Origin of the sequence: Tateyamaria omphalii (genome assembly GCF_014651375.1) — a bacterium.
GTDB classification, from domain to species: domain Bacteria; phylum Pseudomonadota; class Alphaproteobacteria; order Rhodobacterales; family Rhodobacteraceae; genus Tateyamaria; species Tateyamaria omphalii.
The window spans coordinates 168,443-226,113 of the sequence record NZ_BMWT01000006.1 but is presented as its reverse complement, the minus strand read 5'-3'; the positions used below and the strand labels follow the sequence as shown (position 1 = coordinate 226,113).

Sequence of the window (57,671 nt, the reverse complement as noted above, 5' to 3'; positions counted from 1 at the left end):
GGCGCCCTCAAGAGTTGTGCTGAGGGTTGAAGTCAGACTAGGACGATCACCCTGAAAGAGCTACCAGTTCTGTTTTGGGGTTTCCGTACGGGCGCGTCTTCAGCAGCCTTCCGAACATGGGATACAGGGCCAAGGGTACCATGTTTTTGAACAGCCATCTTCCTTTAGGCAACTTTGTGTTGCAGATGGTGGCGTCATCGGACAACCCACCTTTGGTTGGGAACATCCTCATGAGCTGTCCAGCGTCCAGCACAGTTTCGAGCGGCAAAGCGCCAGGTCTTGGCAGACGGCTTTCAGCCTGAGCTATTGCAGACATCAGGGGCAGGCGCGTCATCCGCGCCGCGATGCCCTCCAAATCGTCATGTGTCATTTCACAAGCAGTATTTTGCGTCATACTATGTTCGCGACATTCTTCGTCTCGGTGCCGAGCGCTGTGTCGGTTGCCCAAGCACATGTGTGTGGCAATTCAGCGGCAATATGACGTGCCCGGATGAAGGTGGAGAATGCTTCAGGCACAGCCTCTGCGATGGCAGTTCCACTAAAGCGTGTGCAGCTTGAGCTTAGTTGGACGCACCGACTGGACCGGATACCAGCCAAGGCAGGCTGACTTCCAGGACCAATCTCGTCGCAAGCCCATGATGAACACTGGCCAAGGAGCGAGCGCCTGACAGACATTGTGCCCAATGTGCGTATTGCAGTTGTGCAAGGCGAGGTCGGCAACCATTCTACCCCACAGCACGCAGCCCCGCATTTCGGTATTGCTGCCGTCGACAGCAGCTTGCCGCAAGGCACCGCTGAGAATGCACAGGGCTTCGAGACCATGAAGAAGGCCAGCGGGACCGGTGGTCCGGGCGATGGCCCCTTCAAGCGCATGGGCCATCGCATCGACTCCGGTCCAAGCAGCGAGATGTGGCGGCAGGCTCACGATCAACTCGGGGTCCAGCACCGCCTGCGCAAACATCAGTTCCTCGCCCCAGAGCCCGAATTTGCACCATCGGGTGTGAAAACCACCGAGGTGCGCGTTCAAGCCGGGTTGTCTGCAATTGCCATGCCCTGGATGCGGCTCAGCATTTTTTTGCATCCTTGCGCCATCGGACTCAGCCACAGGCGTCAGTTTGAACCGCAACTCCAAAGTCACCAGTGTAGCGCAGATCTGGTCAGCGCCCAGGATCGAGGCAATGGCCTTTACGATACACTGTCACAGCTTCTCTTCCGGAACTACATTCAAAAGGGCCAGGCTCCAAGGCTCACTCGCCGCCTCGAAATGCTCGTTCGCGAGACCAAACCTCGCGTGTGAACGCGGTACGCGCCACAATAACCTCACGCATCTCCCTTTCGATCAGCGGAGGGCCCTCTGACATGAAAGGCGTTTTACGATCAAAATCATAGTAGAGTATGTGCTGAATTGCGGGACCGATCGCTGTCTTTGTAACGGGCGACAAGGTTTGAACTGCTTCAACCAAGATGTGCGCCAGATCATGGCGGATCAGCGCAGAGCAGGTGGATTGTCACGATCAATTGGTTAACAATTGAGCCGTCTGTTAGAGGGGCAAAAAGGCCCGTCAACGCGCATCAACAACTGCTGCAACCGTTCGTTTTGCAAGGCTCTTGCTGATGTAAGCGGCGAGCCCCGCCGCTGTTGCATCTGGTGAGAACACTCGGGTCGCGCCGTCCAGCAGCTGACGTGGATCATTTATATGTCCTTTTCTCGGATCAGCATACAAAGGCATTTCGCTTGGTCGTGGTGATGGTTCTGAGCCACACAGATTGCATCATGTGTCGTCTTGGTCCCCCGCAGTTACAGTTGCTGCAAGCGTAGAGTAAACCCTTACGAAACTTCACTTGTTACATTATATGACAGAACGCTTATGCCTTGGGGCAACGAGGCTTTAAGCCCATGTAAAACCGAAAACATGACCTCATGCTCAAATCCGCCTTTGGCTGTCCAAGCCAAAGGACCGTTCGGTCAATTCGATCTGGAAAGTTCACGGAGCCGGGTAAGACAACATGGAACGTGGCACTCTGTCGCTAAAGAAAAACAACGCAATCCACGTGCATTGATCCTTTTTGTAACTCAAACTAGGCAGAAGGCATTTCGTGAATGCAGATATTTCGTCTCTCAAAAATTGCGTCCAGCCGTAGGCTGACACCCAATCCCGGACATGCGCAGCAATAATGGCAGTGCCGTCCGACAAAAGTCAGAAGGAAACTCTCAATTGTCACTTAACTATGTCATGCTCGGTTCAAACGATGTCGCCAAGGCCCGCGATTTCTTTGATGCTGTCCTGCCCGCCATTGGCGGCAAACTGGTCGCAGAATTCATGCCACACGCAGTTTGCTATCAATTGCGCGGCGGCGGTCGCATTTGGGTGACCACCCCACACAATCGAGAAGCAGCAACTGTCGGGAACGGCAACATGGTGGGCCTCGCATGCGAGAGCCAAGCTGAGGTCGACGCCGCCCATCAGATCGCCTTGTCAAAAGGTGGTACAAACGAGGGGGACCCTGGTCCAAGGCCAATGTATGGCCCCGATTTCTACGGTGCTTATGTTCGTGATCTGGATGGAAACAAAATGAGTTTTGTCCACTTGGGCGAAGGCAACTGACACGTCACGCTGCTGATCGGGAGCATTGCGGAGACGCGATGGTCCCGATGATGGAAATATGCGGGTCCCAGCAGCGACGGGGAGTGTGTTTCGCCAAGGGATGTGTGACTGTCCCGTGCACTTGGCGCTTCAGGTTTCCAGCGGTGGAGAACGGAGTTAAACTGCGCTGTAAGTTAAGTTTTGGCTGAGCGATGAGAAAAATACCGAGACTGATACACACAGGACAGCCAAGCGTCGCGAGGTGCTGTCGCCTGTCAGGGGAGATTGATGAAACGTAACTCGCGCCTGTCACTTGCCCTGCATTCTCTCGGCCATATGTCTTTTGATGCAGACCGGTCGCAAACTTCAGCGGAAATCGCCGCGCATGCCGGCACCAATCCTGTGGTCGTCCGCCGGGTTCTGGGCAAACTGCGAAACGCCGGTTTACTGACGTCCGAACGTGGTCATGCAGGGGGATGGAAACTTGCGCGCCCACCACACAAGATCACATTGGCGGATGTTTACATGGCGCTTGAAGAGAGCTTGATCGCATCAAAACCCGAAGCAGACTCCGACATGTGCTCGGTCGAGCAAGCGCTCGAGACCAGAGTGTCTAAAATCATGCGCGACATTGAAACAAGCTTGATCCAGCGGCTGTCTCTTACAACAATTGCGGATGTCCGAGAGGCGGCTGAGTAACGACGCACGGGCGCCCTGCGGTTGGTCAGAGACTTCGCAGGTCAGAGGCTGCCTGTCACAAAGATCCGCAGACATCCCCGATCTCGTCAAGCTCTGAAACCGGGTCCAATACAAGTACAAGCCGGGTCTCACCACTGCCTTCGATCGGAGGGGAGCGGTGCAGCAAGCCGGATTTTGGCGTCTCTGGCCACAACGATCCACGCATGATCATCGGCGATCCTGTGCCCACTGTGAACACGCGTTTTGGTTCCGATCCATCCGTTGAAACACCATACTGCGTGCCAGTGCCACGATACGTGCAGATAAGTCGGGACGTGATGGCATCGATATGAAAACGGCGACAGGCATTTGTGCTGATCACATCTAAGCGAAACCGAAGGTATGGCGCACGCATTAAGTCGGCAAAGCGTTTGGCGAGATCGGCTATATCTGCGGTCAACCAATCGCGCTGTGCGCTGTTGCGCAGCCCCGCTTGATCACAAAGCTGTTGAACGGACGACGCCACGCCGTCAGGACGCAGGACTAGCCGGCCAGACGGCAGGTTGTCCGGATTGATCCCGTCGATCCACGTATCAAACCCTTTGGGCAATTGCCGCCGCCATATAGCGGCAGCACAACCCGGCTTGTGGATGACCGACAACTCTTCGGGCTGGTCGGCGATGCCTACCCCGATGGCGGCATCCGTGACCTTTGTTTGCTCCGTAATCACGCAGCTTCCTCCACCCGACGCCAGCCGGGGAACGGATCAGGCAGGTCAAGAGGCAGCATATTGGGGTCCGAGGCCACCTGTTCGGGCACTAGACAATCATCCAGCTTGGCCTTGAGTGCGGGCCAGTCAATGCCTGCACCAATGAACACGATCTCTTGCCGCCGATCGCCCCACGGCTCTGACCAATGCGCTGCCATGTAGGCCCGGGCGCTCTCATGATCTGGCCAACGGTCTTTCGGGACCGATGCCCACCATGTTCCAAGCGGTTTAACCGATGACAACGCGCCCGCCAGCGAAAACTCGGCGACCCAGTTGGGGCGCGTCGCCAGCCAGAAATGCCCCTTGGCCCTAATCACACCAGGCAGGTCTCCGTTCAAAGCCTCCATGATCTTTTCCGGCTCAAATGGCTGACGCGCACGATAGACAAAACTGGCGACCCCGTATTCTTCTGTCTCGGGCACGTGATCTGCGAAGCCATACAGCTCTTTGGCCCACATGGGATGTTCGTGGGCCTTTTCAAAATCGAACATGCCGGTATCCAAAATTTCATCGGCAGCCACATCGGAGTGATTGGCCTCTATGATCTTGGCGTCTGCGTTCAGGCTGCGGATGATCTTGCGCGCCGCATCGGTTTTTTGTAGCCCCGCATCTGCAACCTTGTTCAGGATAACAACGTCTGCAAATTCGATTTGTTCGACCAGCAGGTTCACCAAGGTTCTGTCGTCTTCCTCGCCCAGCGTTTCACCACGATCACTCAGGAAATCATGGCTGGAATAATCATTGAGCAGGTTCACCGCATCGACGACCGTCACCATGGTGTCGAGCCGCGAGACATCTGACAGGCTGTCGCCAAATTCGTCGCGGAAGTCGAATGTTGCCGCCACGGGGAGAGGTTCGGAAATCCCAGTGGATTCAATCAGAAGATAGTCAAAGCGCCCTTCGGCAGCGAGGCGGCGCACTTCATCCAGAAGGTCATCGCGCAGCGTGCAGCAGATGCAGCCATTGGACATCTCGACCAGCGTTTCATCCGTGCGCGACAATTCCGTGTCTGCACGTACAAGGTCGGCGTCAATGTTCACCTCGGACATGTCATTGACGATCACGGCGACGCGGCGCCCTTCCCGGTTGTTCAAGACGCGGTTAAGCAATGTCGTTTTGCCCGCGCCCAGAAAGCCGGACAGGACGGTCACGGGAAGTCGGGTATCAGTCATGCGTTTGGCTCTCCATTTGGCGTGCTTGGCTTTGAGATTGTCCCAGGCGCAACAGTTCGAGGCTGCGCTGGATTTCGGATCGGTTCAGGTTTCGCCCGATCAGGACGATACGGGTGCGGCGGTCGTCGCCCGACCAGTGGGTCAAGGGTATCGGCGGATCGAAAATGTGCTGGACGCCGTGAAAGGCGAACGGCACGTCCAATCCTTTTAGGAACAAGATGCCTTTAACACGTAGAATATCCCGCCCCTTGTGTGTGATCAGCGTGTCGAACCATTTGTCGAACACCGCTTCGTCAACGGGTTCATCCAAAACGATCGAAATCGAAGTGATCTCCGTGTCGTGCCGGCTGAATTCGCTTGTAGTGACGGGTGCTCGCCCCGCGGCTGGCATCATGCCGGACAAATTATTGAGCGGCGCCGGAGCATTCTTCTGTGGCATGGTCCAGGAAATGGCTTCCTGCTGCGTCACGTTCTTTCGCATGGCGGTCAAACCCCAGAGCTTGGCCGGTCCGAAACCAGAATTGGACGCGCGATGGATCTCGGCTGTCGGGTTCAGTGCGCGCAATCGGTCGGTCACACTCTGAACAGTCGGCTCCGGAACGAGATCCGTTTTGCTGAGGACAATCAATTCCGCAAGGGCGACCTGCGACACGGCCTCAAACTGGGCATCAAGAGTGGCAGGACCGTTGACGGCATCCACCACAGTGACAACTCCGTCCATCCGAGTGTTGGTGCCCAGAAACGGGTCCACCAAAAGTGTTTGCATGATTGGTCCCGGATCGGCGAGACCTGTTGTTTCGATAACCACGCGATCAAATGCCAATTCGCCTTTGTCGCGCCGCACCAGTAGCTTGAAAACCGTGTTGGACAGGTCCCCCCGGATCGAACAACACAGGCAACCGGATTGCATCAACATAATGTCGGCGTCATCGTCCACAGCCTCAATCAACTCGTGATCAAGACCGGCCTCACCAAACTCGTTCACAATGACAGCAACAGGTCCCGATGAGGCATCTTTGAGGATTCGGTTCAACAGGGTCGTCTTACCAGCACCAAGGAAACCCGTGAGCAGTGTCACTGGAATACGCGTATCTTCCGATTTCATCCGAGAGGTCATCGAGGCGTCAGTCACAATACCACAACTTCAGTTATGTAATAACATTACATTTCTAAGGGAAAACAAATGAGCTGTCCAGATAGGTTCGCGCCAGCGCCAAACTCAGTACGGCAATAAGTGTTCCGCAGCCTATGTGCACATACGCCGAGAACTGCTGCATCATCTGGCTGTTCAACGGCAGAGCTGTCAACCGCCGCACCCCAATCCCGGCAGATGCAACAAGCAGATTGAATGACGCGGTACCCAACCCCATCGTGAGAACGGCAAGACAACCGACAGCAAAGATATCCAAGCGCAATGCAATCACCAAAAGAAACAAGGCCCCAGTACATGGCCGCATGGCAATGCTCAGAACAATCGCGGCCGCGTCTCTAAAGGAGGTGAGGTTTTGGACCTGAGCCATGGTTGGGCCGTGCGAGTGGCCACAGCCACAGGCATCATCAAGCAACCGATTACGTTCCGATCGCACATCATTCCATGATCGCAGCCCCCTCACGTTCAACAGCACGCCGATCCCGGCAATCGCAAGCGCACTTGCCGGTGCCAACCAGGTTTCCGTCCACCCGACGATATCCCTGGTTGCCCAGCCCAGCACGAATGCCGCGGCAAGAACCAATGCAATCGCAGCAGCGGATTGTGACAAGCTGGACGCCAGTGTCAGTACCACCATACGCCGCATCGTCACGCCACTGGCCAACGCTGCGCCCCCCAGAAGGACTTTGCCATGCCCCGGGCCAAGCGCGTGCACAAATCCATACACGGCGGTGGCGGAGCAAAGCGAAAAAACTGCGAGACAATCGCCATCACGGATCGCCCGCAATGCGCTGACCATCGCGTTTTGGAACACTCTCTGCTCCTGCGCCGCCCACACCGAAAGCCTAGACCAAGGCACAAGTGAATAGACTATCGCGGCTGACAGAATGAGAACAACGAACAGACCAAACGTCATCCTGCTTCGACGGGACTGTTCGGCCTGTTGCGCATTGTGAACGGCCGCCGCCTGAGCAGCGACCGAAGGACCTGAGCCCTGACTTAGAGGCATTCCGCCAACGTGTTTGCCATGTTTCGGATCAGCTGCGGATAGAGTTTTGGCCCTATTTCCAGTTCAGCGCCAAGTGGGTCGATAACGCTTGTGTTTGCTTCGGTTCCTTCCAGAACTGTCGCGACAAGGCCTGGGTTGAACTGTGGTTCAGCCAGAACACAGTCAACAGCCTCGTCGCGTATCCGGCCTTGTATTTCGGCAATCCGCGCGGGGCTTGGGTCAGATGCATCAGCGATGGAAATTGCACCCGACGCAGGAAAATCGAAGTCATTTTCGAAATATTGATACGCATCGTGGAAAACCACAAAGCTGCCTCCGCGCACCGGATCCAGGGTTGCATTGACGTCTGCGGACAGGGCTGCCAGCTCTTCGCGGGCCGCTGCCGCATTCGCAAAATAAGCACCAGCGTTGTCGGGGTCAGCCGATGACAACTGCGCGGCGATCACGTTCAGCCATACGCTTGCGTTCTGAAGGGAAAGCCAAGCATGGGGATCATGGTCGCCATGATCATGGCCTTCGTGACCGGCATGATCGTCGTGGTTATCATGATCACCGTGTTCGGCATGATCTTCTTCGCCATGATCATTATGCGCATGTTCGTCATGATTGTGATCATGGTCATGGTCATGGTCGTGGCCTTCTGCCTTGACCTCTTCGTGTCCGTGACCATCGTGATCGTGGTCATCGTGCCCGTGATCATCCTTCTCAGCATGGTCTTCATGATCGTGGCCTTCGTGATCATCATGGTTTTCGTGATCATGCTCGTCGGCCTCGGCATCGTCGTGACCATGCTCTTCATGAGCATCGTGGTCATCATGGTCGTCGTCATCACCATGGTCATGGGCCTCAAAAAGTGCCCCTTCCCGGAAGTCGAGCAATGTGACGCCATCTGCTTCAAGCAGCTCCGTGACCGCCGCGCCTTCGGCCAGCGTTTCAATAGCGTCTTCAAGTTGCGGGGTCAGGTCATGCCCTATCCAAAACACGACATCAGCCTCTTGCAGTGCCCTGGCAGATGACGGCCGCATGCTGAACCCGTGGGGTGAATCCCCTGACGGAATGACCAGTTCTGGTGTTCCGACACCTTTCATCACACGTGCCACAAGCGAGTGAACCGGCGCAATGTCCGCCGCAACGTTCGGCACATCCGCCATTGCGGTGCCACCCAAAAGTGCGGCAAAGACAGAGAGAGAAAGAAGCTTCCTAGACATTCCAACGACCTTGTGATTTTATAACGTTACATCTGCCATACATGATCACCAATTCCATGACAAGCAACCACCCATCCGAGCCTGCCGACAAAGGATCCCCTTTGGGGTTTCAGAGCCACGATCACGATCGGTGTGTAGCCAGCGCCTTGGCAGCGGCAGAAGCGCGCTGTGCTGATGTCGGGCTCAGGTTCACACCCGTGCGCAGGAAGGTCTTGGAATTGCTGCTCCAAGAACATCGTGCTTTGGGGGCTTATGCGCTTCTTGACCTTTTGAAAGACGCGGGTTTCGGGTCGCAACCCCCTGTCGCCTATCGTGCGCTGGATTTTCTCACGGAAAACGGTTTCGTACACAAGATCGAGAGATTGAACGCGTTTGTCGCCTGCAGTCATCCCGGCGAAAGCCATTCTCCCGCCTTCATGATTTGCCGACTGTGCGATTCCGTGGCCGAGGCGCAGTCGGCCCCGGCCAAGGGTGTTTTGGGCGATGCGGCAAAAGCCGCCGGATTTCAGATCGAAAAGACAGTCGTCGAAGCCGAAGGCGTCTGCCCAACCTGTATCGACAAGACAGACGCATGACCTTGATTACCGTCACGAACCTGTGCGTCGCATATGGCGCGAACACGGTGTTGCGCGATGTCGATCTGACACTGTCGTCAGGTGAGATTGTGACTATTGTCGGCCCAAACGGGTCGGGGAAGACCAGCCTACTGCGCGCCATCATTGGCGCCACAAAACCCGCTGCCGGGCAGGTTCAGTTATCACCTCGGTTAAAAATCGGCTACGTGCCGCAAAAGCTGCACATTGACCAGACCCTGCCGATAACGGTGGCACGCTTTTTGCGCCTCACCGAACGGGTTCCATTGAGCAAATGCAATGAAGCGCTGAATGCGGCTGGCGTGCCCGATTTGCTGGACCGCCAGATGACGCAACTTTCCGGCGGCCAGTTCCAGCGTGTGCTGCTTGCCCGGGCATTGATCAACACACCAGATGTTCTACTGCTTGATGAGGCGACACAGGGGCTGGACCAACCTGGATCAGCGTCGTTTTATCGTCAAATCGAGATGGTTCGTGAACAAACCGGGTGCGCGATTCTCATGATCAGCCATGATTTGCACGTGGTGATGAGCGCATCGGACCGGGTGGTTTGCCTGAACGGTCATGTCTGTTGTCAGGGCTCCCCGGCGGTCGTCGCGTCAGCACCCGAGTATCGTGCTCTGTTTGGTGCCGGAACCGGAGGCGCCTTGGCCCTGTACCGGCATGATCACGATCATCATCACGGACCCAGCCAAAAGGCCGCTGAATAATGCTTGACGATTTCATGACACGCGCAACGCTTGCGGGAATTGGCGTTGCATGCGCGGCTGCACCGTTGGGGTGTTTCGTCGTCTGGCGCCGCATGGCCTATTTCGGCGATGCCACAGCACACGCTGCCATCTTGGGCGTTGCTCTGTCACTTGCGCTTGAACTATCAATTTTCTCGGGCGCGCTCATTGTTGCTCTCATCATGGCGATGACCGTGACCAGCCTTGCTGGGCGCGGGTACGCGATGGATACGCTTCTAGGTGTTATGGCGCACTCCGCCTTGGCGTTCGGGCTTGTGGCAGTATCGTTCCTGTCCGGCATCCGCATTGATCTGATGGCCTATTTGTTCGGAGACATTCTGGCTGTATCGCGTACAGACCTGCTTGTCATTTGGGGTGGTGCTGCGTTGGTGGTTGCCCTGATTGTGTGGCGCTGGTCGGCACTGCTGGCATCAACTTTGAACGAGGATCTTGCCTACGCCAGCGGCATTGATCCCAAGCGCGAGCAGTTGATCCTGACCATGAGCTTGGCCATTACCGTGGCCGTCGCGATCAAGGTTGTGGGTGTCCTGCTGATTGCTGCGCTTCTCATTATTCCGGCCGCGGCTGCCCGTGTGACGGCGCGGACACCGGAAGCGATGGCTGTCACGGCTGCTGCGATTGGAACACTCTCTGCCATCGCAGGGCTTCGGGGTGCATATGTCTTTGACACACCCGCGGGACCATCTATCGTTTGCGTTGCGGCAATACTATTTGCCGTCCTGAATTTGAAAGGATGGCGTGGAAAAGGCACGGCCTGACCCTCTGATTGGGCCGAGTCTTGGGTGCATTCGTTGCTCTGTCTCCAGGCCCCAACACAGCCTTTCAGCCCGTTTGTCCGCACCGTATGGGGCAAAGGATTAAACCCAGGCCGCATTCTGTCATGCACCCTTTCTCACACGGAATCAGATCACATGGCACATTCCGTCAAAGTAGACGGCGCGCGGGGAGCAGACCGGCTGATCAACTGTCCCGTTCCAATATCCACTCAACCTCGGGCGCTGGAACGAAGCGCCACTTGCGCATAGGGCCGGCCATCACGTTTAGATAGTACATCTCGAAACCGTAGGGTGCACCGCATGGGTGATGGCCGCGTGGGACCAGAACAACATCACCATCCGAAACCGCCATGGTTTCATCAAGTTGGCCGTCATCCGTATACACCCTCTGAACGCCGAAGCCGTTGGCTGGGTTCAGGCGGTGGTAATAGGTTTCTTCAAGATAGGTGATGCGCGGGAAGTCGTCTTCGTCGTGGCGGTGGCTTGGGAAACTCGACCAGTGGCCTGCAGGTGTGAAAACCTCGGTGACCAACAGGCTGTCCGCGTAGTCCTCGGCTTCCATGGCGATGTTATTGATGTACCGCGTGTTGGTGCCTTTGCCACGTTCGGTCAGAGTGATCCCATCAGGTCCAATACGGCGGGGTGTGTGTCCACCCTGTCCAGGTGCCGAGCAAACAGCCAGGACACACTCTGTTTCGGCGACAGCGCTCCACGCGCTCCCGTTCGGCAAATATAGGCAATGCGGCGGTGTCCGTTCAAAGACATTCATTCGGTCACCCAACACGCCCCAATCCTGACCACCACCGGTGATCGCGGCCTTACCCTCGACCATGACCAGGATCACCTCGGTTTCGCCTGTGGCCTCCGATGCCTTGTCACCGGCCTTGAGGTGGTAGAGCGAGAAACCCACATAGCGCCAGCCAGCGCTTTCCGGCGTGATTTGGTGGACCTTGCCACGCGCGCCAAACGGTTTTCTGAGAAGATCTGCCATGAAACCTGTCTTTCTAGCGGCGGGCCTGAGAGCCCGTAGAGTTCAATTACGTCGTCAAAGCCGAGCTTCGATCATTCGAAGGGCCGTGCTCATGCCCGATCATGTTCCGCTCCGATCACTGTTCAGCCGTTGTACTCCATGGATTTGAATATGTCAGCGACGGCGGGGAAGTCGATGTGCCCCTCCTAAACCGACTGATGATACGGATGCGTACGTGCAGCACCCAAACGCACTGACATCAGGTCCTAACCTGTCTCATCCGTGGGCTGGAAAGATGCCGATCAGACCAGGATGCGGATCGCCCGCTATTGCACCCATAGGGCTTTTGGCGTCTAGGCCTGTGCACACGCGCCGCGCCTCGGATGTTCCCCCGCTCTCCGGCGACCAGTAGCGCCGGCTTTTGTGGCCGACTGTCTGTGGCCGAGTACTAAACCAAAGGGGACCAGTCGACTGAATCACTGTGGCCGGTTTCCCTTGGGTTTGGCGTGGCCCGGCGCGACACGCACCGGGCCAATTTGTTCACGATGCGCCGATGTTGATTTTCTGAACACCCGGCGGTGCGTTTTCCGGCCTGTCGATCTGGAGTTTGAGGACACCATTGGCAAACTCCGCCTTTACTGCACCCTCCTCCGGGACAAAGCCCAATGGGATATGACGACGAAAGCGTCCGTAGCTGCGTTCGACAAGGTGGTAATCCTTGTGCTTTTCCTCACGGTCAGCGCCTTTTTGTCCCTTTATGACCAATGTGTCTCCGTGCACCGACACATCGAGGTCGGCTTCGTCGACGCCGGGGACATCTGCGCTGATTTCAAGGCCAGTGTCGGTTTCGGCCACATCGACGGCAAGCATCAAAGGGCTTCCGTCCTCTGTGGGTTGCGGCACCGCCGTACCCCGCAGGTGATCCAGCATTTGCGCCATTTCCTTTTGAAAGGACTGGAAAAAGGGCGGGTACATCCCATGGCCCCGACCGGGCAAGTTCGGATTTGACATCTTGTGCATCCTTTCGAGCTAACTGGGTTCTGGACGATCAGCGTGTAACAAATTCGGCCCGCTGCCGATTGATGATTGTCAATTTCAATCTTGCATCTCGCGCTAGGCAGAGGCCGCAACAACGGAGTGGGTGAGATGCGGAACAGATGTGCGGCGATCCTGAGCATGCTGGCTGTTTTTGCGGCAGCGCCTGCGGTTTCGGAGATCGAGATTTCCGAGCACGGCGGTGATACTTTCATCTCGGGCGAAACGATCACCCAAACGGTCGAGACAAGCGGCGACGTATTTGTTGCGGGACGTTCTGCCACAGTGCTGGGGCAAGCTTCGGGTGACTTTCACGCTGCGGGCTTTGACGTCGTGATTGATGTCAACATCGATGAAGACGTGTACGCCGCGGGCGCATACGTGACGATGAAGGGTACAGCGGGCGAGGATTTGACCTCTGCCGGGTTTACCGTCCGGACCGAGGCGTCCTCTCGCGTCAATGGCAATGCCCGGCTGGCCGCGGCCACGATCATCGTGGACGGCCCCATTGATGGCGCTCTGTCGGCAACCGGCCGGGATGTGTTGCTGAACGCGGCCATTGCAGGTGATGTGCGCATCGCGGCCCGCACGTTGCGGTTCGGGCCAGAAGCAATCATTTCGGGGCAGCTGACCTATTCCACCGATACGCGCACAGATGTACCGGAGCGCGTGGCACCAGCAGCCCGCGTCACCTTCACTCCGCTGCAACGCGGACGTCTTTGGAATGTCAGGGAGGCAGTGGGCGACATGCCGAGCTTCCCAACCTTCGCGTCAGCATTTTTCGGATTTGTTGTCAGCTTGCTCTTCTTTGTTGTCTTGGGGGCAATCGCACTCGGCTTTGCCCCGAAAAAGGTATCATGTCTGCGCAAGACCATCGGGGCATCACCTGGCCGGACTCTGCTTCAGGGTGTGGCCGGGTTGGCTATTCTAGTTGGCGCCATCCCTGTTGTCGCGATGACCATCGTGGGCATCCCATTTATTCCCATCGCGCTGCTTGGTCTGATCGCCGTGTGGACCCTGGCATATGCCCTCGGGGCCTATGCAGTCGCAATGCGTGTCTGGATCGGCTTCGGCGGGGACGCGGACCCACCAATCTCAACGCGGTTGCTTGTGCTGACCATGGCCATCGTTGTGGTCGCACTGCTCAACTTTGTTCCCTTCGTGGGCTGGGTCGCCAACTACACTCTCGTGCTGCTTGGGGTTGGTGCCATGACACATGCTGCCTTCCTCGCGCTGATCCCCGATATCGACCCCGCATTGGATGTCGATATGCGGCCCGTCGCCAGTGACGACAAATAGTCCAGAAAGGAGACTTCCCATGTCCAGTCAAGGCCTTGAAGCAATTGATCAAACCGTTCACCTGACCCATGAGTGGATCAACGAGCTGTCCGAACGGGTCGGCTATTCCTCGAAACGCAGCACATTGCGATTGCTGCGCGCCGTGCTGCACATCCTGCGAGACAGGCTGCCGCAGGACGAGATGGCATAGTTTTCGGCGCAGCTTCCCATGCTGGTACGGGGGATAATGTTTGAGGGTTGGCAACCCAAACTGACCCCACAAACCGGGCTGGAGTTCGAAACCCGCATCGCCGACGCTATGCAAGAGACAGCCGAGTTTCGGGGACCCGACGACGGGCGATACGTTTTTGACCTGTTGAACGAGCGGATCAGCCGCGGCGAGGTCGAAGATATGCGCGCATGCCTTCCAAAAGAGATACGCGCATATTGGGCTGAACCCTAAGCGGGTTTAGTCGTCACCCAAGGCAAGCTGCTGGAGTCTGGCGGATTCCATGACGATGATGGTCTGTGCCCCATTCAACGCTATGACCCCTTCGTTGCGCAGAGCTGAGAATGCACGGCTGACCGTTTCAGTGGTCAGGCCCAGGAAATCGGCGATGTCACTGCGCGGCATCGGCAGACTGATCCTTCGATGACTGCCCATCTTTTCCCCATAACGCTGCGTTATCACAGCAAGAAAGGACGCAACACGCTCGGACGCGGATTTGCGCCCCAGCATCATGACGTGATCCTGCATCTCGCTGATCTCTTTCAGCGCTGCCTTCAATAGTGCCACGTGCAGTTCGGGATCGCCGTCACCGTGATCCAATGCAGTGCGCCGGAACACATTCAGGGTCGTATCAACCAGCGCTTCACAATCTGTGTGATGGCACCCGTCAGCCGGAAAGCCGATGATATCGCCGGGATACCCGAAGGCGATGACTTGCCGTCGCCCGTCCTCGAGCATGCGCGTCAGGCGCACGACGCCAGTTTTGACCTGATAGATGCGTTCGACTTCGTCACCTTCGTGAAACAGATGCCTGCCTTGCTTGAGCAGCGTTGCCGGTCGCATCCGGTTTGCTGCATCATGGGTCAACGGGCCCGGATCAGGGCGGGTTTCCGCTGACAAGGTAATGTACATTGGTGGTCCCCCATTGTTCGGCTGGGACCGTATTGAAGGTGCCGTGTAGTGCGGATTACATTCAAACTAGGCAGTTTTGTATCAAATTGTATCTGCCTTTCGGTTGATGTGCAGGCGCCCCGAGCAACACCGGCGCCCTCGCGTCATATATCTGGAGTGTCACGTGGTGCAAAAACCAACCGTTCTGGTTGTCGAAGATGATCCGAAAGTGCGCGCCTTGCTACGCAATGTGCTTGAGGACGACGGCTTTACCGTGCTCCAAGCCGACAATGCAGCTGACACGCTTGACTGCGTGGCCTCGCAAGAACCGAGCGTTGTCACGCTGGATATCAATCTGGGAGCGGAAAGCGGTTTTGACCTGGCTCGGGGCATTCGCAAGATGTCGACGGTTCCTATCGTTATGGTCACAGGCAAAAATGACGTTATTGACCGAGTGGTAGGGCTCGAGATCGGTGCAGATGATTACATCGTCAAACCGTTCCACGTACGCGAGGTCACCGCTCGTATTCGCGCCGTTCTGCGCCGTCATCAATATGCCAGCGATGACGCCCAGCAAGTCATCGAACAAAGTGCCAACGGTCCAAAATCTGCAACCTATAGGTTTGATGGAATCACGGCTGTGCCAGACAGGATGCAGATGATCGACCGGACCGGGTTGGATTGCGCACTGACCAGCGGCGACTTTAACCTCCTTCGTGTATTCCTGGAACGACCCAAACGCGTGCTGTCACGCGATCAGCTCATGGATCTTACGGGCGGCATCGAATGGACACCGCTTGACCGGACTATCGATAACCAGGTGGCACGTTTGCGTAAAAAGATTGAACGCAACCCATCCGCGCCGAAAATCATCAAAACCGTCCGTGGAATCGGGTATACGCTTGCCTGTGATGTTGAGTGTTCGGAAACCAATGATGCCCCTCACAAAAGCGCGTGAAGCCGTGCGGCCAGGTCGGTTAATCGGTACGGCTTGTGCAAAATCAGGTCATCCTCCGTGGCGCCCATCCGGTTGCTGACCACATCACTGGCATAGCCCGAAGTCAGCAGGATTCGAATATCCGGAAACTCTTGGCGTATCTTGGCAGCCAGATCATATCCATTGAGTTTGCCGGGCATGACAAGATCGGAAAACACCAGATCGACGTGGACACCTGACGACAGCAGAGCATAGGCCACATCGCCATTTTCGGCCTCTTCAGTTCGATATCCCAGGTCACGAACGCGCTCGATAGAGAGCCTACGGACGTTCGGATTGTCTTCGACCACCAATACGACCTGCCCTGCCCCGCGTGGCAGGTCGCCCTCCCGTGTGCGGTACACGACGTCTTTGTTTGCCTGATCATCCCAGTCATCCCGAAGCGCCGGGAAGTATAGTCCAAAACTCGTGCCGTGACCTTCTTCACTGTACAGCGTGATATGCCCGCCGGACTGCTTCACAAATCCGTAGACCATGGCCAGCCCCAGGCCCGTACCGCCCTTGTCAGATTTGGTTGTAAAGAAAGGCTCGAACGCGCGTCGCTGCGCGTCAAGCGACATTCCCTCGCCGTTATCGCTCACGAACAGACGGACGTAGTCGCCGGGCGGCATATCCGTCTCCTGTGCCATGTACTTGTCATCAATACGGATGTCAGCGACAGAAATAAGGAACTCGCCGCCACGTGGCATCGCATCCCTTGCATTCAGCGCGAGGTTGATGAGCGCAGACTGAAGCTGCACCGGATCAATCATCACGGAGCTCACGGTGTCCGCAAACTCGGTGCGGATGGAGTAGGTGTCGCCGATCGTACGACGCAGGATCGCAAGCGCATTGCCGCATTGTTCGCGTAGATCGACCCTGACCGGTTTCAGATCCCCCTTGCGAGCAAAAACCAGCAACCGCGCGGTCAAGTCGGCCCCTAGCTCAGCCGACGCCAGCGCATCATCAATCAACCCCGCCTGTCTCTCATCGACCCCACGCATTTGCATTAGTTCGAGGTTACCAATGATCACGGTCAGCAAATTGTTGAAGTCATGTGCGATCCCACCGGTCAACTGACCCACTGCATCCAGCCTTTGGGTCCGTGCCAACGCCTCTTGAGCTGCGCGGCGCTGGGTCAAGTCATGCAGGATGCCAATGAATATGTGCGCCCCCTCAACTTCAGCTTTGCCCACCGACAAGTGCAAAGGGAAAATTGTTCCATCCCGGCGCTGCCCTTCAACGTCACGGCCGATGCCAATGATCCGCACCTGCCCCGTGGCCATATGATGGTTCATGAACCCATCATGCAGGGCAGCAACGGCGTCAGGCATAAGGACATTTACACTTTGGCCGATCAACGCCCCTTCGTCATAACCAAAAAGCTGGTCTGCTGCGGTGTTCGCGCGTTGGATAATGCCCTGACCATCGGCCATGACGATGGCGTCGGCTGCTGCCTCCATCAGGGACTTCAGAAGGGCGGTATCGTGGGGTTCGGGCACTGGACGGTTCAGCTTTGTGATATGCGGTTAGATCAAGTTGACCAAACGGTTGTGACAAGGGTCAAGGTCAGAGATGTTCAACTTCGGGCATTGCCCACATCGGGTGCCACCTTGCCCAAGCTGGCAAGCAAGCCAAGATGCCTTGTCAGGTCAGATAATGAAATGACACCACGCAAAGAACGCCCTTCGACGACTATGAACTTGCGTTGGCCGGTCTTTGCGATGCGTTCGAACAGATCAAACACAAGCAGATCGGACGCCACGCAGCAATCAGGGTCCAGGTCGACGAAGACGTCTCCAACCGTTGTATTCGACCAGTTTTCTCGATCAATGCCGATCAGAACCCGTGTATCCATATGACCCAGTAGCGCCCCTTCTTCGACAACAGGGACAAAGCTGATACGATTTGGCAACATCACTTGATTTACCAGTGCCGAAAGGGACGTGTCCGCGTTCGTGGTAATCACGTTGCGTGTCATCAACGCGCCGACGGGGTGGTCACCCAGATGGAACTTGATCTGCTGCGCTTCAACCGCGCTGCGAGCAGCGGCCACCACAAACAGCCCGATCAGGATTTGCCAGAACCCTGCAACCATTGCGCCTTGGAACAGTCCCAACACGCCCAGACCGACCAAGGCGTACCCCAAAAACGTGCCTGAGCGAGCCGCAGTCCGGGTCGCTGCCAGCATATCGCCGCTCCGATGCCAGAGCCATGCACGCAGGATTCGCCCCCCATCCAGCGGGAAGGCGGGCAGCAGGTTAAAAACGGCCAGAACCAGATTGATCAACGCCAGGTAATCCAGAACCACAACGACTGGTCCAATTCCCATCAACACCGCACTAGTTCCAGCACACATCCAGAATGCCAGTGCCAGCGTAAGGCTCATTGCGGGCCCCGCAGCCGCGATCCAGAACTCGTGCATCGCTTTCTCAGGTTCCTGCGTCAACTCGGCGACTCCGCCAAACAGAAACAGGGTAATGTGCCGCGTTTGCACGCCGAAGTGACGAGCCGTCACAGCGTGCGCAAGCTCGTGGCCGACCAACGACGCAAAGAACAGCAGCATGGCCAGAACCGCCATCGCGAAGTAACTCCACTGCGATAGTCCAGGTAGCGCGGTCGGAAAAGTATGTTGGCACAGGCTCCAGGTGATCAAAGCAGCGATCAGTGCCCAGCTTGGGTCAATGCGAATATCAATTCCAAACACGGTGGCGATGGTGCGGGTATTGGAAAACATGAGGACCGTCCTCCTCTTTTGCCCCAAGGCTAAAGGCCGTGATGCACACATCCTTGATTTGGCTCAAATGAACGTCGCTTTGTGCAGGCTTGAGAAATGTCAGAACATCCGGCGCCAGCGCGGCTAAATGAAAAACAAAACGATGCGGGGGAAATGCAAATGATCGATAAACTGGCCCATCTCGTGGGACGTCGACTAGAGCAGCACGGCTGCGTTCTCAGCGATTGGACGGCTTGCGAGCAGAAGATGCGCATGGATGAAGGTACGGATGTCACAATCCTCTTGGCGGGCTTGATACGCATGGCATGGCAATCAGGTTTCGTCGCGCATATCCGCGCCCCGGCGGTGATCCTGAGCACCGACATCACAAGGGTAGAAAGCGTCGTGGTACGAGACATAAGGCTGCTGAATGTCGACCTTGATAAGTGTTGCTCAATGATGCGCCAAAGTCCTGAATTTCGGGACCTTTTCCGCGTCGCATGCAGTAGCCGCATTAAAACGTTGAGGGCAATGCAGCATCCGATAACCATGCAGGCAGTTCACTGATCACCAAGAAGGAGAACCAATATGACAACGAATTTAGGACCCGCGGATCGCGTGCTCCGCGCATTGGTAGGCTTATTGCTGTTTATGGCACCACTGGCGAACATGCCTTCGATATGGGCCAGCAGCGCGGCGGCCTATGCCGCGATGGGTGTTGGACTGGTTTTGATTGCGACCTCGTTCTTTCGCTTTTGCCCCGTATACCGGGTGTTCGGCATTTCAACCTGCAAATCCTGATGCCGGGTTCTGCACAGTACAAAGCACTTGTCCAAGCATGTCTGACCGAACTTGGCGTGAGGCTGCTGGAGATCACAAACGAACTTGATTACCCAGAATTCAAAGACCTTGGGGAACAAGCGATGGACTTGGAGAATGACGAGGTCCTCGAAGGTCTCGGCTTGGCAGCGCAAAAGGAAATGGTGCTCCTACAGGCCGCACTGACGTGTATTGAAGATGGAGCTTATTGCGCCTGCCAAGCATGCGGCGGCCCAACTTCCGACGCGCGCTTGCAAGCCGTTCCCCACACTGTCCTCTGCCGGAACTGTGTACAATCAACCGCCCGCACCTGATGTTGGATCAGCGCTGAATGCTTTCTAGATAGGCGGCGAGGGCAATCAGATCAGAAGGGATCGGCGTGGACAAACCGCCATCCTCGACCTGAACCGCTGGGCCTAAATCTTCATTGCCAAATTCGGGCATGGCCGACTCCGGGTGCGTGCGCCGATTGAAGCCGTCGACAACACTCATAACAAAGGTGCGGGGATAGACGCCCCGGTTCTGGGCGCTAAGCGTCGTCAAATCTGGCGGTGGTGCGCCCAACCCAATAGAGGCGACCCCGGCCCCCGTTGCGTCATTGCCGTGGCAAACTGCGCATTTCTGAAAATAAAGTCTCTCGCCACGTTCAACGCTGATGTCCGGTTCGCGCGCCTCCGGTGCACATGCCCCGAGCCAAGCTGCGGCCGAAAGGATTGCCAGGTGATTGAATTGAAGTGTCATTACATGCTCGCCCTGTTGTTGTGACCCTAACCATAGCGCGCTCGGATTCTGATAACTTTGACCAAAATCAACGACTGCGGACGGCGAATAGCCGGACGGGCGGTGGCGGCGCACTGTTTACAACACAAAGGCTTGAAACACAGAGTGGCTTGTGAAAGAGGCCCCGAGCAACTGGCTCAAGGGATTTGATCCGGTTCGGGGACATCCATCTAGTCAGTTACTTGATGGCACAGGCAGACGGAAAACGAGGGTCACAACGGCGATGCGCTCTGGTGAATCCGCCTGTTTTATGCCGCCCGAACAACAAGAAAGATAGGATGTGTTGAAAAAGGAGACATGTGCTTGTTTCCTGCCGGTGGGCTCCGCACGCTAAATCTCCAACACGATCCTGCCTTCAATCTGCCCCGCCTTCATCCGCTCAAAAATGGTGTTGATGTTCTCAAGCTTGTCCCATGCGAAATGCGTCTGAATCAGCCCCTCCGCCGCAAGGCTCAGCGATTCAGCAAGGTCCAGTCGCGTGCCAACGATGGAGCCGCGAATGGTCAACCGCTTCAATACAACCTCGAAAATTGGGAGTGGGAATGTGCCGGGCGGCAGACCCACAAGGCTCATAGTGCCATGGCGCCGCAACATACCCGTCGCCTGTGCAAAAGCTTGCGTGTTGACGGCGGTCACAAGCGCGCCATGCACGCCGCCCAAATGGTCGATCACCTCCTTGACCGGATCGGTCGTGGTCACGTTAATCGTCTCGTCTGCGCCCAGAGACTTGGCAAGCGCGAGCTTGTCATCCGCCACATCCACCGCGACAACATGCATGCCCATCGCTTTGGCATATTGCACCGCCATGTGTCCAAGACCACCGATCCCGCTTATCAACACCCATTGGCCTGGGCGAACCTCAGTTTCTTTCAATCCTTTATAGACCGTGACGCCTGCACAAAGCACGGGCGAAGCCGGGCCAAATTCGAGGCCATCTGGCAACGCGCCCACGTAGTCAGCATCGGCGCGCACATACTCGGCATAAACGCCATCGACTGAACAACCAGTGTTTTGCTGGCTCTCGCACAGTGTCTCCCATCCGCCAAAGCAATGCTCGCACCGACCACAGGCAGTGTGCAGCCACGGCACACCGACACGGTCACCTTCCTTCAGGTGCGTCACATCCTTGCCAATGGCCGCGACCTCCCCCACGCCCTCATGCCCGGGGATAAAAGGAGCCGTCGGCTTAACCGGCCAATCCCCCATCGCCGCATGCAGATCGGTGTGACAAACTCCTGATGCTCTCACCCGGACCAGAACGTCACGTGGGCCGATCTTCGGGACAGGCACTTCACGGATATCAAGCGGTTCACCAAGCTTGGTCACAACCGCGGCTTTCATGGTTTTCGGCAACGTGTCGATCATCCTTTGGCTCCTTCGGGCGACTGCGGACCGTTGCTGCCACAAGAGACGTGAGTGTCGATTGATTTTGCTCAATCCGCTCTGCGTTTGACGGCGCTACGCCAGATGAGAAAGGAACCGCAACAATGTCTGCAACCAAACCTCCGGCCATCTACTGCTATTCCAAGTCCGGAACGACACGCCATGTTGCAAAGGCGCTGGCACAGAGTACGGGCGCAGAGGTGGTGCCGATCGACGCCACCAGATACAACTTTCCGCTGCTTTGGATGTTTCGCGCAATCTGGGATGTTGGTCGGGCCAATGTCCTACCGCTCGACTTCGGGTCTGGAATACTTGCCAAAAGGCCTTGGATTGTCGTTGCCGCACCGATCTGGGCCGATCAGCTTGCACCACCCGGGCGTACGGTTTTGCGGGAATTGGCCGCCTCCGACATTCCGGTGGGCGTGCTGACCACATCCGGGCGCGCATCGGAACAGCCTAAGTGCTTCAGCACCTGCGAAGCGGTGCTTGGCCGCGCCTTGGCGGCACAGCTAAATGTCCAGAGCAGGACGGTCGATACGCCGGACATGACATGCAAGCTCGCACAATTCGCGGAAGGTTTGGGACAACGCCACGTATCTGCGGTATCCGATGTCGTTGGATAGTCTGTGCGATGCCAAGTCACGCACAAATTAGAATGGTCACAAGGAAGATCGACGCGCCACCGGGCTGGTTAAAGTGCCGGTTCTGATCTCCGCACTCTTTCAATGTCCATCTGCATCCTCGGACTCGTACTATTCGGTTTTAAAACGAAGGTCATCTTTGGATAGCCCGTTCAAATGCAATGAGCTACACGCAACGGTGTCGGACAGACGAAAGCATGGCTTCAGGCGGCTATGAACGCATCCGTCTCTTGTGGCACGATCCGGCTTGCCTCCAAACAACGCGCAGCGTGTAGGATGGACCGTGCGATTTTATTGGACGAACGGCGCACTTTTCGAACACAAGGCGCAACACGAGTGTAGTTGTTTGTCACCCTTCATGTAGGGACCACACAGGAATGAATGCCGCCACCGAAACCGCCGCCGATGTTCTGAACAAAGCGCGTGCTGCCTTGGCAGAGGGCGAAACGGACGTGGCGGCAGCGTGGTTGGACAAGGCCAAGACATCGGGCGGCGACAAACACTGGCCTATGTTGGCCTTGGTTGAGGCCGAAATCCTCTATCGCCAGGGTGCGGCAGAGGCTGCAGAAATCCAGCTTGAAACCTTGCTGGACAAGACACCCGACTTCTTCTGGGCCGCGTTTCATCTGGCAAATTGGGCATGGCGGCGAGGAGATTTGCCTCTGGCCGCAGCCCGCCTTGCCACGGCGCGCGCTATCGATCCGGTTGGCAAGCACCGGGCCCTGTGGCTTTTGCGTGCGGATTTGAAACGTGATCTTGATCAACCAGAAGCGGAGGCAAGTATCCTGCACCAAATGGCCCGGGCCTTTCCTGCCGACCCAGTGCCCTTGCATCGCCTGGCCATGCGCTCCCAAAGCGCGGGGGACGTGGAAACGGCGATCAGGTATCTTGAAACAGCGTCAGCACTTGCGCCAGACAAGCGCGAATTCGTCCTTCAGCGCGCGCGCTTGTTGCTTACGCATGACCGTTTGGAAGAGGCAGATGCGCTTTATCGCCAACTCGGTCATGATTTCGGGGACGATCCGGAAAGCCTGGCCGCTCGGGTTCGCATACGGCGTCGCCTCAAGGACACGCCCGCCGAAGCCGAGCTTCTGCTCGCTGGCCTCAAAGCCTTCCCGGACGCGCACCTGTTGTGGGCGCATGTCTTTGCCAACTTCGTGGCGGACGCGCCGCTGGATGTACCAGATCAGGCGATGTCACTGCTGAAGTCGAATTCAAATGTGCCCGATTTGGAGATTCTTGACCTTGCCCTACTGGTTGCCACCGACCGCTACGACGCGGCTTATGCGCAATGGCGCCGCGACGACCGATCACCGGCAAAAAGTCCTTGGTATGCCCATTTGCGGGCCCAAACCCTTCTGGGCAGTGGTCGGTATCGGATCGCGTTGCGGTATTTGCGATTTTGCCTGCGGCGCTGGCGGGACAACACGATGCTTTTGCGGACATTCGTCAGCTGGGGATTGAAACTTGGGGAAGACAAGGACGTCCTCGCCACACTCAAATCGCTTGAGCAGCATCACACCCGCTCGACTGTGCTTGCAATGCAACTGATGGTCGCCGGGTTCTCGAATGATCTGAAAGCTGCCATCTCGGCCTATCGGAGCTTGCGCGCACTGGACAAGATCGAAGCACCGGACCGCGTGCTAATGTGCAAGCTGATCGCAACCCGCGCCAATTATGACGACATAGAGCGCATTTTCGAGGACATCGGCAACCCGTTACAAGAAATGGGAAAACTGGCCCACAGGGCAGGTGTACCGGGCCTCTTGATACTGGAATACGATGTTCTCCGGCGCGACGCTCCGGGGCGTGCTCTCATCCACGAAACAGGCGGCGCCGGCCCGTTGAACCCAAGCTCAACCCTTGATGCGATACGGCTCATCGATCAGTGGGCATCCAACGATGAGACTTCCGCGCAGGGCGACAGCGTGCCGAAGACAATTTTCCAGTACTGGAACGATGCGGCGCCGCCATTCGGGATTCAAAAGATGATAGACAGCTGGGCCGCTGCCCCGGGGTTTGAGCATCACCTGTTCGACCGTCGCGCAGCGATAAATTACTTATCTCAAGCTTTCGAGCCGCAATGGGTAAGAGCGTTTCGCTTAGCCAAGAACCCCTCTGAAGAATCTGATTTCATCCGGCTTTGCTTGCTGGCGAACAAGGGGGGCATTTACGCGGATGCAGATGACAGACTCTATGGTGATCTTGTAAGGGCCATCTCGCCCGGTCATGGGTTGATTGTCTATCGCGAGACGATGGGAGCTACCATTGGAAACAACTTCATCGCTGCACCAGCCAACCATCCGATCATAGTTGAGACAGCCCGACTGGCCTGTGCAGCGCTTCTGGAACGTTCTGCCGAACTCAGTTGGTCCAAGACCGGGCCCGGCCTTCTGACAAGGGTAATCGGTCAGCATCTGGCCTCTGCAACCTGCGATGGCGATGCGCCTGCGATTACGCTTATTCAGCGGGGCCAAATAGAACGCTCCATCGCGATGCACAATCGACTGAAATATAAGTCTTCCAGCGCTCACTGGTCACGAATGAACAATCGCGAAACGGTGCGTTCTCCTCTGTGGGAGGGCGTCATGGATACACTGAACCAATTGCAAACAAAGCCGAGCTGACGGCAGTCACCAGGGCGAAAGCAACGGAAAACAACAATTCGATGCGACCAACGCCGATACAAACAGCGCAATCGGATTGAGATTATGCTCGGCAGGCTGAAGGATGGGCGGCGTGTTGCAGGGCGATACGATACATGCGCGACGGTCTTACTGTCAGCCATTGCGCTCACGGTAGCAGTCATCTGTCGGCTATGAGCCCGGATCCCAGGCAATTTATGTATTCAACAACAGTGCTGTCCTCGTACATCGCATGCGAACTCCCCGTTCGCGAAACCCCGGAGGCAGGTCACCAAAGCAACGGTCCCGGCTGGACGTATTATGAAAGTTCTCACACATCATCAGAACATAGTGCCGTGTCGTCTACCAAGTGATCAATGAGTGCCCGCACTCTTGTTGTGAGGCGCCGGTTCTGCGGGAAAAGCGCCGCGACAACATATGGCGAGACGCGGTACTCGCCAAACAACTCTACCAAATCCCCGGACTTCAAAGCATCCGAAACCGTATAGGCCGGGCATCGCGCAACTGCGACACCCGCTGCGGCCAGACGTGCCGATCCCGCGGGCGCGTTCATCCGAAATCGCCCACTTACCGGTACTGCTTCTTCCTGGCCGTCGATGTTGAACCTCCACACTGTCGGCTGTGTCATATTGCCGTCGAGAATACATTCATGGGCGGCAAGAGCCTGCGGATGGCACGGTGTTCCCGTCCGTTCCAAATAGGCAGGTGACGCGCATACGACCAAGGGCATGCGGCCAAGCTGCCGCACTTTGAGCGAGCTGTCTCGCATCGGGCCAATCCTGATGGCGAGATCGAAACCTTCCTCCACAATCGACACCCTGCGGTCACTGAACTGCAGATCGAGTTCCACATTGGGGTGTTTTGCGCCAAACCGTGCCAGCGATGGCGTGAGCCGCAAGGCGCCAAAACCTGTGGGCGCCGAGATGTGGATCGTGCCGCGCAGCGATGTTTGTTCGTTTCTGACTCTTTCTTCGAGCTCATCAAAGCCGTCGAGAAGCGGTTCGCACAATGCCAGATAAGTTGCCCCCGCGTCTGTCAGTGACACGCTACGCGTGGTCCTGTTGAGAAGTTGCACACCGAGCGCACTTTCCAAATCAGCTACATATTTGCTGACCAAACGCGCAGATCGCCCCATGCGATGCGCTGCTACAGTGAATGAAGCGTTCTTTGCAACGAGCGCAAAGGCCCGCATACGGTCTATTTTGTCCATGCCATTGCGCCCTTTCAGGGCCTAAACTTACCCAAGGAATGGTGATTATCCTTCAATCACGTAACAGCTATGTCTCGTTCAGCAACAGAAACATGACTGGAGACATCAATGCCAAACGCCGTCCACATTCACCATTTCGCAAAATCAGGTCACGCCCACCGTGCATTGGTATTCGCGAAACTTGCAGGGATCGCACACGAGGCCGTCCCCGTTGATCTGGTTGGTGGCGCGCATAAGTCGCCCGAGTTTTTGGCAATGAACCCCAACGGCCAAGTCCCGGTTCTTGAGGATGGCGAAGTGGTTGTGTCGGATTCGAATGCAATTCTCGTCTACCTTGCCCGGACATATGCGCCCGACTGGATACCAAGCGACGCCGTTGGTGAGGCCAATGTGCAGCGCTGGCTAACGCTTGCTGCAGGCGAAGTCGCCTTTGGGTCTTGTGCCGCACGGTTGATCACGCTCTTTGACGCACCACTGGACCCAGATTTCGCCGCCGCGACAGCAGCGAAGGCGATGCAAAAGCTAGAGCATGGACTGAACGGGCGCGACTGGCTGGTCGGTGATCGCCCAACGATCGCTGATGTCGCGAACTATTCCTACACTGCCCATGCGCCAGAAGGAAATGTCTCGCTTGAGCCTTACCCGAATGTCCGTGCCTGGCTTGCCCGTTTTGAGGCCCTGCCCGGATTTGAAGCCATGCCAGCGACTGCTGTTGGTCTTGTTGCTGAGTGAGAAGATATTGAAATGATTGCAGAAGCCCCACGTCACCCGCTGCCGCCCTTCACGACCCAAACAGCCATTGAAAAGGTTCGCCTTGCAGAAGACGGCTGGAACAGTCGCAACCCGGCCAAAGTTGCCCTTGCCTACACACCCGACAGCAAGTGGCGCAATCGGGCCGAGTTCCCACAAGGTCGAGCCCAGATTGAAGAATTCCTGACCCGAAAATGGGCGAAGGAGTTGAATTACCGTTTGATCAAGGAGTTGTGGGCCCATGACGGCAATCGCATCGCGGTCCGCTACGCCTACGAATATCACGACGACAGCGGCAACTGGTTTCGCGCCTACGGCAATGAGAACTGGGAGTTCGATGAGAATGGCTACATGGCACTGCGCTTTGCCAGCATCAACGAACACCCGATTGAAGAGGCAGACCGGAGGTTCCGCTGGCCGCTGGGGCGTCGTCCAGACGGTCACCCGGGGCTGAGCGATCTGGGTCTTTAGGTCACAACAATCGGCGGCATCCGAAGGCTCTTGAATACTGAGAGGCAAGACCGGGTGAAAGGATCAGATAATGGTACAGACACATGGATCGCACAAAGGTGAATTGTTGCTGCAAGCGCGCCGCAACACACCTAAAGAGCTGACTGATGCCATCCCGTATTACATCGACAGCAACATGCCGCAGCAGCATGCTGATTTCTTTTCTGGCTTGTCCTATCTACCGCTGGCGACGCTCGACCATCGTGGTCGCCCGTGGGTCAGTCTCTTGGTCACAACGTCGGACGACGACCCGTCTATCGGCATCAAAATCTCTGGACATAACACAACAGATGTTGTTGCCGAGACCAACCCACATGACCCGTTTGCCCATGTTTTGCAGCAAGCGCCTTCCGATGAACACCGACTTTTTGCCGGTGTAGGCGTCGATTTCAGCAACCGTCGGCGGAACAAAATCGCTGGGTCTATTCGTGCCGCGTCCGTGGAAGATACCGGGAAGGTCAGGCTTCAGTTGCTGTCCGACCAGCACCTTGGGAACTGCCCCAAATACATCACCGAACGCACATTGGCGCATACGAGGCGCACAGCCGAGATGCTTTATGACAGCTTTGAGATCTGCGCTTCAGCCTTGCCTGCGGGCGCCAAAGCCGTGATTGATCGTGCAAGCACAGTCTTTCTGGCGACGAAGCACATCACCGATGACACCACCACGGGCATCCAGACAGACATGGGTGTTAATCACCGTGGCGGTGCTCCCGGCTTTACCCGCATGTATGAAGACAACGATGGCGACCGTGTCACAACGTATCTGGTTTTACCCGACCATTCCGGCAATCGCTTTTATCAGTCTCTGGGCAATATCGAGACAGACCCGCAGGTCGGACTTGTATTCCCGGATTTCACAACGGGTCGTGTGCTGTATGTGACGGGCGACGCTGAAAACCTGCTTGATCAGGATGCCGAAGCGTTGATGCCGCGCGCGAGCTTGCTGACGCGCATCAAGGTGACAGGTGCAGTCTTCGTCAAAGGCGGTCTCAATCTCAAACTGACATCACAAGAGCGGTTCTCCCCCTATAATCCGCCCATAAAGTACTTGCGGCGAGAACTGGAACAAATGGGCCACGCCACAGTCGCCCAAAGCAATGATGACGCAATCACAGCCAAGCTCGTTTCAACGCGAGCTCTTTCCGACAGCATCAAAACATTCAACTTCGAACTGTCGAAGCCGATTAATGCGCCTTTGCCTGGTGGGTTTGGTGTCTTCGACTTCTCAGATGTATTGGATGTCGGGTACAACCATATGAACGAAGCAAACCCTCAATTGATCAACGAGGATTATGTGCGGACTTGGACGCTTTCGAGCGCGCCGAGCTATGATGCAAAGACCAATTCGTTCCACGCGATCAATCGGGTTAGTGTCACTGTGAAACGCAAACCGGGCGGCTTGATATCCAATGTTCTACACAATAACATCGCCGATCTGACCACTCAAAAACCTCCCGTTGAATTCAAAGGCACCGGCACAGGCTTCACCTGCTTTTCACCAAGCGCCGCGGGTCTTCCGCCAAATATCCCATCAAAGATGCTCTGGATTGCAGGCGGCGTCGGCATTACCCCATTCATGGCGATGTGGGACGGGATTGTTCAGGTCGCAAATGCACATCCGGAACAAATATCAACGAAAATAGTGCTCTTGTTCTCCGGTCGTGGAGATGACATCAACGTGTTGAAGCATTTTGCGTCGCAGAGCGGCTCTGTTCCTGCCAACGTAAAGCTGCGGATAGTCGCTCTGCAAAGTACTGGCGGTAATCGGTCAAATGCAAATTTCGCACGCGATGGTTTGCGGCATGTTTTTTCTCATGAACTGCTGCGGCTAGAAGAACGGCGCATCCAAATCTCTGATTTGCCATCGGCCATGGACCTGAAAAAATGTGAGGTGTTTATGTGCGGACCCGATGCTTTGATGGCTTGGTGCGAAAAGACGCTCACCGAACTGAACGTCGAAGGTGCTAGACGTCATCGCGAGTCCTTTATTTTCTGAGTGGATGGATCAGGGCTTCTTGCACCGGTGTCAGTGGCCGTTTCAGAGCGGCGAAATGATCTGTGCTCCAAGACTTCTCAAACTGACGTTGTGCCGAGCAATTGATCACAGGCTGCCTCAAGAGGAAGAAAAAAACAGCCCCGCCGGGGGTCGGACCGGTGTCTGTGACGCGCTGCGCCACAGACGACAATGGCACCTGAAGCACTGTCGCCGCGGTCTTCATACGCTTCGGATCGAGCGTCCAAACGTCATTCACAGTCTCGCACGCCACCACAAAACGCACCTCGCCTGCGCGCGCTACCGTCAGCATCAGAAATCGCAACGCCAAGGCCGATGACAAGTCCTGCTCGACAACCAGCAATAAAACTTGGGGCTCTTGGTAGGGGATAGCCAAGGCCCCGCCTGCCCGTCATTCTTGTGCTGGGCCTGACGCCCCGCAAAGTATTGCTTAATCGCATCTGCCACGGTCAGTCGCTGCGCGCGAGGCCTCGCCGCTTGCCGCGCTTGGATTGGATCGACATCGTCGCGAAGCCACCGACGCGCATTTGGCACCCGCTCCCGCGCTTCAACCAGCAGGACATTCCGCTAACGCCCAGTCTCGTTTGGTGTCTCTTTCCTGCGATGGTCAGGCGCCCCTTAAACGTCTCAACCTCTTTGCGGGTCAAACCCTGGCCGTCAACGTGTTTGCCTGAGCTAAGGTTCTTGATCTTGAGTTGGTTTAGCGCGTTCAAAAAATGCAGTGGCGCACCTTTTGGAAGCCACCTCCAGCTCACTCAATGGGCCAGCGCAATTTCTGGAAAAACACTGCGTAGGCCATCGTGACCGATTGGTTCAACTGAGCAACGCAGCGAGAAAAAGCGTCAGGTTTGCACCATCACTGCCGTCGGGATCGGCAACATCTGCTGTCTGCAGAATTACAGTTGCATCACTTGGCCCTTCCCAATTCGGCTCTAACAGCCCCAAGCCGCCCTGCTCCACAAGATCACGGACAAGCGAGAAGGATGCGGCTGGACGCTGAAGGCGGATGAATTCGGAAGTTGGTAAGCCCATCGCATCGCGTTGAGCGATACCCATACGGGCTGCCATGGACATCACCCTCTGCGTCCGCACCTTCGCGCTGTAGCCTTGGGCAATGCTCTGATCGACCGAGGCGACAGCAGCACTGCCATCAAAGCTGATCCCGCGGCGCCTAAGATGCGTTGCACCAGTCAGAGAATACACGTCATCTACCACGACAGCGGTGCCTGGCACACGCGCCGCACGTCCAGGAAACGCATTGGGATGAAACGCCGCCACACGGCCCGGTGCGACACCCGTCAAAGCCTGAAGCGCCTCTGTCCTCAACTGGATTGCAGCGCGAACATAGGGCGCCGCCTCGAAGTCCGTTTCACGCGGCGTACAGACGACCACCTTCAACCGCGGCTGCACAGAGAGCCGATCGGCCAGAATCTGTATCAGGTCAACGGAAACGGCATCCGCGTCGCCACCGGCATGAACTGTCCGCGCCAACCCTGCGGTTTCGATGTAAACCAGTTCTTCCGCCTGATGGAATGCGCGCGCCAGCGACCAGAGCGCATCACGTGCTCCGTGAACCGAAAGCTCGTATTCGCGGCGAAGCTCGTTCAGTAGGCGGTTTCCATTTGTGACATTCAACGTGGGTGCGGGCAGACTCAATGCACTGGCGATGTCGTTGATGACCGTTTGCAAATCAATTGGAGTGTCTGAATCCAAAGGGTTTCCGGGGGGCAGCAGCGACAGCTCAGGCGTTTCAGCGACTGCTGCAATCGACTGGAGCAACACCCCGGAAGACGTAGCGGCGGCGGGCGGGTCACCTGCCCGTTCCGGCAGATCCATGTTGTCACCGCCTGACATCGCGAGCCAGCCGGGCGCCTGTGCCGGCGGTGGGCCACCCGGCAACGGGATAAATGGTTGCACCCGGCGTACTGCGTGACGGGCCAGATCATAGGCCAACGCCCCTTCCACCCGGACACCAGAAGATTGAGTGTCCGGACCCGCAGGATTTCCCGGGTTGCCCTGTCCATGGCTCGCTGAAAGCGCATCGCGCGACCAAGACGTCCCGCTAAGTACACCGCTCCAATCCAGCCCTTCACTGATCGCGGCAGACCCAATTCCACTCACCACGACAGTTTCGAGCCGCCCCATGGTCGGCAAGCGCGGCCCGCTGCGTGGGACGGTTTCAGAGGCCAACGCACGCGCCGCGTCAACGGGCGTGCCGACAGCACCGTCATCGGGTCCATCATCGGTGCCGAACAGCGGCACCGGTGCAATCGACTTGACCGTGTCCGGTACGGCAGCCATGCGATCCGGCGCCGGGACAAAAACATCAGGGGGGTCGGTAGCAGGCCCCGCGGCGATTGGCAGAGTGCGCGCCGCGAACAGTCTACGGTTCTGGTTTCGTGGTGTCACAACCATGTCAAAGACCAGTGTCCCGGGATCCGGTTTAGGGTCTCCAGGCTCCAATCCCAGCGGGTTGTGCACCAGGATCTGTGTCGGCTGCCCTGTGACTGCTATCGCAGCCCCGCCATCACCGCGCTTGAATGACGGTGTCTCTCCAATCGCTGGGATCGAGATGAAACGCTGATTGTAAATCCGCACCGAGCTGCCGTCGGGAACAACATCGGCCGCAAGCACGACCACCACGTTTTCGCCGGCCGTCCATGTCGCGGTCGCCCCCGCAAGAGGTGCGGGGTTTGCGCCGAACACGCCTGCACCGGCAGCAGCTGGAAATGCAGGCCAATGCGCGGGCGCACCCGGCGCAGGCGGAACGGGAACACCATCGTTAATCTGTGGCGCCGCTGCGAAGACAAGCGGGTTGCCCGCGGCTCCGTCCATCCGCGTCAACACCGCGTTGGACAATGCCATCAAATCCGGACCATCTGCTGCATAGTCTATGACAACCTCGGTCCGCACCTGAGGTTTCAGGTCATCAGGCATGTCGCCATCTTCGGCAGGCACTCCGGCAACAGCGCTGGTTGTGCGGTTTCCACGCAGATGCCAATCGAGGTCAACGGCATACGCGCGCAGAAACTGACGAGACAAGGTAACCCCACCGGGAAGACCCGGCTGCTCAAGCGGCCCCGCCGCCATCGTGCCACCTGTAGCCCACCCCAACCGAATACGATTGGCGGCGTTGTCACCCGTTGCCGCAACCACCTCTCCAGCGGTCAGTGTCACCAAGCCGGATCCATCCAGATTACCGGTCGCGTTGTCCGAACCATCCTGCTTCTCAACGCCGACGCCCGCCAAGGGAGTGACGAAGGGATTGCCGTGAAGATCAACGACTTGCGCGACAATGCCAGATGCAAGCCCGGCAATGGTCCCAACACCACCTGCCCCGCCGGTTCCGCCCCCATCTGAAGAGTCGAGCGCAGGGAAGGCCGTAATCAGGTCGTCGAACAGTGCGGCGACCGCTACCGGATCAATGATCAACCCCCGATGATCGTGAAAACTCATCGGCTCGGATCGGCCAAGGCTTTCGCCGGGCTCATACGTCTGCGGTGACCGATCTGGAGCAGGTACGGCACCCGTGAAAACCAGTGTCTCCGGCACGGGACGGTGGTGCGGGGCAGGAGCAACCGCGTAGCGCGCCATCAAGCTGGACAATCGCGTAACTGCCTGAGGATGGAGCCTGAATGCCGCGACCGGTCCAGCGATACCTGCACCGCTCACATCACGAAACTCATGCCCCTGATCGAGATATTCCAAAGTGCCTCGGAAAGGTGCAAGTGCGTTGCCAGACGGCGTCAAACGCAGCGTGGCGGCATCAAACGTCGGGTCTGCAGCACCCCACACATTCGATAGATGCGGCATTGTCAGCCCAAGCGCATCCAATCCATTGTCCTGCAGCGCTTGTGCTGCAGCTTGCGGGGTCAGAGTAAAGACGTTCAGCTGTGTCATGGCGGTCAATCCCGGTCAGAGCTTGAGACCCGTCGCCCATCCGGCGTGATGATCTCAAACGTGATGCTACGGATGTCCGTGCGAGCGAACACTGTGATCCCGGTGCGTGCTCCGATCTTTTGGCGGTTCGCGATATACATTGGGTCCTGCGCACCAGCGCCGGGTCGGGTCCGTGCTAATGGCACTTCGGCAATGGGCGCTTCGTAGACCAGATTCCGTCCCTCGGTCTTGAACTGGGACGCGGGGCGGTTTGTACCAAGATCGAGGATTGGGCCCGGACGCGGCTCGAACCTACGCGGGAGGCGGAAGCCAGGATTTGGGTCTGGCGTGTCATCAGGCAGCCCGCCAAAGCGGCCGAACCCACCTGGCAATTCACGCAGATCACGGAAACGGTCTGACCCAAGTACGCCACCCCGTCCGGATGTGGGCCGGATGACTATCCGCACGAGATACTCCAATGGTCCACTTACCGGCGCGTCTGTGGTGACCGAAAAAACCGTACCCCGACCCGATATGCTGAAACTGTCCACTTCGCTAAGATCGGGCAGTGGAATGATTGAACCTTCGCCAAAGCTGACCGCGCGTTCTGTCACCCGCCCCAAGGGGTCCGTCATTCGCAGCATTATACTGCCCGCCGGCATGGTGCCGGGCCGCCGTATAAACAACCGGTAGTTTCGATCCAGCCCATCGGGTGCACGCCACAGGGCGGTCTGCGTCATCTCAGGCACTTCGGGGATCAGTTCAAGCGGCGTTGGTCCGGGCTGTTTTTGGCCCGGGTTCAGTGGGTCTTCGCCCGCGTCAGGGCCGATCGTGTAATAATGGAGCTGTGACGCACCGTCCAATCGCACCTCGGCCGACAGCGTATGCGGACCGAGGCCCGTAGGCGTGATCGGCGCATCGGATGCCATCGAAACAAGTATGTCGCCGAGGTTTCCTCCGCCGGGCCAAGTCAGCACGGGCGGCGTCAGTTGCGGCGGATCATTCGGCGGTATGACAACTGGAACTGCAGGGGATGGGCGCCCCCGCCCCTTGCGCACACCGCGCTGCGCGTCATCCAGCCCCCATGCAATTGCGCGATACCATTGGGGTTTCCATGACCCCCCCGGCGCATCCTCACCCGTGATGTCGGTAATCCACGTTTCGGTCCCGTTTGTGTCTGTCCCGACCATCCAGTCAACTGTGCTGCCTGTCAGGGACACCAAGGACGGCCCCATACTGTCGATCTGGCGGGCGGCATCGGCGACCCGTGTACGATAAAGATCAATTCGACCGGGACGTGCACCAGAACTTGCGCGTGTTTCGACCCGAATGCGCGCCGCGAAGCCGCTGGGCGTTTCTATCCGTTGCGCTTCGATTGTCGGAGGAGCGGGTGTCGCGATACGCGGCGCGACAAATGGGATCATGGCCTCGTCCGCATCAGGGCCACTGGGCCAAGGTCCTTCCACACCGCCAGCGCTGACCGGGATTACCACAAACAGGTGGATGGCCTGCGATCCACGAGGCAAGGCCACATCAAGACTGGTTCCGGTTAGAAACGTCTTGTTCGCACGATTGAAATCCCGACGGTCAGGAGAGGCAGCAAACGCATTTTTGAGCGTCGTGAGGCGGCTGCTCAGGGTTACGCCCGGCAATGCTTCGGGAATGCTGCGGCTGGCCAGCATCCGGGTTTCTGTGCTTTGATACAGAATGTAGCCGTCGGCACCCGGAACAGATTGCCATTCCACGATCGCGTGACATTCGCCCTTGGCATCTGGAAGGCTAGCCAAGCGGACTACGTCAATAACCTGCGTGGGCCTTGAACGCGGATCGGATGCATATGTCAGCTTGCTGCGTGGCCCAAAGCTACCCACACGGCCCGGGGCCAACGCCTCGCGCAGCCGTGCCCGCATCGCCAGCCCGACATGCGGCGTGCCATTGTAGTCCAGAGAAAAGCCCGGGATGGTTACGCGATATCTGCGCGCATGGCCCTGGCTGGCAAACCCTGGTGTCGCAACCTCTGCGTCCCCCTGTGCATCCAGGCTGATGACGTTGGCCGTACCATCGAGGCCTGGAACACTTGGATCGTTGAGCGACGGAACATCACCCGCGAAGTCGATGAATACGTTCTGTGCGGCACCACCGATACTTTTTTGCAATCCACCCGGCAAACCGGCCGGCGGTTCCTCATGGCGGGTTGCGGCAGGAAACAGGCGCCCGGCAAAGTCGATACGGGCAACGGAACGCACCCGCCAATCGACAACGAATTCAACGACAAGGTCCGCCGGACAGACAGTGCCGCTGCCTGTATCAATGGGCCTCAATTCCGCCGAGATGATGTTGACCGTGTCGGGTTCGGGTTGCGTTGTTGAAAACGGCAGCGTGGACCAGGGGCTCCAGATTCCGAACAGGTTCTGGTTGGCCAGACCGTATTGCGCGCTGACTGAACCCGGTGTGTTCGGTATCACATAGCCAGTGTCGGATGCGGATTGCCTTGGGTATTCAGGATCTTGGCGGTTTTCATTGTTGCCTATGGGCATGAGCCCCTTGCCCGATGGGCGCGGTTCCATCAGCGGAGTGGCAGGACCTGCGACGCCTCCTTCTGCGCGCCCGAACGCAAAGCTCGACACGGCATTGAAGTTGTCGAGAGGCAGCCGTTCCCAGCTGGCACGGCTGGTCGCGGTCCAGTCCTCGTCAGGTGCCGCTGGTCTTTGGTGGGCGAGGAAATGCAGGCGCAGATCGGTGGGGGGAAGGGGACGTTCCACGCGCCTTGGGCGTGGAATGATTGTTGCTAATTCCAAGGGTTCACTGTCGCCGTCCAGCCCACGATTCCAAAGGCCGGTGACCATGAAGTCATAGTCCGCCATGTCAGATGAACCGAGCAAACTTATGGCGCCCAGATTGATGGGATCCAGATCAACATACGGGTACCCCGTACCGAACCCCATCAGAACAGATTGCATGGGGTCGGTTGCCACGGCCATCTGCATCAGTTTGACAGATGAAATTCGCGCCTCGCCATCATCGGCAGGCATCGTGTCTCCATTGGCGTTTTGCGGTGGGCTGATGACATGATGGTCCAACACCTCTGCCTGTTGGTTCGGCCGTGCTTGCATGGCCTTGTGCAACATATCCAGCAGTGTCTTGTTGGCGTCATCAATCATGCCATCTGGGTCAGGCAACTCCCATGTCGGTGCCATTTCACCGGTGGGAAAATCGGGGTACCATCCGAAGGGGTTGATACCCCTTGTGAAACGCTGTTTCGCGGCCTCCTGTGCTGGCACTTCGGCTCCGACAAGACCTTGTTCCTTGCCGTGTTCCTGGCCATCAAGATCGCTGAACTCGCCCTGATCGACAGGCAGGCCAACCGTTTCAACCAGTTCCCAACCTTCAATCTTTTCAGCTTGCGAAAGCGCTTCACCAACCGCCGAAACCTCCTGACCGTCCGCTCCGCCAACCAGAACCGCCGTAATAAACGGCGCATAAAACCGGAACGTACGTTGACCGTTGGCCGGAATGTTCAAGGTCTCGAACCCCAGCATATTTTCGAAGCCAACACCATTCGCCAACGGCACGATTGTCACGCCCAGCGCGGGGCCTGTGCTTTTGACATGCACGGTCATCGACATGACCGGCTCCGTGAATTGATGCACAACGCCCAGGGGCGGCAGCGCAATCCTGCTTGTCAGCACCGGTTCCGGGTCTTGCAACAAGGGGAAAGCCACACGCCGCCAGACTTTAAATGGCTCGGACGGCAACCCGACACCGGGGTTGACCTGCCAGCGCAAAAAAACCGACAGCACCCGGTTGCCAAAGTCTTTTAGATCAAGACCTTGTGGAGCACCGCGTGTGGGCCGGAGCGTTTCATGCGTGGCAAACGAATTGGCAAATGGCCCCGAAGTACTGCTGACCACTCCATTCTCGTCCGCGAAGGGTCGCAGCAGGGAATCTGCGGTGATCATCGCACCCTGGCCGCGGAACAAATAGGGGCTGAATGTGCGGTTCATCGGTCCCTCCTAGTCCTCTTCCCACGGCGCGCGCGTCAGATCTGTCGCGACGATCTCGATCTCGACATCACCTGCAAACCCTTCGTCGAGATACGGCTCTTCAAACGCCTTGCGCACCATGTTTAGCCGCAGGCTCTGGCCCCGTGCCCCGGGCTTGAGCGTGATCAGCGCGCGCTGGGTGCCAGGCGAGAACAGGATCTTGTCCACGACGTCATCCGAAGCGCTGCTTTCCGCGATGGACAACCAGGGCGTCTGCTCAAGCTTCCAACGGGTTGTTGCGATGCCATCCGGATCTTCTTCTGTCACTTCCTGTGGCAACGGACGGGTGCGATGCATCGGCTCGCTTGCATCCAGTATGATTGCGGCTGGTTGCGGATCAGCCGCAGGGTTCGCCTGCTCCCAGAAGACAATGACGCGGGCCGCACCCGGCACATCCATCGGTTCAAGCCCAGCGCCGATCAGCTCTTCGTCGAGTTCCGGCCCCATGGTCGTGAGCAGCGTTTGCCCGGATACGATGCTTTCTACCGTGCGACCCGCAAAGCGTGGATTGTTGCCAATCGCCTGTAGTGCACCCGTCTCCACAAATCTGTGCTCGGTCAAAGTGGCCTGCACATCGCGGGCAAAGTCTTCGACCAGACCAAATTGCCCTGTCGAGAAATTCAACCGGTACACCCGGTCTCCAACCGTGCCTGCGTCGGCGCCGATATCCACGGATTCGATGTCCATTACGTAGTCGGTATAAGGATCAAGCGGAATCGGCAGTTTGATCATGGAATGGCGCACCCGCTCACCATCGACATCAATGCACGGGCCTGTTTCATTGACGACATCCTGCAGTACGGCCTCGAATGGAGACAGGACATGGCCACGCACATTTTCAAGGGTTCCCGCATTGATCGGGACCGGATGCGGCAACCCGGGTTCATCCACTTGCTTGAACGAAGCCGCCTTCAGTCGGACCCGCAGTTCCTTGCCATAGGCGGCGAACAGTTGATCGACGGCATTGGTGGCAAACACCACCCGGGGTGAATCCAAGCCGAACACATGTGCCTCAGCCTCAGCAGGCAATGTGCACAGGATCCATGGATCAAGCCGTTTCGGCGCTTCGGCGTCTGTGCGGAACCAGAACTCGGCAGTTTGCTCAGCCGCATCACTTTCCGCGCCTTCGTCATCACGGACGCGCACATCACTGCGGCACGTCACACGGTAGATGGAGTCAGGGAACAAGAGGGCGACGTCAGCACTTTGCGGCCCAAGGAACTCTTGTATTGCGCTGCGATCTTTCTGGATTTCCGTGGTGTCATATTCCTCGCGTTCGGCTTCGCTTAGGCGGGTCAACTCAATCGCACCGACATAGAATGGGCGACCTTGCTGTTCAAACCGATGAGCTTGCTTCTCGTCCAGGTACAAAACGCCGATGCGGAAGCGCGCGGTACCTTCTGGTGGTTCAAGCTTGACGCAAACGGGTTGTCGCGGAGACAGGCGGGACTGGCCATACAGAACGGTGTGATAGATATCCTCGAACCACGGACCGTTCACATCCACCCAGCGTGGCGGAACGCTTGTAACGGCCAGAAGGTCGGACACACGCACCGGGCGCACGTCGATGACATTCTCATCTTCATCAAGGAAATGGATCATCAGGCCACGACCGGTGCCCTGATCGTCGTTCAGAAGCCCACGGTTGACCCACATCAGCACGTGACCTTCGAGAATGGCGCCACTGTCTACCTCGATTACGTCTGAAAGCGGTCCATGCTTCAGTCCCAATTCCGACAACTGGTCAGCGACCTCATCTGCGCGGCTGGGATCACCAAAGATCACCGGTTCACCGATGTCCCAAAGCGGCGACGCCAAAACACGACCGGGGCATTGCGGCTCGTCGACCTGCGGACCGCCCGGCACGTGTGTGGCGGGGGCTGCAGGTCCGTTCGCGGCACTCAGCAAGGTGCTTCTGTTGATCGTCAACCCTTGGGCGATGCGACGTGCGGCTTCGCTGAGGTCAAGTCGTTCCGATGTCAGATTGTCCACGGTGGCAGAAGAGCCAAACGAGCCAACGACAGCCCGATCAACCAACCCGCGTTCGGCCAACCTGCGGGTCCGCCCGGTCAGCGTTGCAGTCGCTGCAGTGGCCTCAACCGTCGCGGTCAGCCCGCTATTCAGCGTTCCGGCACCCAGCGACAAGTTCGGGTTTATACGGCCTGTCGGAACACCAATGCTCACATCCAATTCTGCCGGAGCCAACGCATCGGACAAATCACGCAACCGGCCAGTGTCGATACTCAAATCCAACGGACGCCCGGTGATATCACGACCAACAACCTCACGCGTTGGTGGTACGTCGTCTTGGAACTCTGGTGCGCAATCCACAAGCCCGCCTTCAACAATCGCGGGTACGATGCCGCGCAATTGGTCAAGGCCCAAGTCGCCAGAGCGCCAGGTTTCATGCACATGCAGGGCCTTGTCTGCCTCGGCAGATCGCGTTGTGTCTTCAGGGTCAGGCCAGGCAATGCCATCGAGGTCCCAACCGCTGGGTGATGGACCCAGCCGTTCGTCAGCAAATGTCCATAGCACCGGAGCAGCTGGTGCAGCCGGGTTGCAAATCCGTCCCCAACGCTCGTGAATGGTCTCTTCGAGTATTTCCGAACGTTCCAAAGCCTTGGGTGCTGGGTTCGGTGTCCAGTTGAGCAGCGACAGATGCGTTGTCAGGTTCTCGCCATCCGGCGGTTCAAGTGTCCACCATGTTGATGGTGTGTTTCCTGGCATCACGGCATCAGACGATCCGACACGCTCAAGCGTCACGTCTGTCATCGTGTAGCGATAGGCAAAGTCCCCTCGCCCGATGAAACCACCCGCTGGAGCGCCGGTGCTGCCACCGGGTGCGTCACCAAGCGGCATGATCCCACCATCCAGTGCTGGCATGGCAAGGCTCAGCACGGGGATTGCGTCGATTGGAACAACGGGCATCTCATTGTCAGCGGGTTGACTGGTGCCGCGTGGCATATCACCGATCTTGCTGTCGATACCGCGATCCACGCCGGTCCCCTCGGCCAGCGCGGGTGTGCGGCTGACCAATACAGCACCCGCAAACAGGTCAGGCGGGGGTGGAAGGATCTTGGAGTCCTCGCCGATATGGAAGTCCACGCAGCCCTTGATCGAGAAGAAGAACAGGTCAAGCTCGCCGCACACCTCGCCATCAATCCGGCTGACCTGTGTACCATCAGCGCGTTCGCCCACCTGTGCCGACAAAGCAGCCGATGCGGACAAGCTGATGATGAACAGTTTCAGCTCACCGCGTAGATACAGAAGGCCCCCAACATAGAACGGCTGGAAGCCGATGATGGCATTGAAGCCGGCGGTCACCTTCAAATAAAGGTTGATCGACGTGTTGCCCCAGATGATTGACACTTCGAGGCCGGCAGCGATGCCAAAGCCATTAACCTGACTAAGCGCGGGCAGGTTGTTACCGGGAGGCTGGTAGCTGGGAATGCCATGGCCGGAGAACATGACATATCCGGCCCCATCAAACGCTCCGAGGATGGAAGCACGAATGGGCCCCGGCAGTGGATTGCCCTGCAGATCGTTACCCTCGAAGCTGCCCAGATAGATGTGCCAGAACTTGCCGTCTTTGAGGTTGAAGAACGCCTCGATCGGAATCTTGATTTCGACCAGCGGATCGATCGTGAAGTCGATGGAAATCCCGATCGTCAGTGTGCCGCGGCCAAAGTCGAGATCGATGACACACAGGAAGGTGCCTTCGGCATTCTTGTCCTTGAGTGCGGGCAGGACGGCCAACAGGTTTGCCTTGACCACCAAAAGAACACGCGGGCCGGGCAGTTCCAGCAGAAACATGCCCTTGACGTTGAAAATGATTGGGCTGCCCATCGTGCCCAGCGTGATGCCGACGCCGAAGGCCCAGCTATCGACATTTGTTTTCCACGCCTGCAGGTTTGTCGGGTCGCCATTGGCCCGGTTCTTGAGCCACTCGAGCGCCGGTGTGAGCGACGTAATCCCGTCCTCATCCCGCGCGTAGTGCATGGCAAACAGGCCAACAAACCCATAAATGCCGAAACCGGACTGCGCGAGCGGAATGGCAACGGGCAATTCGACTTCCAGCGCCACCGCAACGCCAGTGGCTGGACCACCCGAAGCCTCCGGGATTTGCGCAATCGCGATCTGTGCGGCAATGCGCATCTTGACCGGGATCAGGCGTACGTCGATCCCGCCCTTGATCTCCGTTCCTCCCGCGCCGTCGTTGAACTCCATGTAGCCGGAGCCTTCCAGAACGCCCGGCACCTTGAGGCCCGCCCCGAATGCCGTCAGTTCCGGGGCACCCAGCGGATCAACCGGCAACCGCACGCGGGCACGGTCAACCGAAACAACCCCAAGGTCGATGGCGAAACCAAGATCAATCTCGAAGCTTAGCGGGTTGGTTCGTGCGATGCGCGCGCCCAAGACTTGCAGGATTTGCCCCAACGGATCGGCAACCCGGATCGCTCCAGGACCGGACACGTCAATCGAGTAGCCCTTTGAGCTGTCAAACACAGGGCGAAATTCGAACTTCCCTCCGCCACCGGGCGGTTCGCCAAAGCTAAGCCCGATGGCCTTGTAACGGACCGCCAAGGGCGTATCGCGCGGGATTTCCAGCAGGGGGTCGCCGCCACCAAAGGCAATATTGACCGAAACAGCCGTTTCCACATCAAACAGGAAACTCATCTGCCAACGGTCGCCCTGACGCCGGAATGCCCCTTCCCCACCAAAAAGAATGACTCGTTCGATGTTGAAAAAACCGGCCGTGGCCAGACCTGTGGCAACTCCGATGACGGCTGCTGAGGCAACAATTGGGGCCACCCCGCCGTCAGCGGGATTGGCAGGTGCAATCTCGGACAGCAGGGGAGTGAAAATGGTGGTCATACCCAACAGGTCACGCCCGAAGTTCTTGGGCTCCAGCGCCTGTCCGGGCAGCTGCCCAGTCATCACCAACCCGTCTTTGTCGGCCGGATCTGCGCCGATATATAGTTTGACCTCGTCCGTCTGGCTGGCCGGATCTGTTTGATAAAGGAATAGGAAGTCCGTGATGCCGTCAGCCGGGTTATTGCCAACGCCGCGGATATCATCAGGCGTTTCGCCTGCACCGCCACGCTGAAGAGCGCCCTCGACCCCGGTTTGGAAATCGATCTGACCAGAAAGTTCCAACGCCACGAACTGGTTTCGAATGATCCGCACCTTCAGGCGGGCCGAACGAAACCAGTCCGGCGTTGCCGGTTCACTGGGCGGGGTGTCAATGACTTCTGGCGGAGGAGGTGGCTCCGGCACATCAGGTCGGCGCACATCGCCGGTAATCACTTCGCCAGGGAAATTGACAAGGAACCCGGTAATGTCCGCTTTCCACCATTGAGCGCGGTTGGGCTCGCCCTGCATCTTCCAGACATTTTCTCGCCAGCTGATTGGGAAGCTGGCACCGCTGGGCTCATCCGCGCCGGTAAAATCCGGATTGAACCGATCATTCAGCAGCGCGCGGAGACCTTCGGCGCGACGCTGGCTCAGGAGCCAATTGTACTGAGCCTTACCGTCATCCCCGTCATAGCTGGCAGTGCCAGTGATCGTGACATCGCGCGGATTGATACGCGACAGGATTTCAGAATAGGCCGTATCGAATGGGTCAGCCGTTGTGCGCCAATTGGAATTCTCGTCGGCAATCAGCGCTTGATCGTCCCTGATGTTGCCCGAAACCCTAGAATAGCTGAGCGGGTTTTCCTTTGGTGGCGTGTCGTACCGGAAATACGCCGTCAAAGACGAGACGTTGTCATCTGGGGTACGCGCCTCAATCGTGCGGCTTTGCCCGCCGGACACATCCACATCAACAGACGTCCCAACACTGGGTGGCCCGCCATCGATGATCCATTCGGTGTTCGGCGGCACCGACGCGCCAGCAAGGCTGACGCGTACCGTTCCGGCCTGACGGTTGTCGTTCAGCAGAACCAGCGGAGGGGCCGCCAACGACTGCGCCTCGCGGGTGATTGACGTCGTGGTCAGGATGGCAGCCAGCGGTTCGCCGGGAGGCGGCGCCACAGCCGGCGGCGCACGCCGTGCTGCGGTGATCGTGAGTGTGGCCTGCTTCGGAGGTGCGCTTGCATCCGTCGCAGTGATAGCAATGGTCCGCGTGCCCGTGGCTGGTGTTGTCACGTCATGCACGACGCCCGCTTGCGCACCGCTGCCCTGATCAACGGTCACATTGTAGGGTGCACGGCCACCGCGTACATCCACAGCAAGCCGCGTACTCTCCGGCAACGCGGCGGTTGCAGCACCGGGACTTGTCCGTGTGATACCGATACCCTGCCGGTCACTGGTAAAGAAGTTGGCACCTATGACAAGATCACCGCTGCCCTGGTTGATGACAGCAACGTCGAAGTCGCCCGTAACACCGTTCGAACCACCGAGCCCAATCAGGAGGTTTTCAACACCGGCATTGACGGCAAAATCTTCCGCTCCGTTGGGGGCAAAGAAGATGCGGATTTCCGGCAGGTACAGCCCTGTCCAAGCCTCATCAAACCCGAACTGAGACAGGATTTCCGGCGGCGTATACCCGTCCGAAAGATCAAGGTAAGCCGAACGGAACCCAAACCCGACAACGCGGCCGGGTCCGATAAAGGCGTGACTTGGTTCCATCGTGACAAGCTCAGCGGCCGCCAATGCACCGGGATCGTCCAAACCAGTTGCGCCGAGTGACACCAAACACACTTGCACCTGCGCGTTCGCATCCGATCCCTGCGTGACCCGCAGTTTTATCTTGGGCAAGTGGAACACAACATCATTGCGTTTAGTGTGCGGGATCAACAAACCGTCTGACCGCATTTCTGCAGGCTGCAGGAAGGGTGGCCGAAGTTCGATCCCGGCCAGGATCAAATCCAGCGTGAAACCGGTGTTCGGATAGTCGGACGGCGGTGGATCAATGGGCGGCGTATCCAGAGCATCGAGCACATCCTGCAACGGCTGAAAGTCGGCATCGCCGCCAGGAACCGTTGCAACACCATTCGCGATGATCGTGCCCGCGACACGTGGCACCGTCATAGAGAATTCAACGCGCGTGTCTGTGATGTCGAGCCACGGCTCTGACCGATCGGGTTGATTTCGAGGATGTCCTTCAGAGTTGGCCGCACCCGCGGTCAATGTGCCTGTTGACGGGTCAAAGCTGGGAAGATCAACATCGCCGGAAAACCGCGCAACACCGCGAATGACCGTGCCACCCGGTCCTGTCGCCGTTTCATAGCTTTCAACGTAGATGACAGATAGAACAGCGTGCCATGCTGTCGCCTCGCCCCGAAGGATGTAGGGCCGGAACAAATCCACCAATGCGAGATCGAAAGGCATCAGCCAAAGACCTTTAAAAAATATCTGTGCGAAAAAGCGGCAACAAAGGAAATAAAACTGCGAAAATTCAACCACTGATGGGTTTTTCTGTCAAACGGGGTGAGCGTAGTTTCGCCGACAGTGAAGAGCCGCCTCTTACGGGTCAAAAGTGGTCGCGGTTGAAACCAGCGTGCTGGTCAGCCTACCACATCATTTCAGCGACTTGGTGAAATCAACGGAAACGCCGCAACCGAAAACTTCAGCATTCCATGGGCTTAGTCTCCCAATTTGCATCGCGACCTCGCAGAAAAAAGCGGCCCAACACTCAATTGGGAAACAGGGAGACAAAGGCAGTTTTCTTCGGATCAATCGGCCCTGCTTTAGCTTATGAAAAATGCCTTTGGATGATCTCGGCAGAACAGGAGCCGATGCATTCACGCGAGTCGTTGTTGTCGAAACCAAACTCCGAATTGTGTGAATTCGAAAGGAGCAAACCACTCCTTCTGACGTAACAGACTCGCATCAAAGCTATGCGTCGAGTGTTGAAATCGCGGTCCGGACCGCGTCTGCCAAGGTAGGTTTGACTCTGTCGTAGCGCGAGCTTGGAACAGGAACAGACACGGCAAAAATATCGCCCATCTGATCAACCACTGCAAAACCCATCGCACAAATTCCATCCGTGTGTTCGTTCTCATCACAGGCCAATGCGCCGTCACGGATTGCGTCAATTCCTGCAATAATGTCTGACAACGGTGGGGCATACGGCCCACGTGATCTATGCTCTGCACGGATGAGGGTCAGCGCGCGTTCGCGATGCATACAAGCCAAAGCGGCACGCCCATTTGCTGTCGTGGTCAGGGGAAAGTACTCTCCAATCCGCGACACGGTCCGCAGGCGGTGACTGCCTTCGATCTGGTCGACAAACAGCATTTGCGCGCCTTCAAGAACGGCGAGGTCAACAGTCTCGCCCGTTTCGTCCGACAGTTGTTCCATCAAGGGCCGCAAACGGGATCGCATGTCCGATGAAACGGCCAGTGCCAGGCTTTGAATTTCCCGCCCTAACCTGATTCCTCCGTCCCCACGTTCAGTCGATACAAACCCCTCCGATCCAAGTGCCGCGACGATGCGCTGTACCGTAGAGCGGGGCAGTTGCACCTCTTTTGCAATCTGCCCGAGGCTCAGACCGCCAGTCTCTCGCCCCAACAAACGAAGAATGTCAGCTGCACGCGAAATAACCTGAATCCCCTGATTTTTCGACACTTTTTATCCTATTCCAAAAGCTGCTTCAAACCACAGCGCCAGCCTGAAACGGCAATGCATCCGTCTTCTTCCCACCGATCAAATCAAAGATTGACCGCAATACGATACATACGCACCATAATACGAGACAGCAACACGAAGCTTTGGGAGGAGCCGATGGTCGTCAATATTCGCGGGATCGATTTCCAGGAAAACGACAATAATGACATGGGCCTTGAGTTCGTGAACCTGAGCCACAGGTACGGCTTTCAGTGCCCAAACTGGCCTTACTTCAAGGATGTCCAGATTGATCGAAAACACTACATGGCGAAGTCGGGCGTACTGAGCCAAACGATCACAACCACCATGCACGTCACCACTCACATTGATGCACCTGCACACGTGGTCCAGGGAACCCCATTCATCGATGAGGTGCCCCTGCCCCATTTCTTCGGCTCTGGCCTCGTCGTCAGCATCCCGAAGAAGAAGTGGGAGCAGATCACCGGTGATGACCTTGAAAAGGCTTGCGGCCATGCGATCCGCAAGAATGACGTACTGATCATCAATACCGGCTGGCACAAGCAATACGAAGACGGTGATTACTTTGCATACTGCCCTGGTCTTGTGCCATCTGCCGCCGATTGGATGGTAGAGAAGGGTGTCAAAGTCGTGGGCCACGACACGCAAGCCAATGATCATCCGTTGGCTACAGCGATCGGACCTCAGCGCAACGGCCCGATACTGCCACATCTTGAGAAAGAGTACCTCGAATGGTCGGGCGGCACGCCATGGGAGGTCGATTTCCCCGAATGGGAACCCGTGCACCAGAAGCTCTTTACCAACGGTATTCTCGGTATCGAGAACGTGGGCGGCGACCTTGACCGCGTTACGGGCAAGCGGGTTACCTTCGCCTTCTTCCCCTGGAACTGGGACCGGGGTGATGGTTGCATCATCCGACTAGTTGCCATGATAGATAAATCCCAAGACTACCGCATCGAGGCAGGCGAGGATTTCTGATGCTGATCAAGCGCTTCGCCGATGCTCAACCCTATGACGCCCCAAACCACTGGGGTGTGACGGGCCTGCGCCTTCAGGGGTTCGAGGACGGCGGACCGGAAAACCAATGGGTTGGCTATTCGCAGTTTCTGCCCGGCGGCGGTGCCGGACCCGATGCGACGCCGTTTGAAAAGGTCTATGTCGTGCTCGACGGTGAAATGACTGTCACCGTTGACGATACCGACACAGTGCTTGGTCCCATGGACAGTTGCACGATCCCACCAGGTGAAGTGCGCAAAATCGAAAACCGCAGCAATCACGTTTGCAAAATGCTGGTTGTGATCCCCTGCCCCGCTGGAGGTCGACCATGAGCCTCGACGACCCACTGTCCTTCTTTGATGTCTCGGGCAAGGTGGCCTTGATCACCGGTGCCTCCGGTGCGTTTGGCGCCGTGGCGGCCCGTTGTTTGTCTGGTGCCGGTGCCAAAGTTGTTCTTGCCGCAGGAAATGCCGGCGCGATGGCAGACGTCGCAAACACGTGCACCGGTGACACCCATCAGATCAACGCGCGCCCCGATACTGAAATCGCCTGCAATGCTCTGGTGTCAGAAACGGTCAAGACGTTCGGACGGTTGGACATCCTTGTTGTTGCCTCGGGCATGAACAAGGTGGCCAAGATTGCGGACATGGCCCCTGATACGTTCGAAGGTGTCATGGACGCCAACGTCACTCAAAGCTGGCTGATGGCCCGAGCTGCAAGTGCGCAGATGCAGGCGCAGGGCGACGGCGGCAAGATCGTCCTTATGTCTTCTGCCCGTGGCCTTTTGGGACACCCGGCAGGGTACACCGCCTACTGCGCGTCAAAGGCCGCAGTCGATGGGATTACCAAGGCATTGGGATGCGAACTCGGTCCCACCGGAATTACCGTAAATGCCATCGCACCCACTGTGTTCCGTTCTCCCCTTACCGCATGGATGTTCGAAGACACGAACGAGGCCAAGATGGTGCGCGACGGGTTCCTGACACGGGTGCCCAAGGGTCGTCTCGGTGAGCCTGAGGATTTGGCAGGACCGCTCCTGTTCCTGTCCTCCCGCGCCTCGGACTTCTACACCGGTCACATACTTTATGCCGACGGCGGCTATACGGCGGGGTGAGGCATGAAAAAGAACCAGAAAATCGCGGTGATCGGTGGCGGATTGATGGGGCACGGCATTGCGCTGACCTTTGCGCGCGCGGGCCACTACGTGGCCGTGCACGATCCGGTGCCAGAGACGCTACAAAGTCTTCCCCAACGCGTATCCGACAGCTTGCGGCTGCTAAACACATCCGACACTGACATCGCCAAGGCCCTTAGTAGGATTGAGCTGTGCGATGGGATCAAGGCAACCGTGATCGATGCGGATGCAGTATTCGAAGCCGCGCCCGAAAAACTTGAACTGAAACAAGCGATCTTTGCCGAGGTTGAGGCACACGCGTCCGGCGACGCCATTCTTGCCTCTAACACGTCGGTTATTCAGATCACGAAGATCATGGAGCACCTGACGCTTCGCCAACGCGCTCTCGGCACCCATTGGTGGAACCCGCCTCACATGATCCCGCTGGTCGAAGTGGTCAAAACCGAATGGACCGATCCCGCAGTTGCAGACAAGATGATTGACCTGCTGGCGGACGCAGGCAAAACGCCGGCACTGGTCGAAAAGGATGTGCCCGGCTTCATCGGCAATCGGCTGCAACACGCGCTTTGGCGCGAAGCGATCAGCCTGGTTGAAAATGGAATCTGCTCTGCCAAGGCTGTTGATGACGTGGTGAAAGCCAGTTTTGGCCGCCGACTCGCAGTTCTTGGACCGCTCGAAAACGCCGATCTCGTCGGGTTGGAGCTCACCCAGGATATACACCGACAGGTTCTGTTCGACCTCGACGCACGACCTGAACCGTCTCCCGTTCTGCAATCACTGTTGGATAAGGGTCGTACCGGCATGGTCGCTGGACATGGGTTTCGTAAATGGACCGATGAAGACTTTGAACGAACCAAGTCACGCATCGCACAACACCTGTGTGCCCTCGAAAGGATACTTCAAGAGAACCTAAAACATAACACAGGGTTATAAACAGGCATTCAAATCGGATCAGGATCATCTTTTGCATGTGATAGATCTGAAAAGCGAGACAGCGCCAAGCCATGTCAAAAATGGTCCGCGCAACCGGATCGGCGAACACCCGAACCGCATCTTTGGGAGGAAAACATGAGAACTGATATCACACGCCGCCGTATGTTGGCTGGGCTGGGCGCGAGCGTCGCGGCCCCCGCAATCCTGCGTGCCACGCGGGCATATGCTTCCAACCCCACCATAAAGGTGGGCTTCGTGACCCCATCCACCGGCCCGCTCGCCGGCTTCGCGGAAGCCGATGATTACATTCTCGAAGGCTTGCGCGCCCATTTCGCAGGCGGCGTGACCAACAACGGCAAGTCTTACAATATCGAGATCATCAAGAAAGACAGTCAGTCCAACCCCAACCGGGCAGCTGAAGTGGCGGCGGAGCTGATCCTATCGGACGAAGTGGACATCATCACCGCTGCAGCAACACCTGACACCACAAACCCGGTGGCAGACCAGGCCGAGATCAATGAGGTGCCCTGCATCACCACCGATGCCCCATGGCAGCCCTACTTCTTCGGCCGTGGCGGCAACCCTGCCGAAGCCTTCCAATACACATACCATTTCTTCTGGGGACTTGAGGACGTCATCGCCAATTTCACCAGCCTCTGGGACGGCAGCGGTGTCGCCAAGAAAGTGGGCGGTCTGTTCCCGAACGATGCAGACGGCAATGCATGGGGTGACGCAGAACTGGGCCTGCCCAAACCCCTTGCAGCACAAGGGTTCGAATTAGTTGATCCTGGTCGCTTCCAACCTCTGACCGACGATTTTTCGAACTACATTTCAGCTTTCAAAGACGCAGGCTGCGAAATCATCACCGGGGTGATGATCCCGCCAGATTTTGGCACCTTCTGGGCACAAGCTGCGCAACAGGGTTTCAATCCCAAGGTCGCGACCATCGGCAAGGCGCTGCTCTTCCCTTCAGCCATTGAGGCTCTGGGAGATCGTGGCATTGGTCTGACGACCGAAATCTGGTGGTCCCCAAACCATCCATTCAACTCGTCTCTGACCGGCATCTCGGCAGGTGATCTGGCAAACGGGTTCACCGCTGCGACGGGCCGCCCCTGGACCCAGCCCATCGGGTTCAAACACGCGCTCTTTGAAGTGGTGGCGGACGTCATCTCCCGGTCCGAGGACCTCGACGATTTCGAGGCTAACGCCGCCGCAATCGCGGGCACCAACATCTCGACCATCGTGGGCGACGTAAATTGGTCAAACGGCCCTGTGCCCAACGTATCAAAAACACCGCTTGTTTCGGGGCAATGGCAGAAGGCAGGCAATGGAGTTGAACTCGTCATCACCAACAACAGCCACGCGCCCCAGATCCCTGTGGGCGGCGAACTGCAACTGCTGGGTTAAGGCGCTGCGATGTCTGCCCTTTTGTCCGTGAGCGGGCTCAAAAAGTCGTTTGGCGCAGTCAAGGTCGCCGACGACTCCAGTTTCGAGATCGCACGAGGCGACGCCGTGGGTATCCTCGGTCCCAACGGCGCGGGCAAGACATCGCTCTTCAACCTCATCACCGGCGCACTCAAACCTGACGCGGGCCAGATCACCTTTGACGGGGCCGACATCACATCCACACCTGCGGCAAAGCGTTGCAAAATGGGTATCGCCCGATCTTTTCAGGTGCCGCAGCCCTTTGGCGGAATGACCGTTTACGAAAATGCCCTTGTGGGCGCGATGCAGGGTGCAGGACTGTCAGGTCACGCTGCTGAAAACCACGCGCTGCAAGTGCTGACTGATACCGGCCTTTTGGCCAAGGCCAATCAGCGCGCGGGTTCTCTTACCTTGCTCGATCGCAAACGGCTCGAAATGGCCCGCGCCCTGTCAGCACAACCCAAACTCCTGCTCCTGGATGAAATCGCTGGCGGGTTGACTGAAGCGGAATGCACATCGTTGATCGACACGATCAGGGCGGTACACGCCACAGGCACTACGATCATCTGGATCGAACACGTGGTCCATGCCCTGCTCGCCATCGTAGATCGCCTGATCGTCATCGATTTCGGCAAGAAGATCGCTGAAGGCTCACCCAAAACGATCATGGACAGCCCCGAGGTCAAGGAAATCTATCTGGGAGTAGACCCTGATGTCTGACCCAATCCTGTCATTATCGAAACTTAACGCCTATTACGGCGACTTTCAGGCATTGTATGGCGTCGACATGGATATCCATGCGGGTGAGGTTGTTGCCATCATTGGTGCCAACGGCGCAGGGAAAAGCACATTGATGCGTTCTATCTCGGGCCTCATGTCCAACGCATCGGATCAAGTGCGCTTCAAGGGCGAAGCCATCGGTTCTCTCCGTGCGGACGAAGTCGCTTATCGCGGTCTCGCGCTTGTGCCCGAAGGACGACAACTTTTCCCGTCACTTTCCGTCGAGGAGAACCTGATGCTGGGCGGCAAGGTTGGTCGCGCCGGCCCTTGGTCACTCGACACTGTCTTTGAGCTTTTCCCCGTACTTCAGGAACGCCGGAAGCAAGCGTCCACGTCTCTGTCAGGAGGGCAGCAACAGATGGTCGCCATTGGTCGGGCCCTGATGGCAAATCCCGAGGTAATCTTGTTTGATGAGATCAGCCTCGGCCTTGCCCCCGTGATCATCAAGACAATCTACGATGCCCTGCCCGGCATCATCGGCGGCGGCATGACGGCGCTGGTTGTCGAACAAGACATTAGCAAAGCGCTCGAAGTCTCGTCCCGCGTCTTCTGCCTACAGGAGGGTCGCGTCTCTCTGGCAGGTGCAACCCACGACGTCACCCGCGACCAAATTACCGCCGCCTATTTCGGAGTTGTCGCATGATCGAATGGATCAACGTACTCGTGCAGGGCGTCCTGCTGGGCGGGCTCTATGCCCTGTTTGCGGCCGGGCTGTCACTTATCTTTGGCGTAATGCGTTTGGTGAACATCGCTCATGGTGACCTAATTATCCTAGCCGCCTATCTCGGCCTCAGTACTACAATCATGTTTGGCGTCCATCCGTTTGCCGCCGCCTTGCTGGTCCTCCCCGTCATGGCGATCATCGGATATGTCCTGCAACGCGGCATTCTGAACCAAACACTTGGTCCAGATATCCTACCACCTCTGCTCGTCACTTTTGGTCTGTCGGTCATCATCCAAAATGCCTTGCTTGAAGGCTACTCTGCCGACCCGCAAAAACTCTCTGCCGGGGCAATCGAAACAGCCAGCGTGAATGTAGGAAGCCTGACGATCGGAATACTGCCACTGCTGACCTTCGCCATCGCGGTTGCAGTGATCGCGGGTCTGCAATGGATGTTCTATTCCACGGCCCTTGGCCGCGGCTTCCGGGCCGTGTCGGACAATCAAGACATTGCGCAACTCATGGGCCTGAACAAAGCACATGTCTTCGGCCTTGCCATGGCACTCGCCCTCGCTGTCACCGGGATCGCGGGCATCTTACTGGGCATCCGCACCAGCTTTGACCCCTCCATTGGTGGAGGCCGCCTCATCTTCGGATTCGAGGCCGTAATTATCGGCGGACTCGGCAACATCTGGGGCACATTGGCCGGGGGTGTCATCCTGGGCGTTGCGCAAACGATTGGAGCCAAGATCGATCCGGGCTGGCAAGTGCTCGCTGGCCACATCGCCTTTCTCGTTGTTCTCGCCATACGACCCAATGGCCTCTTTCCAAGGGTGCAGCACTGATGCGTTCACCAGCCGTATACCGCGCCACCCGCGCTTCACGCATAGCCATGGTCGTCGCAGCGCTTGGGCTGATCGTTCTGGCTGCTGCCCCGTGGTGGGCGGGCCGCGCCGATCTGAGGCTGATGGGGGAGGTTTTCCTCTACCTCTCTCTTGCTTGCCTGTGGAACCTCATGGCTGGCTACGCAGGTCTCGTGTCGGTCGGCCAACAGGCTTTTGTCGGCTTCGGTGGCTACATGCTTTTTGCTCTCACCATCTTTGGTGGACTCCCCCCAATTGCCGCGATCCTTATTGGCGGACTACTGGCCGCCCTCCTCTCGATCCCCATCGCATCGCTGATATTTCGGCTAAAAGGTGCGTATTTCGCCATTGGCACTTGGGTTGTAGCAGAAGTTTTCCGCCTTACCTTTGCGCAAATCGCCTCTCTGGGCGGCGGCTCGGGCACATCGCTGCCAGTTGGAATCGTACGTTCCCTGGCGGACGGTCGATCCGCCCGCGAAGCCCTGAGCTATTGGCTTGCTCTCGGTGCTGCCATCGTTGTGGTAAGTGCCGTTTACCTCTTTCTCCGTTCCCGCCGCGGCCTCGCGCTCACCGCGATCCGCGACAGTGAAGTGGCCGCCAGCGGTCTCGGCATCGACATCTGGCGAACCAAGTTGGAAGTCTACGTCGTTACGTCCGCTTTCACTGCGATCATAGGTGGTCTGATCTTCCTGCAAAAGCTACGCATCTCGCCGGATGCCGCATTCTCGGTCAACGACTGGACTGCCTTTGTCATCTTCATCGTTGTGATCGGCGGCATTGGAACGCTCGAAGGGCCGATCATCGGCACGCTTCTGTTCTTCCTGTTACGCGAAACACTCGCTGACTTTGGTACCATTTACTTGATGGTGCTTGGCGTTGTCGCCATCGTGGTCATGTTGAAAGCACCCAAAGGTGTCTGGGGACTGATCCGAGATCGTTACGACCTTGAGCTGTTTCCACTCAGCTACCGCATCAAACTGAACGACCCAAAGGACCCCTGACCATGGCCAAGCAAAAAACCATTATCACCTGTGCGGTGACCGGGGCCATCCACACACCTACGATGTCGGAACATCTGCCGATCACACACAATGACATTGCCGAACAGGCTATTGCCGCCGCAGAGGCGGGAGCATCAATCCTGCACTTACACACGCGCGATCCAGAGGATGGCCGCCCCTCGGTCGAGCCAGAACACTACGCAGGCATCCTCAGCCGCGTGAAGCAATCGACAGACGCCGTATTGAACATCACCACGGGTGGCGCGCCAACCATGCTGATCAGGGATCGGATCAAGGCAGCCGTTCATTTCAGCCCCGAAATGTGTTCGCTCAACATGGGGTCCATGAACTTTGCCTTTCACCCGCTGGCCGACCGCTACGACACTTGGAAACACGACTGGGAAAAGGAATACATCGCCGGATCAGAGGCGAATATCTTCCGCAACACCTTTGCCGACATCAAGCAGGCCGCAACCGAGCTGGCACCGCACGACATCAAGTTCGAACACGAATGCTACGACGTCGGCCACCTGTACAATCTGAAGTTCTGTATGGATATCGGCCTCTTCAAAGCGCCGGTTTTCCTACAATTTGTGTTCGGTGTTCTGGGCGGCATCGGGGCCGAGGTGGACAACCTGATCTTTATGAAACGCACCGCCGACAGGCTCTTTGGTGACGACTACCGGTGGTCCGTCCTCGGGGCCGGAGCGGCACAGATGCCACTTGCCACAACAGCCAGTCAAATGGGCGGAAATGTTCGGGTCGGGTTGGAGGACAGCCTCTTCATCACACGCGGGCAGCTGGCACAATCGAATGCCGAACAAGTCACCAAAATCCGCCGCATCGTCGAAGACTTAGGGTGCGAAGTTGCCAGCCCGGATGAAGCCCGGGATATTCTGGACCTCAAGGGCGGCGATCGCGTCGCGTTCTAAGTCGGCTCATCATCGTCCAACAGGATGCGCTGGGCATCGCCCTCAGGATCAGAATATTGATCGCTCTTCATCGTCCAGACGAAGGCCAACAGTGCGCCAAGCCCAAGGATGAGCGAACACGGAACCAGGATAACAAGAACATTCATGGCTTTGCCTTTGTTCTCAGGGCGTTCACTGTGACAGTGATGGAACTGGTAGACATTGCAAGTGCTGCCATCAGCGGTGATGCAAAACCGGCAAGGGACAATGGGATCGCCACGGCGTTGTAACAAGCCGCAAGCGCAAAATTCTCAAGAATGCGCCGTCTTGCGCTGCGCGCGATGCCAATGGCCGCCGGGATACCGGACAGATGCTGACCCAAAAGAACAACATCCGCCGCATTCTGGCTGGCTTCCAATGCAGTACCTGGCGCAATGGATGCCCAAGCCCGCGTCAGAGCGAGCGTGTCGTTCAGGCCATCGCCGACCATGACCACCTTGCGACCGTCTGCCTGCAACCGTTCGATCAAATCTTGCTTGGCTTCAGGATCCACCTCGGCATGCACGTGATCAACACCCAACTCCGACGCCACGCGTGCTGCATTCGCCGCGCTGTCTCCGGTTAGCATATGCACATCAAAGCCCATCTCACGCAGGCGCGCGACAGTATCCATGGCATCAGCGAAAATCTGTTCGCGCCGTTCGAGAGGATGAATCGTATCGCGGATTTGCAGCACCGTACCTTCACCTGCGCCGATCCATGTGGCATTGCCGAAGCGCACGGGTTCACCATTCCAAAGGGCGGAAACACCGTTGCCTCGATGCTCGGATATGTCCTCAAGAACGGCTGGACTGACATCTTTCAGCAGAGGCAGAACAGAACGGCTCAGCGGGTGTGCTGACGCTTGCGCTAACGCTTTCAGAATCTGACGTGCCTCGCGGGGCATTTCTGGAGATGGAACAAGTGCTGCTGCTGACAATGTGCCGGTCTTGTCAAAGACAACTGTGTCGACTTCGGCCAAACGTTCAAGCGCGGTTTCGGATTTCACCAACAATCCCATGCGGAACAATCGCCCAGTGGCGACGGTTGCCACTGCTGGAACGGCCAGCCCCAATGCGCAAGGGCATGTTATTATTAACGTTGCAATGGCGATTTTGAGCGCATTGTACATATCACCCGTAGCCACCGACCACCCAATAAAAGCAGCAAAGGAAAGACCATGTACCAGCGGCGCGTAGACACCCGCAGCGCGATCCGCGAGGCTGGTATAGCGGCTCTTGGAGCCCTCAGCATGCGCTGCGATTTGGATCAATCGGCGCAGTGTTGACCCCTTGGCGGCGACAGTAGTGCACATCGTAACCGGCCCCGTCAGTACGATTTCCCCTGCCGTCAACACAGCTCCGCGGGCAACTGCAATCTCGTCACTTTCCCCAGTCAGTGCGCTGCGATCCACCTGTGCAGCATTGCTGTTCAAGACGCCATCCACGGGAACCCGCGCCCCCGCAGCGAGCCAGAGCGTGTCTCCTTCGGCCACATCATCGACGGGGACGCTTACGCGGGTCTCCCCCTCAATGCGCGTCACGCGCAAAGGTTCAAGTGCCGCAAGGTCCGCCGCCGCAGAACGCGCAGCTTGCCGCATGCGTCTTTCCAGCACGCGGCCACTAAGCAAGAAGAACGTAAGAGATAGCGCCGCGTCGAAATAGGCGTGCTCTCCCCCCTGAGACGTCTCATAGAGAGACAGACCGCAGGCCAGAACAATAGCCAGTGAAATCGGCACATCCATGTTCAGCCGCATGCCGCGCAAGGCCGACATTGCCGAACGGAAGAAGGGTTGTGCACAATAAATTGCGGCTGGCAGCGAGATCGCCGCCGATATCCAGTGAAAGAAATCACGCGTTGCATCGGTCGCGCCAGACCACACGGCGACCGATAGCAGCATGACATTCATCATTGCGAAACCGGCGATGCCAAGGCGTAAGGTCAAGCCATCGTCTTGGCCACGATTTCCAGCATCGCGGGCTTCGTGGGCCTCGAACCCGATGTCCGTCAGGGCCGCGATCCACGGCGCGGGGTCAATCCCCGGCTCCGCTGTGATTGCCACCCGCTTACGGCTGAGGTTGACACGTGCTGCAGCAATATCGGGGCGGGCATTCAGCAATCCTTCGACTGATCTGATGCACGCGATGCAGTGGACCCCGGGCAAGATCAACTCGTGCGTTGGAAGGCCAACGTCCCGCCCGACCGCCTCGGCGACGTCACCAGCGGCGATGCAACCCGGACAGGATGCGACGCTCATTGCTGCACCCGAAGAACAATACGCTGCCGAAAGTCCGTTCCATCCGGCGCAACCGCCGTCAGACGTAAGTTCCAGTTTCCAGGCGCAAGCTTAGGAATATCCGCGACGAACCGAGCACCGTCATGGTGGAAAGTCGGTGTCAGATCCTCGCCAACATGCGTCGCACGCCCCAGTGTTGCCGACGTGATCGCAGGAACAACTGGACCTATCGCGTCATCGATATTCAATGCCAACGTCCCGTCTTCCGCCTCAGCCGAAACTGCCCAACCCAAAGCTTCCTGTGCAGCCCGATCCTCTTCAAAGGCTTGGCTGACGACATATGAGTTTTTGGTTTCGAGCCCGGGAAAGGTGTTCACAGCCTGAAACGCCAGAGTCAGGTTTACACTGATGATGATGGCAAACGCTGACCCAAAGATGGCCAGTACATGCCAGCCGGTAAGTTCCTTAATCTGCATCCTTAGCCCTTTCCGTTGAAAATAGTGGCGACGCCTGCCCGGTCGTCGGTTTCGACATCTTCGACCCACAAACGCAAATCAGTGGTTTCGGCATCAGCGGCTGCATCCTGCGGGCGCGCAATGACGTAGACACGCGCTTGCAGTGTTTCGTTGGCGGGAACGGTG

Annotated in this window: 49 protein-coding genes and 2 pseudogenes (1 of these 51 cut by a window edge); 27 read left to right on the top strand and 24 right to left on the bottom strand. The window is 57.5% G+C overall.

Annotated features, from left to right (window positions below):
- Positions 1 to 46: 46 nt before the first annotated feature.
- Positions 47 to 394 carry a hypothetical protein gene (locus IE087_RS19515; RefSeq protein WP_189371056.1) on the bottom strand — a complete coding sequence of 116 codons (348 nt, stop codon included), beginning with the start codon at positions 392 to 394 and terminating at the stop codon, positions 47 to 49.
- 144 nt (positions 395 to 538) lie between these two features.
- Positions 539 to 1,027 carry a dehydroquinate synthase/iron-containing alcohol dehydrogenase family protein gene (locus IE087_RS19510; RefSeq protein WP_189371055.1) on the bottom strand — a complete coding sequence of 163 codons (489 nt, stop codon included), beginning with the start codon at positions 1,025 to 1,027 and terminating at the stop codon, positions 539 to 541.
- 1,189 nt (positions 1,028 to 2,216) lie between these two features.
- On the opposite strand from IE087_RS19510, the gene IE087_RS19505 reads away from it, so the two are divergent.
- Together IE087_RS19505 and IE087_RS19500 are read left to right on the top strand one after the other, a co-directional pair.
- Complete coding sequence (locus IE087_RS19505; protein ID WP_229801475.1) at positions 2,217 to 2,606, top strand: VOC family protein; 390 nt, start codon at positions 2,217 to 2,219, stop codon at positions 2,604 to 2,606.
- 267 nt (positions 2,607 to 2,873) lie between these two features.
- Positions 2,874 to 3,284, top strand: coding sequence for an RrF2 family transcriptional regulator (locus tag IE087_RS19500; protein WP_189371053.1), 411 nt, complete (start codon positions 2,874 to 2,876; stop codon positions 3,282 to 3,284).
- A gap of 55 nt (positions 3,285 to 3,339) precedes the next feature.
- On the opposite strand, the gene IE087_RS19495 is transcribed toward IE087_RS19500, so the two are convergent.
- The 5 genes from IE087_RS19495 to IE087_RS19475 form a co-directional block, all read right to left on the bottom strand.
- Positions 3,340 to 3,993 (bottom strand): DUF1826 domain-containing protein, encoded by a 654-nt coding sequence (locus IE087_RS19495; protein ID WP_229801474.1) that lies wholly within the window; start codon positions 3,991 to 3,993, stop codon positions 3,340 to 3,342.
- Positions 3,990 to 5,204, bottom strand: coding sequence for a GTP-binding protein (locus IE087_RS19490; RefSeq protein WP_189371052.1), 1,215 nt, complete (start codon positions 5,202 to 5,204; stop codon positions 3,990 to 3,992). Before IE087_RS19490 ends, IE087_RS19495 begins: the two co-directional genes overlap by 4 nt.
- Positions 5,197 to 6,309: a CobW family GTP-binding protein gene (locus tag IE087_RS19485; RefSeq protein WP_229801473.1), complete on the bottom strand. Its 1,113-nt coding sequence runs from the start codon at positions 6,307 to 6,309 to the stop codon at positions 5,197 to 5,199. The genes IE087_RS19490 and IE087_RS19485 overlap by 8 nt, the downstream gene beginning before the upstream one ends.
- Positions 6,310 to 6,373: 64 nt before the next feature.
- Positions 6,374 to 7,168, bottom strand: coding sequence for a nickel/cobalt transporter (locus IE087_RS19480; RefSeq protein ID WP_189371051.1), 795 nt, complete (start codon positions 7,166 to 7,168; stop codon positions 6,374 to 6,376).
- A gap of 185 nt (positions 7,169 to 7,353) precedes the next feature.
- The gene (locus IE087_RS19475) at positions 7,354 to 8,571 is read right to left on the bottom strand and encodes a zinc ABC transporter substrate-binding protein (protein WP_189371050.1); all 1,218 of its coding nucleotides are present in this window, start codon (positions 8,569 to 8,571) and stop codon (positions 7,354 to 7,356) included.
- A gap of 56 nt (positions 8,572 to 8,627) precedes the next feature.
- Between IE087_RS19475 and IE087_RS19470 the strand changes: the two genes are divergently transcribed.
- From IE087_RS19470 to IE087_RS19460, 3 genes are read left to right on the top strand one after another with little or no spacing between them, the layout of a single operon-like run.
- The gene (locus IE087_RS19470; RefSeq protein WP_189371107.1) at positions 8,628 to 9,146 is read left to right on the top strand and encodes a transcriptional repressor; all 519 of its coding nucleotides are present in this window, start codon (positions 8,628 to 8,630) and stop codon (positions 9,144 to 9,146) included.
- A complete protein-coding gene (locus IE087_RS19465; RefSeq protein WP_189371049.1) occupies positions 9,143 to 9,874 on the top strand; it encodes an ATP-binding cassette domain-containing protein in 732 nt (243 codons plus the stop codon). Before IE087_RS19470 ends, IE087_RS19465 begins: the two co-directional genes overlap by 4 nt.
- Entirely contained in the window at positions 9,874 to 10,671 is a 798-nt protein-coding gene (locus IE087_RS19460; RefSeq protein ID WP_189371048.1) for an iron chelate uptake ABC transporter family permease subunit, read from the top strand. Before IE087_RS19465 ends, IE087_RS19460 begins: the two co-directional genes overlap by 1 nt.
- Before the next feature lie 202 nt (positions 10,672 to 10,873).
- Here IE087_RS19460 and iolB read toward each other — a convergent pair whose 3' ends face one another.
- The gene (gene iolB / locus IE087_RS19455; protein WP_189371047.1) at positions 10,874 to 11,680 is read right to left on the bottom strand and encodes a 5-deoxy-glucuronate isomerase; all 807 of its coding nucleotides are present in this window, start codon (positions 11,678 to 11,680) and stop codon (positions 10,874 to 10,876) included.
- Between the two features lie 519 nt (positions 11,681 to 12,199).
- Positions 12,200 to 12,670 carry an Hsp20/alpha crystallin family protein gene (locus IE087_RS19450; RefSeq protein WP_189371046.1) on the bottom strand — a complete coding sequence of 157 codons (471 nt, stop codon included), beginning with the start codon at positions 12,668 to 12,670 and terminating at the stop codon, positions 12,200 to 12,202.
- Between the two features lie 135 nt (positions 12,671 to 12,805).
- Here IE087_RS19450 and IE087_RS19445 point away from each other — a divergent pair, with 135 nt between their 5' ends.
- Together IE087_RS19445 and IE087_RS19440 are read left to right on the top strand one after the other, a co-directional pair.
- Positions 12,806 to 13,993, top strand: a complete 1,188-nt coding sequence (locus IE087_RS19445) for a DUF8173 domain-containing protein (protein ID WP_189371045.1) — start codon at positions 12,806 to 12,808, stop codon at positions 13,991 to 13,993.
- A pseudogene (locus IE087_RS19440) lies at positions 13,956 to 14,435 on the top strand (DUF2267 domain-containing protein). The gene IE087_RS19445 and the pseudogene IE087_RS19440 overlap by 38 nt, the downstream one beginning before the upstream one ends.
- A 6-nt stretch (positions 14,436 to 14,441) precedes the next feature.
- On the opposite strand, the gene IE087_RS19435 reads toward IE087_RS19440, so the two are convergent.
- Positions 14,442 to 15,113 carry a helix-turn-helix domain-containing protein gene (locus IE087_RS19435; RefSeq protein WP_189371044.1) on the bottom strand — a complete coding sequence of 224 codons (672 nt, stop codon included), beginning with the start codon at positions 15,111 to 15,113 and terminating at the stop codon, positions 14,442 to 14,444.
- Positions 15,114 to 15,276: 163 nt separating this feature from the next.
- Here IE087_RS19435 and IE087_RS19430 point away from each other — a divergent pair, with 163 nt between their 5' ends.
- Positions 15,277 to 16,050 carry a response regulator gene (locus tag IE087_RS19430; protein WP_229801472.1) on the top strand — a complete coding sequence of 258 codons (774 nt, stop codon included), beginning with the start codon at positions 15,277 to 15,279 and terminating at the stop codon, positions 16,048 to 16,050.
- Here the strand turns inward: IE087_RS19430 and IE087_RS19425 are convergent.
- The gene (locus tag IE087_RS19425; protein WP_229801471.1) at positions 16,035 to 17,570 is read right to left on the bottom strand and encodes a PAS domain S-box protein; all 1,536 of its coding nucleotides are present in this window, start codon (positions 17,568 to 17,570) and stop codon (positions 16,035 to 16,037) included. The two genes, IE087_RS19430 and IE087_RS19425, sit on opposite strands and share 16 nt — an antisense overlap.
- Before the next feature lie 77 nt (positions 17,571 to 17,647).
- Positions 17,648 to 18,805 carry a site-2 protease family protein gene (locus IE087_RS19420; protein WP_189371042.1) on the bottom strand — a complete coding sequence of 386 codons (1,158 nt, stop codon included), beginning with the start codon at positions 18,803 to 18,805 and terminating at the stop codon, positions 17,648 to 17,650.
- A gap of 96 nt (positions 18,806 to 18,901) precedes the next feature.
- Here IE087_RS19420 and IE087_RS19415 point away from each other — a divergent pair, with 96 nt between their 5' ends.
- The 3 genes from IE087_RS19415 to IE087_RS23800 are packed head-to-tail and all read left to right on the top strand — an operon-like array spanning position 18,902 to position 19,917.
- A complete protein-coding gene (locus IE087_RS19415) occupies positions 18,902 to 19,351 on the top strand; it encodes a hypothetical protein (protein WP_229801470.1) in 450 nt (149 codons plus the stop codon).
- A 21-nt stretch (positions 19,352 to 19,372) separates the two neighbouring features.
- Positions 19,373 to 19,585, top strand: a complete 213-nt coding sequence (locus IE087_RS19410; RefSeq protein ID WP_189371040.1) for a YgaP family membrane protein — start codon at positions 19,373 to 19,375, stop codon at positions 19,583 to 19,585.
- The gene (locus IE087_RS23800; RefSeq protein WP_189371039.1) at positions 19,585 to 19,917 is read left to right on the top strand and encodes a TraR/DksA family transcriptional regulator; all 333 of its coding nucleotides are present in this window, start codon (positions 19,585 to 19,587) and stop codon (positions 19,915 to 19,917) included. The genes IE087_RS19410 and IE087_RS23800 overlap by 1 nt, the downstream gene beginning before the upstream one ends.
- Positions 19,918 to 19,924: 7 nt before the next feature.
- On the opposite strand, the gene IE087_RS19400 is transcribed toward IE087_RS23800, so the two are convergent.
- Both IE087_RS19400 and adhP read right to left on the bottom strand, forming a co-directional pair.
- Positions 19,925 to 20,344 (bottom strand): c-type cytochrome, encoded by a 420-nt coding sequence (locus IE087_RS19400; protein WP_189371038.1) that lies wholly within the window; start codon positions 20,342 to 20,344, stop codon positions 19,925 to 19,927.
- A gap of 369 nt (positions 20,345 to 20,713) precedes the next feature.
- Positions 20,714 to 21,748, bottom strand: coding sequence for an alcohol dehydrogenase AdhP (gene adhP / locus IE087_RS19395; RefSeq protein WP_229801469.1), 1,035 nt, complete (start codon positions 21,746 to 21,748; stop codon positions 20,714 to 20,716).
- 122 nt (positions 21,749 to 21,870) lie between these two features.
- Here adhP and IE087_RS19390 point away from each other — a divergent pair, with 122 nt between their 5' ends.
- The 3 genes and pseudogenes from IE087_RS19390 to IE087_RS19380 form a co-directional block, all read left to right on the top strand.
- Positions 21,871 to 22,389, top strand: coding sequence for a flavodoxin family protein (locus tag IE087_RS19390; protein ID WP_189371037.1), 519 nt, complete (start codon positions 21,871 to 21,873; stop codon positions 22,387 to 22,389).
- Between the two features lie 395 nt (positions 22,390 to 22,784).
- Positions 22,785 to 25,034, top strand: a complete 2,250-nt coding sequence (locus IE087_RS19385; protein ID WP_189371036.1) for a tetratricopeptide repeat protein — start codon at positions 22,785 to 22,787, stop codon at positions 25,032 to 25,034.
- A gap of 9 nt (positions 25,035 to 25,043) precedes the next feature.
- Positions 25,044 to 25,229, top strand: a pseudogene (locus IE087_RS19380) (IS5/IS1182 family transposase); the annotation flags it as partial.
- A 133-nt stretch (positions 25,230 to 25,362) separates the two neighbouring features.
- On the opposite strand, the gene IE087_RS19375 reads toward IE087_RS19380, so the two are convergent.
- Positions 25,363 to 26,262: a LysR family transcriptional regulator gene (locus IE087_RS19375; RefSeq protein WP_189371035.1), complete on the bottom strand. Its 900-nt coding sequence runs from the start codon at positions 26,260 to 26,262 to the stop codon at positions 25,363 to 25,365.
- A gap of 108 nt (positions 26,263 to 26,370) precedes the next feature.
- Between IE087_RS19375 and IE087_RS19370 the strand changes: the two genes are divergently transcribed.
- The 3 genes from IE087_RS19370 (at position 26,371) to IE087_RS19360 (ending at position 29,521) form a co-directional block, all read left to right on the top strand.
- On the top strand, positions 26,371 to 26,994 hold the full coding sequence (locus tag IE087_RS19370; protein WP_189371034.1) for a glutathione S-transferase family protein: 624 nt from the start codon (positions 26,371 to 26,373) through the stop codon (positions 26,992 to 26,994).
- A 12-nt stretch (positions 26,995 to 27,006) separates the two neighbouring features.
- Positions 27,007 to 27,483, top strand: coding sequence for a nuclear transport factor 2 family protein (locus IE087_RS19365; RefSeq protein ID WP_189371033.1), 477 nt, complete (start codon positions 27,007 to 27,009; stop codon positions 27,481 to 27,483).
- A gap of 589 nt (positions 27,484 to 28,072) precedes the next feature.
- Entirely contained in the window at positions 28,073 to 29,521 is a 1,449-nt protein-coding gene (locus IE087_RS19360) for a pyridoxamine 5'-phosphate oxidase family protein (RefSeq protein WP_229801468.1), read from the top strand.
- Here the strand turns inward: IE087_RS19360 and IE087_RS19355 are convergent.
- The 5 genes from IE087_RS19355 to IE087_RS19335 form a co-directional block, all read right to left on the bottom strand.
- A complete protein-coding gene (locus IE087_RS19355; protein WP_189371031.1) occupies positions 29,511 to 29,915 on the bottom strand; it encodes a hypothetical protein in 405 nt (134 codons plus the stop codon). The genes IE087_RS19360 and IE087_RS19355 overlap by 11 nt on opposite strands.
- A 437-nt stretch (positions 29,916 to 30,352) precedes the next feature.
- The gene (locus tag IE087_RS19350; protein WP_189371030.1) at positions 30,353 to 33,439 is read right to left on the bottom strand and encodes a phospholipase D-like domain-containing protein; all 3,087 of its coding nucleotides are present in this window, start codon (positions 33,437 to 33,439) and stop codon (positions 30,353 to 30,355) included.
- Between the two features lie 5 nt (positions 33,440 to 33,444).
- On the bottom strand, positions 33,445 to 37,422 hold the full coding sequence (locus IE087_RS19345) for a hypothetical protein (protein ID WP_189371029.1): 3,978 nt from the start codon (positions 37,420 to 37,422) through the stop codon (positions 33,445 to 33,447).
- Between the two features lie 9 nt (positions 37,423 to 37,431).
- Positions 37,432 to 44,793 (bottom strand): hypothetical protein, encoded by a 7,362-nt coding sequence (locus IE087_RS19340; protein ID WP_189371028.1) that lies wholly within the window; start codon positions 44,791 to 44,793, stop codon positions 37,432 to 37,434.
- A gap of 507 nt (positions 44,794 to 45,300) precedes the next feature.
- Positions 45,301 to 46,032 (bottom strand): IclR family transcriptional regulator, encoded by a 732-nt coding sequence (locus IE087_RS19335; protein ID WP_189371027.1) that lies wholly within the window; start codon positions 46,030 to 46,032, stop codon positions 45,301 to 45,303.
- A 156-nt stretch (positions 46,033 to 46,188) separates the two neighbouring features.
- On the opposite strand from IE087_RS19335, the gene IE087_RS19330 reads away from it, so the two are divergent.
- The 10 genes from IE087_RS19330 (at position 46,189) to kce (ending at position 54,776) form a co-directional block, all read left to right on the top strand.
- The gene (locus IE087_RS19330; RefSeq protein WP_229801467.1) at positions 46,189 to 47,028 is read left to right on the top strand and encodes a cyclase family protein; all 840 of its coding nucleotides are present in this window, start codon (positions 46,189 to 46,191) and stop codon (positions 47,026 to 47,028) included.
- A complete protein-coding gene (locus tag IE087_RS19325; RefSeq protein ID WP_189371026.1) occupies positions 47,028 to 47,378 on the top strand; it encodes a cupin domain-containing protein in 351 nt (116 codons plus the stop codon). The genes IE087_RS19330 and IE087_RS19325 overlap by 1 nt, the downstream gene beginning before the upstream one ends.
- Positions 47,375 to 48,160 carry an SDR family NAD(P)-dependent oxidoreductase gene (locus IE087_RS19320; protein WP_189371025.1) on the top strand — a complete coding sequence of 262 codons (786 nt, stop codon included), beginning with the start codon at positions 47,375 to 47,377 and terminating at the stop codon, positions 48,158 to 48,160. Before IE087_RS19325 ends, IE087_RS19320 begins: the two co-directional genes overlap by 4 nt.
- 3 nt (positions 48,161 to 48,163) lie before the next feature.
- Positions 48,164 to 49,114 carry a 3-hydroxyacyl-CoA dehydrogenase family protein gene (locus IE087_RS19315; RefSeq protein WP_189371024.1) on the top strand — a complete coding sequence of 317 codons (951 nt, stop codon included), beginning with the start codon at positions 48,164 to 48,166 and terminating at the stop codon, positions 49,112 to 49,114.
- Positions 49,115 to 49,249: 135 nt separating this feature from the next.
- A complete protein-coding gene (locus IE087_RS19310; RefSeq protein ID WP_189371023.1) occupies positions 49,250 to 50,521 on the top strand; it encodes an ABC transporter substrate-binding protein in 1,272 nt (423 codons plus the stop codon).
- 9 nt (positions 50,522 to 50,530) lie between these two features.
- Positions 50,531 to 51,259: an ABC transporter ATP-binding protein gene (locus IE087_RS19305; RefSeq protein ID WP_189371022.1), complete on the top strand. Its 729-nt coding sequence runs from the start codon at positions 50,531 to 50,533 to the stop codon at positions 51,257 to 51,259.
- Positions 51,252 to 51,962 carry an ABC transporter ATP-binding protein gene (locus IE087_RS19300; RefSeq protein ID WP_189371021.1) on the top strand — a complete coding sequence of 237 codons (711 nt, stop codon included), beginning with the start codon at positions 51,252 to 51,254 and terminating at the stop codon, positions 51,960 to 51,962. Before IE087_RS19305 ends, IE087_RS19300 begins: the two co-directional genes overlap by 8 nt.
- Positions 51,959 to 52,825, top strand: coding sequence for a branched-chain amino acid ABC transporter permease (locus tag IE087_RS19295; protein WP_308425481.1), 867 nt, complete (start codon positions 51,959 to 51,961; stop codon positions 52,823 to 52,825). The genes IE087_RS19300 and IE087_RS19295 overlap by 4 nt, the downstream gene beginning before the upstream one ends.
- Entirely contained in the window at positions 52,825 to 53,844 is a 1,020-nt protein-coding gene (locus tag IE087_RS19290) for a branched-chain amino acid ABC transporter permease (protein ID WP_189371020.1), read from the top strand. The genes IE087_RS19295 and IE087_RS19290 overlap by 1 nt, the downstream gene beginning before the upstream one ends.
- A 2-nt stretch (positions 53,845 to 53,846) precedes the next feature.
- Positions 53,847 to 54,776 carry a 3,5-dioxohexanoate:acetyl-CoA acetone transferase gene (kce, locus tag IE087_RS19285; protein WP_189371019.1) on the top strand — a complete coding sequence of 310 codons (930 nt, stop codon included), beginning with the start codon at positions 53,847 to 53,849 and terminating at the stop codon, positions 54,774 to 54,776.
- Here kce and ccoS read toward each other — a convergent pair.
- The 4 genes in view from ccoS to ccoG are tightly spaced (at most 2 nt apart) and all read right to left on the bottom strand, a layout consistent with a single transcriptional unit that may run on beyond the window.
- Positions 54,773 to 54,922 (bottom strand): cbb3-type cytochrome oxidase assembly protein CcoS, encoded by a 150-nt coding sequence (gene ccoS / locus IE087_RS19280; protein WP_189371018.1) that lies wholly within the window; start codon positions 54,920 to 54,922, stop codon positions 54,773 to 54,775. The genes kce and ccoS overlap by 4 nt on opposite strands.
- Positions 54,919 to 57,051, bottom strand: a complete 2,133-nt coding sequence (locus IE087_RS19275) for a heavy metal translocating P-type ATPase (protein WP_189371017.1) — start codon at positions 57,049 to 57,051, stop codon at positions 54,919 to 54,921. The genes ccoS and IE087_RS19275 overlap by 4 nt, the downstream gene beginning before the upstream one ends.
- Positions 57,048 to 57,506 (bottom strand): FixH family protein, encoded by a 459-nt coding sequence (locus IE087_RS19270; RefSeq protein WP_189371016.1) that lies wholly within the window; start codon positions 57,504 to 57,506, stop codon positions 57,048 to 57,050. Before IE087_RS19270 ends, IE087_RS19275 begins: the two co-directional genes overlap by 4 nt.
- A gap of 2 nt (positions 57,507 to 57,508) precedes the next feature.
- Positions 57,509 to 57,671 carry the final stretch of a cytochrome c oxidase accessory protein CcoG gene (ccoG, locus tag IE087_RS19265; RefSeq protein WP_189371015.1) on the bottom strand. 1,271 nt of this gene lie beyond the right edge of the window, so the window shows 163 of its 1,434 coding nt (coding positions 1,272-1,434); its start codon lies beyond the right edge, outside the window — the gene reads right to left on this strand; the stop codon is at positions 57,509 to 57,511.

Coding starts and splice junctions, on each gene's coding strand:
- IE087_RS23800 (WP_189371039.1), top strand. CDS start 19,585: ATGCCGGGTTCTGCACAGTACAAAGCACTTGTCCAAGCATGTCTGACC.
- IE087_RS19390 (WP_189371037.1), top strand. CDS start 21,871: ATGTCTGCAACCAAACCTCCGGCCATCTACTGCTATTCCAAGTCCGGA.
- IE087_RS19315 (WP_189371024.1), top strand. CDS start 48,164: ATGAAAAAGAACCAGAAAATCGCGGTGATCGGTGGCGGATTGATGGGG.
- IE087_RS19385 (WP_189371036.1), top strand. CDS start 22,785: ATGAATGCCGCCACCGAAACCGCCGCCGATGTTCTGAACAAAGCGCGT.
- IE087_RS19460 (WP_189371048.1), top strand. CDS start 9,874: ATGCTTGACGATTTCATGACACGCGCAACGCTTGCGGGAATTGGCGTT.
- IE087_RS19420 (WP_189371042.1), bottom strand. CDS start 18,805: ATGTTTTCCAATACCCGCACCATCGCCACCGTGTTTGGAATTGATATT.
- IE087_RS19340 (WP_189371028.1), bottom strand. CDS start 44,793: ATGCCTTTCGATCTCGCATTGGTGGATTTGTTCCGGCCCTACATCCTT.
- kce (WP_189371019.1), top strand. CDS start 53,847: ATGGCCAAGCAAAAAACCATTATCACCTGTGCGGTGACCGGGGCCATC.
- IE087_RS19325 (WP_189371026.1), top strand. CDS start 47,028: ATGCTGATCAAGCGCTTCGCCGATGCTCAACCCTATGACGCCCCAAAC.
- IE087_RS19465 (WP_189371049.1), top strand. CDS start 9,143: ATGACCTTGATTACCGTCACGAACCTGTGCGTCGCATATGGCGCGAAC.
- IE087_RS19310 (WP_189371023.1), top strand. CDS start 49,250: ATGAGAACTGATATCACACGCCGCCGTATGTTGGCTGGGCTGGGCGCG.
- IE087_RS19345 (WP_189371029.1), bottom strand. CDS start 37,422: ATGAACCGCACATTCAGCCCCTATTTGTTCCGCGGCCAGGGTGCGATG.
- IE087_RS19290 (WP_189371020.1), top strand. CDS start 52,825: ATGCGTTCACCAGCCGTATACCGCGCCACCCGCGCTTCACGCATAGCC.
- IE087_RS19360 (WP_229801468.1), top strand. CDS start 28,073: ATGCTTTATGACAGCTTTGAGATCTGCGCTTCAGCCTTGCCTGCGGGC.
- IE087_RS19515 (WP_189371056.1), bottom strand. CDS start 394: ATGACGCAAAATACTGCTTGTGAAATGACACATGACGATTTGGAGGGC.
- IE087_RS19435 (WP_189371044.1), bottom strand. CDS start 15,113: ATGTACATTACCTTGTCAGCGGAAACCCGCCCTGATCCGGGCCCGTTG.
- IE087_RS19445 (WP_189371045.1), top strand. CDS start 12,806: ATGCGGAACAGATGTGCGGCGATCCTGAGCATGCTGGCTGTTTTTGCG.
- IE087_RS19450 (WP_189371046.1), bottom strand. CDS start 12,670: ATGTCAAATCCGAACTTGCCCGGTCGGGGCCATGGGATGTACCCGCCC.
- IE087_RS19475 (WP_189371050.1), bottom strand. CDS start 8,571: ATGTCTAGGAAGCTTCTTTCTCTCTCTGTCTTTGCCGCACTTTTGGGT.
- IE087_RS19275 (WP_189371017.1), bottom strand. CDS start 57,051: ATGAGCGTCGCATCCTGTCCGGGTTGCATCGCCGCTGGTGACGTCGCC.
- IE087_RS19295 (WP_308425481.1), top strand. CDS start 51,959: ATGATCGAATGGATCAACGTACTCGTGCAGGGCGTCCTGCTGGGCGGG.
- IE087_RS19350 (WP_189371030.1), bottom strand. CDS start 33,439: ATGACACAGCTGAACGTCTTTACTCTGACCCCGCAAGCTGCAGCACAA.
- adhP (WP_229801469.1), bottom strand. CDS start 21,748: ATGATCGACACGTTGCCGAAAACCATGAAAGCCGCGGTTGTGACCAAG.
- iolB (WP_189371047.1), bottom strand. CDS start 11,680: ATGGCAGATCTTCTCAGAAAACCGTTTGGCGCGCGTGGCAAGGTCCAC.
- IE087_RS19415 (WP_229801470.1), top strand. CDS start 18,902: ATGTCAGAACATCCGGCGCCAGCGCGGCTAAATGAAAAACAAAACGAT.
- ccoS (WP_189371018.1), bottom strand. CDS start 54,922: ATGAATGTTCTTGTTATCCTGGTTCCGTGTTCGCTCATCCTTGGGCTT.
- IE087_RS19490 (WP_189371052.1), bottom strand. CDS start 5,204: ATGACTGATACCCGACTTCCCGTGACCGTCCTGTCCGGCTTTCTGGGC.
- IE087_RS19320 (WP_189371025.1), top strand. CDS start 47,375: ATGAGCCTCGACGACCCACTGTCCTTCTTTGATGTCTCGGGCAAGGTG.
- IE087_RS19300 (WP_189371021.1), top strand. CDS start 51,252: ATGTCTGACCCAATCCTGTCATTATCGAAACTTAACGCCTATTACGGC.
- IE087_RS19365 (WP_189371033.1), top strand. CDS start 27,007: ATGATTGCAGAAGCCCCACGTCACCCGCTGCCGCCCTTCACGACCCAA.
- IE087_RS19305 (WP_189371022.1), top strand. CDS start 50,531: ATGTCTGCCCTTTTGTCCGTGAGCGGGCTCAAAAAGTCGTTTGGCGCA.
- IE087_RS19270 (WP_189371016.1), bottom strand. CDS start 57,506: ATGCAGATTAAGGAACTTACCGGCTGGCATGTACTGGCCATCTTTGGG.
- IE087_RS19485 (WP_229801473.1), bottom strand. CDS start 6,309: ATGAAATCGGAAGATACGCGTATTCCAGTGACACTGCTCACGGGTTTC.
- IE087_RS19330 (WP_229801467.1), top strand. CDS start 46,189: ATGGTCGTCAATATTCGCGGGATCGATTTCCAGGAAAACGACAATAAT.
- IE087_RS19400 (WP_189371038.1), bottom strand. CDS start 20,344: ATGACACTTCAATTCAATCACCTGGCAATCCTTTCGGCCGCAGCTTGG.
- IE087_RS19470 (WP_189371107.1), top strand. CDS start 8,628: ATGACAAGCAACCACCCATCCGAGCCTGCCGACAAAGGATCCCCTTTG.
- IE087_RS19410 (WP_189371040.1), top strand. CDS start 19,373: ATGACAACGAATTTAGGACCCGCGGATCGCGTGCTCCGCGCATTGGTA.
- IE087_RS19500 (WP_189371053.1), top strand. CDS start 2,874: ATGAAACGTAACTCGCGCCTGTCACTTGCCCTGCATTCTCTCGGCCAT.
- IE087_RS19375 (WP_189371035.1), bottom strand. CDS start 26,262: ATGGACAAAATAGACCGTATGCGGGCCTTTGCGCTCGTTGCAAAGAAC.
- IE087_RS19370 (WP_189371034.1), top strand. CDS start 26,371: ATGCCAAACGCCGTCCACATTCACCATTTCGCAAAATCAGGTCACGCC.